Here is a 43,590-nt window from a genome sequence, read left to right on the forward strand (position 1 = left end):
TTTTGCCGTTCATACGCGATGGGCTGGATGAGCCGGAGGATCGGTTCTTTCGCTATGACGACCCGCTGGCGGATGTGATCGTCAACGTGGTCGAAGAAGGGCAGGGCTTTCCCTGGCATTTTGATACCAACAACTACACCGTGACACTGGCCATCCAGAATGGCGAGGTGGGTGGGGCCTTTGAATACGTGCCGAACTTGCGCAGCACCGAATACGAGAATTTCTCGTCCGTGGCTTCGGTGCTGGATGGAAACCGGGCACTGGTCAGGACGTTGGAGCTGCAGCCCGGAGACTTGCAGATCTTCAAGGGCAGATACGCCTTGCACCGGGTCGCCCCGGTCCAAGGGGCGCGTAGCCGGTATGTCGGTATCTTTTCCTTTGTCGAAGCCGAGGGTATGTGTGGTGGGATTGAACGTACCAGGCAGCTGTATGGGCGGGTTCTGCCGCATCATCACCAGCGAGTGGGATTGCGCAAGGATCAGTTGTTGGATTGACCGGCTGCAGGTTACAATCGAGAGCAGAGGCTACCGTCGGAGGGGCATATGCCGGAATTGCTACAGCTTACGCCTTTTGTTCTGTGCTCGTCACTGCAAAAGCAGATTGACTTCTATTGCGACCGGTTGGGATTTACCTGCAGTTTCAGGCAGGACAATTATGCCTTTCTGTCGAGTGGTAAGGTCGCCATCCGCTTACTTGAATGCCCGCCGCGCGATGATGGGCGTGCTTTAGGGGATGATCAGTCCTTCTATATCGATGTTGCAGGGATTGATGATCTGTATGAAACCCTCAGGGCAGGGTTGGCTGATTTACCAGAGGAGCGCGTGCGTCCGCCGTTTGATCAGCCGTATCAGCAACGCGAGTTTCACGTCCTGGATGAGGATGGAACACTGGTTTTTTTTGGTGAGGACATTCGGCCAAGGCCCTGAAATCAAAAGCTCCCGCCCGTCGTCGATGCGCCATTGGCGCACCTCCTCCGGTTGGGCCGGGCAGCGCGTTCCGCGCTGCGGGATCAAAAGCCGGGGCTTGTGCCCTGCAAAACGCCATGTTCAAGCGCGTAGCGGGTCAGGCCGGCGGTGGATGAAATCCCCAGTTTGCGCTTGATGTTCTTGCGGTGCGTTTCAACGGTTCTGACTGATATATCCAGCGCCGCGGCGACTTCCTTGTTGGATTTGCCCTGCGCCAGTTCCAACAGGATTGTCTGTTCACGCGTGGTCAGCGCCTCGCGGGCGCTATCGCCTTTGGGCTGAAGCGATCCGCTGGCCCCGGTGCACAGGTACTGCTCGTCGCGCATCACCGCGTCGATGGCCTGTTTGATCTCGTCCGTGGGAACGTCCTTGAGAACGTAACCGCTGGCGCCGTGGCTGAGCGCGGTCGAGATGTATTCGCGGCTGTCGTGCATGGATAGGATCAGGATGCGCGTCTGGGGCAGTCGTTCCAGAATGATCTCGGTCGCGCTGAGCCCACCAAGACCGGGCATGTTGAGGTCCATCAGGATCACGTCCGGTGCCAGATCGGCGGCCCGATCAACGGCCTCTTGTCCGCTGCTTAGCGTCCCAACCACCTCGATCTCGTCATAGCTTTCAAGGATCGACTGAATCCCTTCGGCGACCATCGGGTGGTCGTCGACGATAAGAACCCGGATTGTCTGATCGCTCATGTACCGGCCTTTCGGTTAGGCGTTGCGTCTTCTTGCGGCGGCAGCATGTGGCTGAGGGGCAGGCTGACCTCAATCACCGTTCCGCTGCGTGGGGCGCGTGATGACAGAATGCGCAACGATCCGTCAAGCTGTTCGATCCGTTCCTGCATGTTGCGCAGGCCGATACCGGGGTTGGCCGGATCAGGAGTGGTGCGTAACCCACGGCCATTGTCGGTTATCCGCATTGTTGCGCCTTTCTTGTGGCCGCGCAGGCCGATTGTAACACGGGTCGCGCCGGAGTGGCGTTCAATATTGGTTAATGCCTCTTGGGCAATACGGTAGAGGGCGATCTTGCTATCCTGATCCAGCCGATTGCGGAACACCACGGTTGAGAATTCGGTCTCGATCCCGGTGCGTTCACAGAAATCGTCGGTCAGAGCCTTGAGGGCAGGGCCAAGGCCCAGATCGTCCAGAACGCCGGGCCGTAGATCTCGGCTGATGCGGCGGACTTCGGTAATGGCGGACCCAAGCGTATCGATCCCCTTGTCCAGCGGCTCGCGCGCACCGTCGTCATCACCGCGCGACAAACGGCGGCGCGCATTATCCAGGGTATAGCGCACGCCTACGAGTATCTGGCTGATGCCGTCATGAAGTTCGCGCGCCACGCGGCCACGCTCTTCTTCTTGCGCGTCGAAAACCCGCTGTGTCAGTTCCTTGAGTTTGGCATCTGCCAGACGGCGTTCGCGGACGTTCAGCAACATGCCCGAGGCGAAGACGACCAACACCGCAGCAAGAACAATTGCGCCAATATACGAGAACGTCCGTTGCACGCGGGCCTCGACCTCAGCCCGCGCGTTGGCGACTGTTGCGACGATATCGTCGATGAAAACTCCTGTGCCGACAGCCCACCGCCAATCTTGCAGGCCGACCACATAGGCGATCATTTGCGCCTCTTCGCCTGTCGAAGGTTTTTGCCACATGAAACTGTGCCAGCCCGCACCTTGACGGGCCAGGCTGATGAATTCGTCCACAACAGGGGTGCCGTCGCTATCGGTTAGCCCCTCCCAGTTCCGGTTGATGAATTCGGTCTGGCGCGGGCTGACGAGATTGTTGCCGTCATAGTCATAGACAAAAAAGAACCCGTCCTTGCCGTAGATCATCGCTGACAGGATTTGCGTCACAAGGTTCTGCGCAACCTTATCCTCTGTGGATGCCCGTCCGTAGATATAGGCAAACCCGTTTCGAGCCTGCGTGACATAGTTCTTAAGCTCTTCTTTCTTGGCTTCAATCAGTCGCCGCTCAAGCGCTTCAATTTCGCGTTCGGCGGTTGCCCGGGATTCCTGAACCACAAAGAAAGCAATCGCGGCCACTGCGACGACCAGAGGGATCGCCGCCACAAGCGACAATTTCTGGCCATAGGTCAGCGAGATCAGGTTCCGGAATCCCCTCATAGGCGAATCGATACGCAAGCAGGCAGGAAATTGCAAAATTTTTGGTGAATTGGCGCATATGAGAGGGCCGGCGCGCAGAATTATTTTGCATTTGTCACGGTTTGCACCCGGTAAAACACCAAAAACGCGATGCCCTACGTAGTACTAGGTATTCACATTCACATCTTGGTCATTAGGCTGACGCGCACTGAAAACGACTACGCCCGGCAATCGCTCGGGTTTTGAATATGTAGGGGAGGAACACTCATATGGATCGTCGTTCATTTCTGAAAACATCTGCTCTGGGCGGCTCGGCAGCTGCAGCCACCACACTGGCGGCACCGGCATATGCGCAGGGCAAGCGCACGCTGACCATGGTAACCTCGTGGGGTCGCGGCCTGGCGGGTGTTTTCGACAGCGCACAGCGTTGCGCCGACAGCATCACTGCGATGTCGGACGGCAACCTGACCGTTGACATCAAGGCTGCCGGTGAACTGGTTGGTGCGTTTGAAGTCTTTGACGCGGTTTCGTCGGGTCAGGCCGACATGTATCACGCGGCGGACTATTACTTTGTTGGCCAGCACCCGGGCTATGCCTTCTTCACCGCTGTTCCGTTCGGCATGACCGCTCAGGAAATGGTGAACTGGTACTATCAGGACGGCGGCATGGAGCTGCATGACGAGCTGGGCCAGATCTTTGGTCTGAAGTCGTTCCTGGCAGGTAACACCGGCGCGCAGGCGGGTGGCTGGTACTCGAAAGAGATCAACGGTCCAGAAGACTTCCAAGGTCTGAAATTCCGTATGCCCGGTCTGGGTGGCCAAGCTCTGGGTAAACTGGGCGCGTCCGTGCAGAACATTCCGGGTTCGGAAGTGTATCAGGCGCTGTCGTCCGGCGCGATCGACGGTACCGAGTGGATCGGTCCGTGGGCTGACGAAAAAGCCGGTTTCCAGGAAATCACCAAGGTTTACTACACCGCCGGTTTCCACGAGCCGAACGCAGGCCTGTCGCTGGCAACCAACCGCGACGTGTTCGACAGCCTGACACCTGCTCAGCAGAAGATCATCGAGATTGCCGCTGCCGAAGCACACCAGTGGAACCTGGCACAATTCCTGGCCAACAACGGTGCCGCTCTGCAGCGCCTGCAATCAGGCGGCGTCAAGGTCATGGAATTCCCGGACAGCGTTTGGGATGCGTTTGGTGCGGCCAGCCAGGAAGTGCTGGACGAAAACATGGGCGACGAGCTGTTCAAGAAAATCCACGACAGCGCCATGGCGTCGTCGGCCTCGTCGGCTGGATGGTTGGACCTGTCGTCGGGTGTTTACACCACGCAGCGTAACCGCGTCCGCGGCTAAACGTTTTCCAAACGTTCCATTGGTTTCCCCGCCTTCGCGGGGAAACCTTTCTCTGTTGCGTATGCGCGGACCCATCAAACCGCTATAATCAGCAGTGCAACTGATACGACCTGGGGACAACATGCAGGACGAAAACGGTATCTCGTTCTTCGGCGCCCTGTGGAACGGACTTGTGTGGTTCGTTCAAAACATTGCCGAAGCCTTCTATAATTTCGGATACGCCATAACGCATCCGCAACTCTGGCTGAACTGGTCGGACAAAGAAGCCATCATGCGCTTTGTCTACTATGGCGGCTCGGTCGAGTTCTTCTTTGTGGTTTTCACCCTCTTTCTGGTTCTGACGGCCATCGGGCTGTACTACCGGAATTTCATGTGGGGGATGGTGCGGGGCCTGGAAGGGTTCGCCAACACCACCGGGCGCTTCTTTGCATGGGCCGGTTTGCTGATGGTCATTCAGCAAATCGTCATCGTATTCATGCAACGCGTGTTTACCCGCCCGGATATGTCCTTTGGTCTGGGTATCCCGTTTCAAATGGATATCAGCTGGTTTGCCGAAGAGTTGAAGCTTTACAACGCGATGGTCGTCTGCCTGTGTTGCACCTACACATTTGTGCAGGGCGGCCATGTCCGTGTTGATCTGATTTATGCCGGCATCAGCCACCGCGCCAAGCGTGTGGTGGACATGTTGGGCGCGCTTTTGTTCATGATGCCGATGGCCGTGCTGACGTGGATGTATGGCTGGTATTTCATGTGGCGGCACCTGATCGTACCGAAACCGTCGGCCAGTGACACGCTGGATCGTCTGGTGATGAAATCCCGTGCGCTGCGCTGGAACATCGAAACCATCGGGTTCAGCCCAAATGGGTTCAACGGATACTTCCTGTTCAAGATCCTGCTGATTGCATTTGCCGGAATGGTGTTCCTGCACGCAATCGCATTCCTGTACCGCTCGTATCTGGAATACGTCGAAGGACCGGACAGCGTTGGAAAATACCTCGACAAGGACAGCCTTGGCGAGGGTGAAGAAGCCTACGAAGGCGCACATTAGGGACGGAGACCCAGACTATGTTATTCGGACTTGATGGCGTCGAGATAGGCCTCATTATCGTATTCTTCTGCCTCTTTGGGGGCATCCTTTCTGGCTTTCCGGTGGCCTTTGCCATCGGCGGGGCCGGTATCATCTCATTCGGTATCATCGCGGCGCTGGACAGTGCCGGTCTGTTAATACACCAGGCAATTGATACCAGTTCCCAAGCATACCGAGACCTTGTGAATTCGGGCGTCAAACCGGACACGGTGTCGGTGTTCCGCTTCCCGGATTTACCAAGGATCGCCGAGCCGGTCTTTGTGCAAGGCTGGGAAACCGCGCTGGACCGTAATGTGTCGTTCATCGTGAACCGCATGAACGAACGCGTTCTGGCGGGGCAGTCTATTGAGACCCTGCTGGCCGTTCTGATGTTCGTTCTGATGGGCATCACGCTGGAACGCTCAAAGATCGCGAACGACCTGCTGACCACAATGGCGCGCGTCTTTGGGCCGTTGCCGGGTGGTCTGGCCGTGTCGATCGTGGTCGTGGGTGCATTCCTGGCGGCCTCGACCGGAATTGTTGGCGCGACCGTGGTAACCATGGGCCTGCTGGCGCTGCCGACTATGTTGCGCAACAACTACTCGCCTGAACTGGCGACGGGTGTGATTGCGGCATCAGGCACGTTGGGGCAGATCATTCCGCCGTCCATCGTGATCGTTCTGTTGGGCACCTTGGCGGGTGATCTCTATTCAACTGCGCAGGAAACGCGCGCTCAGGACGCTGGTTGTACCGATGCGCTGACCTATCTGGGGGAACCGGCTGTGGTATCGGTCGGGACGCTGTTCCAGGCTGCCTTGTTGCCGGGGATCATGCTGGCCTTGCTCTATGCGCTGTATGCCTTTGGCTATGCGCTGCTGAACCCTGAGAAAGCACCGGCGGTGCCAATGTCGGGTGGCAGTGGTGAGCCGATCACGCGTAGTGAAGGCCTGACCTGGTTGCTTGGTGCACCTGTCGCCCTGATCGTTGGCGCAGTCCTGCTGGGCAGCTCGGGGGTCATTGGCAGCCAGAATATCAACGTCTCGGCGTTCTCGGACATCGGTGAGGGCGCGTCGTTGCGGACCAATGTGTCCGAGCAGTGCAAGGCCTCGATGATCGAACTGCATGGGCAATCTGCCTGGGATCAAGCCGTATCCGAGCAGGAGGCGATTGATGCCGCAGGTGGTGTCGCCAACGCCGAACGACTGAGCGAAGAGGCGCTGGTCGAGGCGCGCGAGGCCAAGATCGCCGTTGCGGCGCCGATTGGTACTGGTGTTGCGGTGATTGTGGTTCTGCTGGGTCTGACACTGGTCATGGGCCGCGGCATTGCGCCGTCCAAACCGACGCAGCCGTTGATTTTGGGCGCTATCGGTCTGCTGTTGATGTTACTGGTTGATGTTTTGTTGATTGCACCAACAACGTCTTCGGGATTGACCTTCGTCCTTCTGGCTCTGCCCTTTGCCTTGGCAATGTACGGCTGCAAGGAGGCGGCAGCCCGGTGTGCCACGAATGATTTGATCCGGGTGGTCTTTCCGCCATTGGTTCTGATTATCGCGGTGCTAGGATCAATTCTGGGCGGTGTGACCAACCCAACACCCGCAGCAGCACTTGGGGCGGGCGGAGCGATCATGCTGGCAGCCTATCGCAAGCTGCAGGATCAGGAACGTTCCGGCAAGGTGATCATCTGGGCCACTTTTGCCGTGATCATTGCGCTGCTGATGGGCGTGAACTTTGATCTGCGCATCAATCAGAGCAATGTGAACTTTGAGACCTGGGTCGCCTTCATAATTGCTTACGGTGCTTATCTGTATGCCCTGTTCGGTCTGTTGTTTGGGTGCTGGGTTTTGTTCACCAGCGGGGTTCTGACGCCTGTTGTGCGTGAAACGGCCAAGGTGACCTCGATGGTGTTCACCATCCTGATCGGATCGCAACTGCTGAACCTGGTGGTGATCTCGTTCGGGGGTGAGCACTATATTCAGCAGTTCCTGCGCAGCTTTGACAACGAGTTCACGGTCTTCCTGATCGTGATGCTGGTGCTGTTCATTCTGGGCTTCGTGCTGGATTTCCTCGAGATCATCTACATCGTGATCCCCATCGTGGGACCGGTGATTTATGGTGGCTCGTTCGATCCGAAATGGGTGACGATCATGGTGGCGGTGAACCTTCAGACGTCGTTCCTTACGCCGCCGTTTGGGTTTGCGCTATTCTACTTACGAGGGGTCGCGCCCAAAGAAGTCACAACAGGCCACATCTACCGTGGGATCATTCCGTTCGTGATCATTCAGGTGGTCGGGATTGCGATCCTGTGGTTCTTCCCGTCGATCGTGACCATTGTTCCGGATCTGATCCCGAATTGATGCGACGTTCATAACCAAATTGAAAAGGGGGCCTTTGGGCCCCCTTTGCTTTGGTGTTGGGGGAAGGCGCGCTGGCCCTTCTTGGTCTGCGCCCAATTCAACCCTAGGATATTTTTGCCAGATGAAGTGCAGATCAGGTGAACTGGATCAGGTCCCAGCGATTGCCGAACGGGTCGCGCCAGACGGCGACGATGCCATAGGGCTCATTGCGTGGGTCTTCTTCGAAATGGACGCCTGCAGTGACCATTGCGTTGTGGTCACGTTGGAAATCATCCGTTTGAAGGAAAAAGCCGACGCGCCCGCCGGTTTGGTTTCCAACTGCAGCGGTCTGGCTTGGGCCATCTGCCTTGGCCAGTAGCAGAGATGCGTCGCCCGAACCCGGCGGGGCAACTCGGACCCAGCGTTTGCCACCGCCGAGATCAACATCTTGCAGCAGAGTGAAACGGAGTGTTTGGGTATAGAAGGCGATCGCGTCGTCGTAGTCCGGCACCACGAGGGTGACGGCGAAAAGACTTTGGGTCATGGGATATCAGCCTTTGGTAGGGTGGCGGTCGGGCAGTTGGATGCTGGCAACCTGTTCCGCGATTGGCGCGGTGGACAAAGGGTGGCGGCTGGAATCCGTCAGTTCAGATGGGTTGTTTACGCTGATCCATTCGCCCTGGTAATAGGCCTCAAGCCCTGAGAATCGCGCTTTGTAACCCATCTTGGGGCTGCCCGGCACCCAGTATCCTAGGTAGACATATGGCAACCCGGCTTCGCGCGCGATGTCGATGTGATCGAGGATCATATACGTGCCCAGCGAGTTCTGCGGTTGCTGGGGGGTGTAGAATGAGTAGACCATGCTGAGGCCGTCATCCAGGACATCTGTCAGGCTGACGCCGATCAGATCCCCGGATTTAGGGTCGGCATATTCCACGACACGGCTGCGGATCGGAGTTTCTTCGATCATCGCGGCGAACTCGAAAACGTCCATATCGGCCATTCCACCATCCGCGTGGCGAGTGTCCAGATAGCGGCGGAAGAGTTCGTATTGTTCGTCCGTGGCCCAGGGTGAGTTCGCCCTGCGTTGCAGGTACGCATTGCGCTTCGCCGCGCGTTTTTGGCTTTTGCTTGGGCAGAAGGCCGTCACGTCGATCCGGGCCGACAGACAGGCTGCGCAATCGGAGCAGGACGGGCGGTACAGCACGTTTTGCGATCGGCGAAACCCTTGTTGGGACAATGAGTTATTCAGCTGATCCGCACCTTCCCCCTGAAGGGCAGTGAACAATTTACGCTCCATCCTGCCCTCAAGATAAGGGCAAGGCTGTGGGGCCGTCACATAGAATTGTGGCGCGATTGGCAGCGTGTGTCGCATGAACGTTCCGTGTTTCCTTGGACCGGATGATAACAACCGATCCTAAAACCGCCAAGTGATTCACGTCGTTGAATTTTTTACGCGCGCTGGTTGATCATGACAGTTCCAAGGAACGCATCAGTAAGTCCCTGGCCACGTGCGCTGGTCAGCATCATGATGACCGAGATGATTTGTATGACCGGAAAGGCCATGCTGACAAAATAACCGGCCGTGTGGGCCACCGCTTTGCCAAAATCCATCCGGGATCCGAATGAATCGCGCAGTTCGATCCCCATAAAGCGCATGCCTAGTGTGGCCGAGCCATTGGCGATGGTAATCACGCGGTAGACGAAACTGACGACGGCATAGATCAAGGCCAGAACGAAAAAGCCCAGACCAAAGGTCAGCAGGATGGCCACCGTACACAACAGCGAGATAAAGGCGATGTCGAAAAGCCAGGCGATAAAACGCTTGGTCGCGACAGACTGGTAAAACTCTGGCTGTCGGTCTGGGTCGGGCAGGTGGGTCATATTTTGATTTCCGGCTGAGAATTTAGGACACCCTGTCCCGAATGTCGGGACAGGGCAAGGTCGGCTTAGGCGCGTTCGCCGTTTTCAGCCTCATCACTGTTTTCACGGGCGCGTTCGTCCATGAACTGGTCAAACTCAGCCTTGTCTTTGGCGTCACGCAGGCGGCGCAGGAAGGATTCGAATTCCTGTTGTTCGCGCTCGAGCCGGGCCAGGGTGTCGGACTTGTAGGCGTCAAACGCGCTATTGCCGGATGGCTTCATCGCACTCATGTGGCTGTGCCAGGATTTGCGACGGCTGCAGGATTTGCTGAACATGCGTTTGCTCCAGATCATATAGGCAAGAAGCGCCAGGCCAACGGGCCAGAAAAAGATGAAACCAAGGACCATGGCGGCGATCCAGGCCCCTTTGCCCTTGTCATCCATCCAGGCTTCGGCACGAGAGAGCCACCCCGGATTTTGTGGGACGGCGTGGTCGGACAATGCGGTCATTTGGGTTCTCCGGGTTTGATGTAAATTGCTTTCACATTGTCTAGATGGGGGCTGAAGTGCGGGTTGCAAGGGGTCGATGTAAAAATGATTTACATTTTGTAATTTGCGACGGTTGACCTTGCTGCGGAACGGGCGCACTTTCCGCCTATGCAACATGTTGAAAATACGACACCTCCGACGCTGGATGAAATTCTAAACTTGGAAAAGCAGGTTTGGACCGCCCTGATGGAAGGCAATGCGGCTGCAGACCGGGCCTTGCTGAGCCCAGATTTTCTTGGGGTTTATCCGGCGGGGTTTGCGAGCCGGGATGATCACGTGGGACAGTTTGCCGACGCGCCGACGATGGCGCGCTATGAGCTAAGCGACACCCGGTTGCGCGTTTTGACCTCGGACATTGTTCTGCTGTCGTACCGGGCCGACTATCAGCGACCCAAAGCCGAGGGTTGGGAGGCAATGCTAATCTCGTCGCTTTGGGAAAGGCGGCATGACGTCTGGGTCAACAGTTTCAGTCAGGATACGCCCCTGGAGGGGAAATGACTGGGCCTCTTTCCATTCAGCGCCTGCCACGTGCATTCGACCAGTCGCTTGGCGATGATGCGCGCGCAGCGGTAAGCGGCACTACATCCGAACAGGGCGAGTTGATCGCTGGGGCGGCGGGGTCCAGCCCTTATCTGAAAAACTTGATCGATCACGAAAACGATTGGTTGGCCTCAGCGCTGCAACACCCCGATCAAGCGCTGGCCGACGTTTTGCAGGCTGCGCAAATACTACCGCCGGATCAGTTGAAACCGGGGCTGCGGCTGGCCAAGCGACGGATGGCGTTGCTGACCGCTCTGGCCGATCTGGCGGGCGCGTGGCCGTTGGAAAAGGTGACTGCTGCGCTAACCGATTTTGGCGCGTTAGCGGCGGATGTGGCGGCCAAGGCCGAGATCGCCAACCTGATACGGCGCGGTAAACTACCGGGCATGGGGCCGGACGATGTCGAAATCGCAGCCGGGATGATTATCCTGGCGATGGGCAAGATGGGCGCGTACGAGTTGAACTACAGTTCGGACATCGACCTGATCGTTCTGTTCGATGAGACCCGGTTTGATCCCGATGACTTCTACGAAGCGCGACAAGGCATGGTGCGGGCGACACGCAATTTCTGCGCCACGCTCAGCGACAAGACAGCGGATGGGTATGTATTCCGCACCGATCTGCGCCTGCGTCCGGATCCGGCAGTGACGCCGGTCTGCATGGCGGCCGAGGCGGCCGAGCGGTACTATGAAAGCCTGGGCCGCACGTGGGAGCGCGCGGCTTATATCAAAGCACGCCCATGCGCTGGCGATATTGCGGCAGGACAACGGTTTCTGGATACGCTGCGCCCCTTTGTCTGGCGGCGTCACCTGGATTTTGCCGCCATTCAGGACGCCCATGACATGCGTTTGCGTATACGTGAGAACAAGGGAACCGGCGGTGCACTGACCATTCCGGGTCATGACATGAAACTGGGGCAGGGCGGTATTCGAGAGATCGAATTCTTTACCCAGACCCGCCAGTTGATCGCTGGTGGTCGTGACCCTGACCTGCGCGTGCGCGGTACGGTACCCGGATTGGCGGCGCTTGCCGAAAAAGGCTGGGTCCCGCAGGACGTGGCAGACAAGCTGACTGATCATTATCGCGCCCATCGTGAGGTCGAACACCGTATCCAGATGATCCATGACGCTCAGACCCACAAGGTGCCGCAATCGCCGGACGGGATAGAACGCGTTGCCTGCCTGATGGGGATCGACGTCGACGAACTGACCCGTGACCTGACCCACAGACTGACCGAAGTGCACGACCTGACCGAAGGCTTTTTTGCGCCCGGTTCCTCGACGCGCGTGCCGGTTGGTGAGGTGGATTTTGACCAGAACGTTCTGGCTCGCTGGACGACATATCCCGCACTGCGATCGCAACGCGGCGCGCGGATATTTGAACGTCTCAAGCCCGAGCTGCTATCGCGTTTGGCAAAAACGGCGCAACCGGACGAGGCGCTGCGGGCGCTGGATGGTTTTCTGTCAGGCTTGCCCGCCGGCGTTCAACTGTTTTCACTGTTTGAGGCCAACCCCCAACTAATCGACCTGCTGATTGATATTGTCGGGACATCCCACGCGCTTGCGGCGCATCTGTCGCGCAATGCATCGGTGTTTGATGCGGTGATCGGCGGGAGTTTCTTTAGCGACTGGCCGGGGCAGGCTACGCTGCAGGCGGATCTAGATCAGGCCCTTTCAGAGGAATCAGATTACGAAAGCCAGTTGGATCTGGCCCGCCGCTGGTGCAAGGAATGGCACTTCCGCGTTGGCGTTCATCACCTGCGCGGGCTGATTGATGGTGAACAGGCGGGGCAGCAATACGCTCAGCTTGCAAGCGCGGTGATTGCCGCGATCCTGCCGCGCGTATCGGATCATTTTGCCCGTAAACACGGCCCTGCACCGGGGCGCGGTGCAACCGTGCTGGGCATGGGGTCACTTGGGGCTGGGCGGATCAACTCGCAATCCGATTTGGATATGATCGTGATCTATGACCCGCTGGATCAGGATATGTCCGAGGGACCGCGCCCATTGGCGACCCGCACCTATTATGCCCGGTTCACGCAGGCGCTTATCACGGCCTTGTCCGCGCCGATGTCACAGGGGCGTTTGTATGAGGTCGATATGCGCTTGCGCCCGTCGGGCAATCAGGGGCCGGTGGCGACAAGTTGGGCCAGCTTTACCAACTATCAGCAGAACGAAGCGTGGGTTTGGGAACATCTCGCCCTGACACGGGCCCACGTGATCGCCGGAGACGAAGGTCTGGCCGAAGATATCGAGACGTTCCGCACAGGCCTGCTGTCGCAACCGCGTGACCAGCAGAAAGCCCTGCGTGAAGTGGCCGAGATGCGCGCCCGCCTGGCCGCAGCCAAATCACCAGCAGGGATCTGGGACGCCAAGAACGGCCCCGGCCGGATGATGGATATCGAGCTGATGGCCGAAACCGGGTCGCTGGTGTCAGGCGTCGTACAGCGCGATGTGCATTCTGGTTTGGACGGCGCCGTCGCTGCTGGTTTGTTGGACGTCGCTCAGGCGCAAACGCTGAAGGACTGCTACGACCTATGCTGGTCCGTGCAATGTGCGGCGCGCTTGTTGTCCGGCAAGGTCATCGAAGCTGACAAGGTCGGCGAGGGCGGATCTGCCTTCCTGTGCCGCGCGACTGGATTTGAACAGGTTGAACAGCTGCAAAGCGCGCTGCAAGACAACTACAGCACGGCCGCCGGGATCATTGGCGGCGTGATCAGGGACGAAGATGATGGCGCAGAGTAAAGATCCAAATGATCACAAGGGGCTGATCCGCGAGGCGTATCGGATCGAAGGCATCACATTGCCTGAATGCCGCAGCATTTTTCTGGACTGGGCGCTGAGCCTGCCCGCTGAACGGGACCAATCCCAGGCGCTGATCGATCTGCATGCCTCCTATTCCCAGCAAGACGCGGATCACCCTATGACGCAGGTGCTAGCTGAGGGGTTGCAATCTGCCAAAACCCCCAAGCGGCGCGGCGGTTGGCGATCGCGCGACCGCTAGGGCTTTTCCCTCGGGGTATTCGCGACTATGAGGGCGTCATGACCCAAACTGCCGATCACCCCCGTATCCGCCTGAAACCCAAAGCCAACGCACGTGGCCTGCGCCACGGTTTTCCGTGGGTGTATGCCAATGAAATCGTGACGGATCGCCGGACGCGTAAAATCCCGGCAGGGGCGCTGGCAGTGCTTGAGGATGACAAACGCGCGCCCATCGCACTGGTTGCGGTGAACCCCGACTCCAAAATCATGTGCCGCGTTCTGGACCGCAATATCGAAGCCCAGCTCGACGCCGCGTGGTTCGAAACCCGACTGCGCCGTGCGGTCGAGATGCGCGAACGCCTGTTCGACGCGCCCTATTATCGCCTGATCCACGCCGAAGCTGACGGCTTTCCCGGTGTCATCATCGACCGGTTTGGCGATGCCTGTGTGATCCAGCCCAATGCCGCGTGGGCCGAGGCGCATCTGGAAACTCTGACCGAGGCTCTGGTCACTGTCACCGGCGTGACAACCGTGCTCAAAAACGCGTCGGGCCGGACTCGAGGGCTGGAAGGCCTGGATGATGTGAACCTCACCCTGCGTGGCACCGCCCCCGATGCGCCGCTGCCGGTGCCGATGAACGGCGCCACGTATATGGCCGACCTGACAGGCGGCCAAAAAACCGGGCTGTTCTACGACCAACGGCCCAACCACGCCTTCGCCAAGCGACTGGTGCAGCCCGGCGCGCGGGTATTGGACGTCTTCAGTCACGTGGGCGGATTCGGGCTGGCCATGTTGGCCGGTGGCGCGGGGCAGGCGCTGTCCGTAGATGGATCTGCAGCCGCGCTGGACCTCGCGGCCAAAGGGGCCGAGGCCTCTGGTTTTGCTGACGCGTTCCAAACCAGACAAGGCGATGCCTTCGATGCCCTGACCCAATTGGGTGAAGAGGGCGCGCAGTTCGACGTCGTCATCTGCGATCCACCCGCCTTTGCGCCTTCGAGACAAGCGCTGGACGCTGGCCTGCGCGCCTATGAACGTGTGGCCCGCTTGGCGGCAGCTCTGGTCAAACCCACCGGTTATCTGGGCCTGTGCTCGTGTTCACACGCGGCTGATCTGGGCCGGTTCCGCGACGCGTCGTCTCGTGGGATTGGTCGGGCGGGGCGACAGGCGCAACTGATCCATACGGGCTTTGCCGGACCCGACCATCCGCAACTGCCGCAACTGGCGGAAAGCGGCTATCTCAAAGCCGTGTTCTACCGGCTGTGAAGGCGGTTCTGGATACCTGCGTCATCTACCCCACGGTGATGCGAGAGATGCTGCTCGGCGCTGCCAAACTAGGCCATTTCACCCCCGTGTGGTCGGCGCGCATCCTCGAGGAATGGGCGCGCGCGGCCCGCAAGCTGGGCCCTACAGGCGAGGCTCAGGCTCGTGCTGAAATTGCACTGGCGCAAGCCAATTGGCCGAAAGCCGAGTTTCCTGCAGCAACCAATGTCGAACAGCGGCTCTGGCTGCCGGACTGCGCGGATATCCACGTCCTGGCAACGGCCGTTGCATCCTCGGCGGACGTGATCGTTACCGTCAACGCCAAGGACTTTCCCCGAAACATCCTGTCCGAGGAAGGGCTGGACCGCCGCGATCCGGACAGTCTGCTGCACGGATTCTGGCAATCCGATCCCGACGGCATAAGCGGCACAGCCAACCGTGTCCTGGCCGAGGCCAACCGCCTGTCGGGCGACCAATGGACCTTGCGCCCGCTGATGAAAAAAGCCCGTCTCCCACGCCTGGGCAAAGCGCTCTCTACGTAATCGGTATCCAGCTTCATCTGGCTAAAAATATCCCGGAGAGCGCGATAGGCTGGCCTCTCGGTGTTAGATCAGCCACGGGTCCAACGCTGCTCTAATGCCTCCAGGGCAGCGATCCGTTCGTCCGTTTTCGGATGGCTCATCAACCAGGCGGGCACAACGCCAGCACGCTGCTGCGTCAGGTCTTCCAGCTTGTGAAACAACGACTTCTGCGGTCCGATTCCGATCCCGGCTTTGGTCAGCAAAGCGGCGGCATACTCATCAGCTTCATACTCATCACTGCGCGACAGGCGCGACGCCAACAGGTGTGTCAGCATATTGGCAATCCACGCGCCGATGAACGGGATAAAGCGGTTCAGCAGCATCATCAAAGCGGCCCGCAGCGCATTCTGCCCGGAAAAATCGATCATCCGGCGGCGCGCATGCCCCAGTGCCACATGACCCAATTCATGCGCGATGACGCTGGCCATTTCCTCGGCGGAAACCTCGCCACTGCGAAATTTGCGGTAGAATCCACGCGTGATGAAAATCCGCCCGTCAGGTGCTGCCAAACCGTTCACCGGGTCAATCTCATAGATGTAGACCGGCACCCGGTCGATCTCTAACGCTGCAGCCAGCCGGTCGGTCATGCGTTTCAGGGCAGGGTCGGCCAGCTCGGTGGATTTTGCATCCAGATCCTTATGTGTGCGCCAGACGGAAATCCGGTACATCACAAGGGCATAGGCAATGGCCAGCAGGATCGGGGTCAGACGTAGCATCTTACAAATATGGTTCCGGGCCGGGGATTAGGCAACCGCGCTTGAGCTTTTGTGCCATAAAGGTGAATGGGTCCAATTCTCGCCCATTTTCCCGCATAGCACGAATTCGATGCAAGGTTTTCAACAAGGTAGATTTTGTTATGAAGAGTTTCTGTTTGCGGATGTACATATTTTGCCTGCGATCATTGGGGATGTACGGCATTCTTGTGTCTGTAGCATCGGCCGGGGCGCTGGCCGTCGGCTTTTCTAAGGGGTTCCACATTGGACCGTTGGTTTTGTCCACATCGATTGCGTTAGCTATCAGTTTGGCGATGGCCATTTCGAAGCTGACGCCAAGTTGGCTGGCTGACCCCGCTGGAATGATCAAAGCCTTTGTCATTTTTGTGGGCTCGGGGCCGCTCGTTCTTCTATTCGGGATCGTCAGTATGACCGTAGTTCTGCCCATGGAACTAGACGCTTCACTGGGTAAATCGCTTTCTATTCTGATCGCGCTTCCCGCATGGGCTTTGGGGGTTGGTTTGGGCTGGACCGCCCTAATTTATGGAATTCTGCCGGACAAAAGCCAGCCCGGTCCTTCACCGCTGCCCGGCGCAGCACCTCCGCCGCCACCGACTTCAAGCGCTGATTTGCGAAGCCTACGTCAGTCCCGTATGAGTCGATGAGTACTGAAGAAACGCGCCCATTCATATCGGCTTAGTCGTCGTTTCGGCGGCTTGCGCGGCGCATTTTTACAATCAATATATCGTCACAGTGTGAAACACAGTGGCTGCCAGACTTGTCGCAGGGCAGGTCGCGCCATAACTTTGAAATTATGTGGTCATTTGCCGATATCCGCCCGGCCTATAGCAGGGCTGAACGTGTCAGTGATGGCGTTGTTCATATCCTTGGCGTCACTGCGGCTATCGTTGCCGTTCCGGCGCTGATCGCGTTGACCGCCCTATACCGGACTGAGCCTGCTGCGGTTCTTGGGGTCTCGGTCTACGGCTTCACTCTTATTCTGATGCTGTCGTTTTCGGCTTTGTACAATATGGTACAATCTGATCGATGGAGTGAGTTGCTGCGCCGCCTCGATCACTCGGGGATTTACGTCAAAATTGCAGGTACTTACACGCCATTCATCTTACTTTCCGGTGCCCCAATGACCGGACTCATGATCGGTCTTTGGTCATCTGCGACCCTTGGATCAATCCTGAAAATGATCGACCCTCACCGGTTCCGTTGGTTTGGTTTGGCGCTGTATGTGTTGATGGGATGGGCGTCCGTCTGGGCGGGTCAATCGCTGCTGGCCGACTTGTCGCAGCCTGTTGTGGCGCTGATGATCACCGGAGGCATCGTCTATACCGCGGGCATCGCCTTTTATCTTCTGGATTGGTTGCCGTTCCACAACACAATCTGGCATGTCTTCGTTCTGACAGGCAGCGTGTTGTTTTTCCTTGCGGTTTCGTTCCGTATTGCCTGGGCGCCGGTCCTGCAGATATGACGGTCAGCGGGTCAGTTCCCGCATCCCCTGTTCCAAACCGGCCAGCGTCATCGGCACCATGCGGTCCTCGAAAACCTCGCGGATCATGCCGATGGAATGGGTGTATTCCCAGTACTTTTCCGGCACCGGATTGATCCACAGATTTGATGTCCACTGCTCGCGCGCGCGCTGCAGCCAGACCTGACCGGCTTCTTTGTTCCAATGTTCGTTCGCGCCTCCGGGATAGGCAATCTCATAAGGGCTCATCGAGGCGTCGCCGACGAAGATGCACTTGTAGTCTGAACCATAGGTGCGCAGTACTTCGTGGGTCGGAGTCTGCTGATCCCATCGGCGGTGATTGTCACGCCAGACGCCTTCATACAGGCAGTTGTGAAAGTAGTAATATTCCAGATGCTTGAACTCGGTTCTTGCAGCGGAAAACAGCTCTTCGACAACTTTGATATGTGGATCCATCGAGCCGCCCACATCCAGAAACAACAGCACTTTGACTGCGTTGTGACGCTCGGGGCGGGTTTTGACGTCGAGATAGCCATGTTCGGCGGTGGCGCGGATGGTGCCGTCCAGATCCAGTTCCTCGGCCGCACCTTCGCGGGCCCAGCGACGCAGGCGCTTCAGCGCGACCTTAATATTGCGCGTACCCAGTTCAACCGTGTCGTCCAGGTTCTTGAATTCGCGCTTGTCCCACACTTTTACGGCGCGCTGATGACGGCTTTCCTTCTGGCCGATCCGCACACCTTCGGGGTTATAGCCATAAGCCCCGAACGGCGACGTCCCGGCGGTGCCGATCCACTTGTTGCCACCCTGGTGGCGGCCTTCTTGATCCTTGAGACGCTCACGCAACGTCTCCATCAGTTTTTCAAAGCCGCCCATGGCCTCGATCTCGGCTTTTTCTTCGTCTGACAGGTGTTTCTCGGCCATCTTGGCCAGCCATTCGGCTGGGATATCGACAGCTTCGAGCACCTGATCAAAGCTGATCTCTTCCAGACCTTTGAAGCTGGCGGCAAAAGCTTGATCGAACTTGTCGATATTGCGCTCGTCCTTCACCATCGAAACGCGAGCGAGGTAATAGAACGCCTCGACATCATAGGTCGCCAGACCCTTTTTCATGCCTTCCAGAAAAGTCAGATACTCGCGCAGTGATACGGGAATGCCAGCTTTGCGGAGGTTTTCGAAAAAGGGCAGAAACATGCGTTAACCCACCAAACGAACCAGGATCAGGGAAAGCACCAGACCTACAATGGCAAATGCGATGCCGTAACCGGCCGCATATTGGGCAATATCCGCGCCGCTGCCATTGCGTTTGCGAGCCTTCATCGCGCCAAGGATCGCCCCCAATAACGCCATTCCCAAAACTACGACCATGCGTTATCCGCCTCTGTTGTTGGTGGACGGACCTTCGGCAACTTCCTGCATCAGCGACCGGACCACGACTTCCGAGCCAAAGCCGTATCGCGCCCATGCCAGACTGTCCAGCCTGACGGTACGTGCCTGTTTCGGGCGTCCGGCCTGATTGAGCGCTTCGGATTTCAACAGTAACAGAGTGGCCAATTGAGATGCGTTTTCGGCCCGCGACATGACTGCAATTGCCTTGTCCAGTTCGGGCAGTATCTCTGGTCCTTTTCCCTGCGAAAGCGCGAAGGCCGCGGTTTGCGTTGTCACATAAGCCTGATGAATTTCAGTTCCCGGAGCAGAGCGCAGAAATTGCATGGCAGTTTCGTAGTGTCGGATCGCTTCTTGCGGATTGTCGAATTGCGCCATGCGGCCAAGAATATAATGCGGATACGCCCGCCGATGGTCGGTCCAGCCCTGTTCCTGCCCGATCTGAACCGCTCTTTCCGCGGCTTTCACCCGGTTGCGTGTGCTTGGCCTTGATCCAAGCGACTTTTGGACGGCGTTGATCCACTCGCGCGGTGTGTCCGAAACAGGTTGCGCCGGCAAAGTATCGCCGCGCGGGTTCAGTCGGCTGAGAATGCCGGGCAGGACGGCCTGGACTTGTTCGCGTGTCATGCCGCTGCGCAATTGGGGCGAATAAGCCGTGCGCAGGATCAGCATGTCAAAACCGGTCAGAATGGTGTGGATGTTGTCGTCGTTGAACACCGAATCCGGCAGGTGATACAGGTCATTCAGCGGCCCCAGAGCCTGTGCCAGTTCCTCGTGCAGGCAGTCGCGCTTTTCCTGCGGGCTCACGTCATAGGGAATGAAAATGCCCAGCCGTTCGCGGCTGCGCAGCGCGGTCCAACTGCTCTTCCGTTTGCGCCGGTCCTGTCGGTATTCCTCAAAGCTGGATGCGTTGGGAACCACGAAACAGGCGGCTTGCGGCAAGATGCGTTGGATCTGCTCCTGGCTGACGGCCTCGATTGTTATGTTGGCCTGGCCCTCCGTCATCTGGCGAATGTCGATCCCGGCCTCGCGTTGTAGACGCGTCAACAACCGGGTCAGATCGCGCTGCATTGACGGTGTGGGTGATCCAGTAAGCCGAACGGTGACGGGGCCCTCGAACCGGGTGAATACGGGCAGGGTGGCGCCGCCTTCGAGCGCGAAGTGCAAAGAAAGGAAATCGGCCGCAATATTAGCGTTCGACCTAGCGGGTGGTCTTGGTCGGGTTGACGTGAACGCTTTGGCGGGCGGCAGGTTTGCCTCGATCGCCTTAACGCGTGTTGGCGGTTCAGGGGTGGTGACCGCGGTGCATCCGGCGACGGCAAAGCCAAACAGGACCGCAGCGACCCTGATCATGGGCGTTGATACCGGATAAAGGGCGTTTGCTTGCCGATCCGGTCATAGAGCTTGCGCGCTGTGTGATTGAACTCTTGTGTCAGCCAATAGACAGAAGGCGCGCCTTGCCGGTCGGCCTCGTCATAGACTGCCTGTATCAAGGCGCGGCCAACGCCGGTTCCGCGCGCCTCGGGCCGGGCGAACAGGTCTTGCAGATAGCAAACGCTTTCCTCTTTCCACGCATGGCGGTGAAATAGGTAATGGGTCAGGCCAACAAGATGACCATCCGCTTCGGCCACGAAACAGGAAAAATCATTGGGATCATCCCCAAGCAGCCGTGCGAAGGTGCTGTCATATGTCTGCTCTGGCACGGTCGTTTCGTAGAACGCCAGATAGTCGCGCCACATCTCGGCCCATTCGGCGCGATCTTCGGGCTGCAGCGCCCGGATATTAAGGGTGTCAGACAAGCATTGGCTCCTATGTCGTCAGGCCGGACTGCCCGACGACGCCGGACGGCCTTTTGGCCAATGCTGACACCCGGCCCCCCGCAAGGCAAGCGGGGATCCCCAAGTGTTCAATATTCTCAGCGTTTGCTGCGTGCCATGAAGGCGAGACGTTCAAACAGGTGAACGTCCTGTTCGTTTTTCAGCAGCGCGCCGTGCAACTTGGGCAACGCATTGGCCCCGTCGCGTTTGAGATCCTCGGCGGTCAGGTCTTCGGCCAGCAACAGCTTGAGCCAGTCCAGCACTTCCGAGGTTGACGGTTTTTTCTTCAACCCCTGCGTTTCACGGATTTCGTAAAACTGGGTCAGCGCTGTGGTCAGCAATGCATCCTTGATGCCCGGGTGGTGCACGTCGACGATCCGGCGCATGGTCGCCTCATCCGGAAAGCGGATATAATGGAAGAAACAGCGCCGCAGGAACGCGTCGGGCAGTTCCTTTTCGTTATTCGACGTAATGATCACAATCGGTCGGATTTTGGCTTTGATGGTGTCCCCGGTTTCGTAGACGTGGAACTCCATCTTATCGAGCTCTTGCAGCAGGTCATTGGGAAATTCGATATCGGCCTTGTCGATCTCGTCGATCAGTAGCACGACTTTCTCATCAGATTCAAAGGCCTGCCACAGTTTGCCCTTGCGGATATAGTTCGACACGTCATGCACGCGCTCGTCGCCCAACTGGCTGTCGCGCAACCGGCTGACCGCGTCATATTCGTACAGGCCCTGCTGTGCGCGGGTGGTGGACTTGACGTTCCACTCGATCATCTTCAGCCCCAGCGCACCGGCAACCTGCTTGGCCAGTTCGGTCTTGCCGGTTCCGGGTTCACCCTTGACCAGCAGGGGGCGTTCCAGCGTAACGGCGGCATTCACTGCAATTGTCAGGTCATCGGTGGCAACATATTCGGCTGTACCTTGGAAACGTGCGGTCATGGGCCCCTCATTCAATATCGCGCGGCATGTGTCCTTGGGGTTATAGCGGGGTGAAAAATTTGACAAGACAGGTCGCTGCGTCGCGCAGGGCGAAATTGACGTGCGACTCCAATGCCTTTGGTTGATTCGGATGCCAACGTAGGGCGCGACAATTTTGGGAACGCCCCAAAAATGCCTGTCAATTTTCACAGAAAAACAAGGATTTGTTGTTTAAAGTCTCATATTTAGACGACCTGAAACAGCACGCAGCCGGGCTAAGTTTCCATAGTGACATTCCCCCCGCTGTCGGATAAACGCTCCGCAGAAGGGGATTGCCGCATGTCAGGTGAAGCAAAGGTGACCGGCGTTGCAGGCCACACCGAGGGAGCAAAAATGAAGCAGGAAGTATTTCTGCCAGAGGATTATCGTCCAGCCGAAGACGAACCATTCATGAACGACAAGCAGTTAGAGTATTTTCGTCGTAAGCTGCTGGATTGGAAAACTGAACTTTTGGCAGGCAGCCGCGATACGATCGAAGGGCTGCAGGACAACACTCGCAACATTCCGGACGTCGCAGACCGCGCAAGCGAGGAAACTGATCGCGCGCTGGAACTGCGGACACGTGATCGCCAGCGCAAGCTGGTGGCCAAGATTGACTCGGCCCTGCGTCGGATCGACGAAGGCGAATACGGATATTGCGAGAAGACGGGCGACCCGATTTCGCTGAAACGTCTTGATGCGCGCCCGATTGCGACGATGACGCTAGAGGCGCAGGAACGCCACGAGCGCCGCGAAAAGGTCCACCGCGACGATTGATCGCTGGAAAAATCAGAATTCTCAAACGCCGGGGTCTTTTGCTCCGGCGTTTTTGCTTTAAGCCAGTGATATGAATATCAACGGTCTGAAATTTGGCATCATCGGTGGTGGTATCGGTGGGATCGCCGCCGCTCTGGCGTTGCGGCAACGCGGCGCTCAGGTCGTGGTTTTTGAGCAGGCAGCCGAATTGACCGAGGTCGGCGCCGGCTTGCAGATCAGCGCCAACGGAATGGTCGTACTGCGTGCTCTGAACGTTGTCGGTGAAACGCCGGAGGGGGGCCAGCGGTCCCACGGAACGGTGTTGCGCGACTATCGGGCAGGGCGATCTGTCAGTGAGATACCGGCACCGGCCGCTGGACCGACCTACTACTACCATCGTGCTGACCTGCTGGGATTGCTGCACAAAGCAGCGCTTCGGGACGGTGTCGAGTTTCGACTGGGCGCACGAGTTGCGCAGGTGCGCAAACATCCCTCCGGATCCGAGATTATTCTGGAAGATGGTACAGACCGGCACGTTGATTGTGTGATTGCCGCCGACGGTGGGCGAAGCACGATCCGCGCAGACCTGAACGGGCCCGAAGCACCAAAATTCACCCATCAGGTGGCCTGGCGCGCGACGATTCCTTGGGCGCGTCGCGATCCCAAACCGCGCGCCGTTCTGACGATGGGGCCGGGCCGGCACGTTGTCACGTATCCTCTGCGCGATCACACTTTGATGAACGTTGTCGCGATCGAGGAACGATCCGATTGGCAGGAAGAAGGCTGGCGCCGACGCGGCGACCCCGAGGAACTGCGCGCTCGATTTTCCGACTTTGGCGGCGTGGTCGGGGAAATTCTGGGGCAGGTACAGGAACCCCACATCTGGGCGTTGATTCTGCGACCCGTCGCAGAACGCTGGCAGAACGGGCGCATTGCATTGTTAGGGGATGCGGCTCACCCGACACTCCCCTTTATGGCGCAGGGTGCCTGTCTTGCGCTTGAAGATGCGTGGGTCCTGGCCCGATCTTTTGATGATCAATCCGGGATAGAGCAGGCGCTGTCCACCTATGAAACCCGCCGTCACCGAAGGGCGCAGCGCGTGGTGGCTGCGGCTGGTGCCAATGCCCGAAATTTCCACCTGCGCGGCCCGATGCGGTTGGCCGCACAGGCGGCTCTGATGGCGGTCGGGCCACGATTGTCTCGGAAATACGACTGGATATACAGCTACGACGCGACGGCCTGAGGTTTCACAGGTCCAAGTCGACCCAGACCGGGACATGGTCCGAGGGCTTTTCATGCCCGCGAATCTCGGCATCAATCCTGCAATCGCGCAACAGATCGGCGGCCTGCGGCGTAAGAAGAAAATGGTCGATACGGATCCCGTCATTCCGGTTCCAGGCACCGGCCTGGTAGTCCCAGAACGAATAATGCTCAGGACCTTGGGTGACGGCGCGGAACGCTTCCGTGAACCCCAGATTCAGGATCTTGAGAAACGCGGCGCGGCTTTCCGGCCGGAACAGAGCATCCTCGCGCCATGCATCTGGACGTTTTGCGTCTTCGGCCTGCGGGATGATGTTGTAATCCCCAGCCATTAGCGCGGGCTCTTCGCTCGTCAGCAAATCGCGCGCGCGGTCATATAGCCGCTCCATCCAGGACAGCTTGTATTCGTATTTCGGACCCGGCACCGGGTTACCGTTCGGCAAATACAGACCGCAGATCCGAAGGGCTTTTTTGCCAATGACGGTCGCCTCAATCCAACGGGCCTGTTCGTCCTCGTCGTCACCAGGAAGGCCCCGAGTCACATCTTCAAGTGGCAGCTTGGACAGGATCGCCACGCCGTTGAAGCTCTTTTGCCCGTGGGTTTCGACGTTGTAACCGCGCTCTTCAAACAGCTCGCGGGGAAAATTCTCGTCGATCGACTTGATTTCTTGCAGCAGCACAACGTCCGGCTGCGCGTCATCCAGCCAACGGGGCAGGGCTTCGGCCCGCGCTTTGATGCCGTTAATGTTGAACGTGGCGATTTTCATGCGCGATCCTCCGGCTGGCTGCCGGTTGATCTATCCCTTAACCGCGCGGGCAGAGCAAGCTCACATTGAAAATGAAGTGCCGCAGCCGCAGGAAGAGGTTGCGTTGGGGTTCTCGATCACAAACCGCGCGCCGATCAGTTCCTGCGTAAAATCGATCACCGCGTTTTCCAGAAACGGCAACGAAATCGCGTCGACGATCACTTTCTGGCCTTTGCCTTCCAGCACAAGGTCGTCTTCTTTCGGTTCGTCCAGTGCGATTTCGTATTGAAATCCGGAACATCCGCCGCCTTCCACTGCGACGCGCAGGGCTTGTCCCTGATCGGCTGCACCGATCTCGGCGAGACGTTCAAAGGCGCGTTCTGTAACTGTGGGGGGCAGATTCATGCCAAACTCCAAAGGTTTATTTCCTTTACGCCTTACAATATAGAAAGTGCAAGGACAGGCGACAAGGACAAGGCCTTTGAACATAGCGGGTTTTGCCTCGAACCCAGGCCGCGCCAGGGGGCGGCTTGTGCCAGAGGAGGAAAGCAGTTTCCGGTCATGCTTTCAACGCGACAGGGACCGGATCATTCACGCCAGCGCGTTTCGGCGGCTTAAGCACAAGACACAAGTGTTTGTTGAGCACGAGGGCGACAGCTATCGCACGCGCCTGACCCATTCTATCGAAGTTGCACAGGTCGCGCGAACAATCGCCGGAGCTTTGGGCTTGAACGGCGAACTGACCGAGGCCGTGGCGTTGGCGCATGATCTGGGACACACACCGTTCGGACATACCGGCGAAGATGCCCTACATGCGCTCATGGAGCCTTACGGCGGATTTGACCACAACGCACAGGCCATTCGCATCGTCACGAAGCTGGAACGCCACTATGCCGAGTTTGACGGATGCAACCTGACATGGGAGTGCCTAGAGGGGATCGCCAAGCATAACGGGCCGGTCACCGGTGATTTGCCGTGGGCACTGGCCGAGTGCAACGCGAGTTTCGATCTTGAGCTTTACACTCATGCCAGTGCCGAAGCACAAGTTGCCGCCCTTTCGGATGACATAGCCTATAACAACCATGACCTGTTGGACGGGTTGAGGGCGGGTCTGTTCACGGATGATGAAATCGGGCAATTGCCTATCGTCGGTGACTGCTATGCCGCGGTGGATCGGAGATATCCGGGTTTGGATTCTTATCGGCGCCGGCATGAGGCGCTGCGCCGTGTTTTCGGCGTCATGGTTTCCGATGTAATTGTCACGTCGCGTGGGCTGATCACGAGTTCGGGCGCGGAGACCGTCGAGGAAATTCGCAATCTTGGTTATCCGGTCATCCAGTTCTCGGGCGGTTTGTGGGCACAACTCAGGGAAATCCGCGCCTTTTTGTTCAAGCAGATGTACCGCGCGCCCAGCGTCATGGATGTGCGCGCCGAGGTAAGCAAAGTCGTGGAAGATCTGTTCCCAATCTACATGAACGATCCGAAACAGATGCCCGCGCGCTGGCATGAGGATATTGAGGCGGCCAGCGATGAAACAGCGCTGGCGCGGATTGTCTCGGACTACATTGCAGGCATGACCGACCGATTTGCCCTGCAGGATCACGCAAGGCTGGCTGGTGCCTGATCACTCGACCCCGATGTAAGCCAACGCCCAGACCTGCTGGCCCGACTGTTCGGCGGCCAGGTCGGGGTCATCGGTCGGGGGGAAGACGATCATAGTGGGGCCGTAGCCGCCAACACCCATCGGCGCACCGTCGGCGTGTGTCGCGACGATGGGTTGATGGGCGGTTATGCTGTCCCAAGGAATTTCAGACTGATAGCCATCCATGGCCATTGGCTTGGCGGTTTTTCCTTCGGCCCCGGCCATGATCAACAGGTCCGACAGGCGTGGCCCGGAAAAGGCGATGTCGCTCTGATTGTCTTCCGGGCCGTAAGGAATAGTGATTTCAACCTGCTCCAGTCCGTCCAACATGGCCGCATCAAAGCCGGCGGCTCCGTCGTGCTGAACCTCCAAGTATCCCAGCAGACCGCCATCGTTTTCACCGCGGGCTGGCAGGTTGGTTTCCGTGACCGCTCCGCCAAGGGTCAAAAGTACATGGCCTTGCGGTTCAGGCATGTCGGCCCAAAGCGGCAGGGCAGAGGTCAGAACGAAGGCGATTGGCAGGGCAAGGCGCATAGGGGTGTCTCCGGCTTGAATTTCCACCGACGTTAGCTGAGTCTACCGCTAATCCAAGCCCAAACTGATCGCTTCCATTGACCTTGCCGCTTTGCGTGGTAAACCGCCGGGCAAGCAAAAGGACATCCGAAATGAACCTGTTTTCCGAGATCCGCGGCCTCGTGCTGGACGCGCTGGCACAGATGCAGTCCGAAGGCGCATTGCCCGAGGGGCTGAGTTTTGACAACGTGGCGGTCGAACCGCCGCGCGATGCGGCGCATGGCGACATGGCAACCAACGCCGCGATGGTGCTGGCGAAACCGGCCAAGATGAAGCCGCGCGACATTGCCGACGTGTTAGCCGGAAAGCTGGCGGCGGATGCCCGGATCACCAGTGCCGAAGTTGCCGGGCCGGGCTTTTTGAACCTGCGTCTTGCGGCATCGGTGTGGCAGGGTGTGTTGGCAGCGGTGTTGGATCAGGGCACTGATTATGGCCGCTCGTCCATGGGGCATGGCCAGAAAGTGAACGTAGAGTACGTGTCCGCGAACCCCACTGGGCCACTTCATGTGGGCCATACGCGGGGTGCTGTGTTCGGAGACGCTCTGGCGAGCTTGCTGGCGTATTCGGGCCATGACGTGACCCGTGAGTATTACATCAACGACGGCGGCGCGCAGGTGGATGTACTGGCGCGGTCCGCGTATGAGCGGTATCGCGAGGCCAATGGCCTGAGCCCTGAGATTGCCGAAGGTCTCTATCCCGGTGACTATCTGATCCCGATCGGCGAGGCGCTGAAAGAGAAATACGGCGACGGCCTGATCGACAAGCCGGAAAGCGAATGGCTGGAAGAGCTGCGCGAGTTCTCGACCGACGCGATGATGGATCTGATCCGCGCGGACTTGAGGGCGCTGGGTGTCGAGATGGACGTGTTCTACTCAGAAAAGTCGCTCTACGGCACCGGCAAGATCGAGGCGGCACTACAGTCACTGACTGACAAGGGCCTGATCTACGAAGGTGTGCTTGAGCCGCCCAAAGGCAAGAAGCCCGAGGATTGGGAGCCGCGCGAGCAAACCCTGTTCAAATCGACCGAGCATGGCGATGACGTCGACCGCCCGGTTAAGAAATCGGATGGCAGCTGGACCTATTTCGCCCCGGATATCGCTTATCACTATGACAAGGTGACCCGTGGCTTTGATGCACTGATCGACGTGTTTGGTGCAGACCACGGAGGCTATGTGAAACGGATGAAGGCGGCTGTTTCCGCGCTGTCCGATGGCAAGGTGCCGCTAGATATCAAGCTGACGCAATTGGTGAAACTGTGGAAGAATGGCGAGCCGTTCAAGATGTCCAAGCGGGCAGGGAACTTTGTCACTCTGCGCGATGTGGTCGATCAAGTTGGCCCGGACGTGACCCGGTTCGTAATGCTGACCCGCAAGAACGACGCGCCGCTGGACTTCGATTTCGACAAGGTGCTGGAACAAAGCCGCGAGAACCCTGTGTTCTACGTGCAATACGCCCATGCACGTGTCATGAGCGTACTGCGCCGTGCCGCCGAGGCGGAAATCGCTACGGATGACGCGACCCTCAAGGGTGCTGATCTTGGCAAGATCGACCATGCCGCAGAGCTGACGGTGGCCAAAAAGCTGGCTGAATGGCCGCGTCTGATCGAAATTGCCGCACGCACCAATGAACCGCATCGGGTTGCCTTTTACCTGTATGAGCTGGCGGGTGACTTCCACGCGCTATGGAATAAGGGCAACGATGAAACGCAACTGCGATTCATTCAGGATGGCGATGTTGCCACAAGCCAATCAAAAATCGCATTGGCCCGGGCCGTTTCTGTTGTGATTTCAGCGGGCTTGGGTATTCTTGGCGTCACTCCGGCGCAGGAGATGCGGTAACTAACACCGCCCGACGCGCCGGTACGAGGTAGGCAAGAAATGACCCGCGCGCCACTTTTTAAGGCGCAATCGGGCGGTGAGGCGGACATGGCAAGTTACGATTACTCGGGGCAGATGCGCCCCGAGGAGATGCATTACACGAATCAGCCGCATCCTGAGGATGGGTATGAGTATCCCGACGACTCCTATGGCTATGAACAGGCTCCGCGAGGGGCAGGGCTGGGCCGTATCGTCAACGTCATGGGTGCAGTAGCGTCGCTGGCATTGGTCGCCGGGATTGGCGTCTGGGGCTTCAAACTGGTGATGCGCGACGTTAGTGGCGTGCCTGTTGTTCGCGCCATCGAAGGGCCAATGCGCATTCAGCCGGAAAACCCCGGCGGCACCCCGGCCGATCACCAGGGTCTGGCCGTCAATGCCGTGGCAGCCGTTGGAACGGCAGCACCGCCAGCAGATCGCTTGATCCTTGCGCCGCGCCCGGTTTCGCTGACAGACGAAGATACGCCTGTTGAACCGCTGAAGCCGACGCAGGCCGTGCATGTCGTCGAAGAAGAGATCTCGGATCAAGAGGCTGCGCAGCTGCGCCAGAATACAGTCGATGCCCTGGTTGCCGAATTGGCCGGTGGGGCGGCGAAAGCGAATGAACCGGCAGAGCAGGGCGTACAACTCGCCTCGTTGGCACTGCCCGAGGAAGAGCCGGCCATTGATCCTGCTGATCTGGCCGCACAATTACCGGACCCGGAACTGGCGGCACTGCCCGGTGTCCGCCGGTCCCTGCGTCCGTCCACGCGCCCAGCCCGAGCGACGCCAAGCGGGATTTCATCCAACAGCAGTACCGAAGCTGCGATCAACGCCGCTGTCAAAGCCGCCGTTGGCGTGGACGTGGATCCGAATACCCTTTCCAAAGGCACGCGCATGGCCCAGCTCGGTGCGTATGAAAGCTCGGATGTGGCCCGTGCGGAATGGGATCGCATGAATGGCCACTTTGGCGAGTATATGGCTGGAAAACAACGTGTTATCCAGAAGACCTCAAGTGGCGGTCGGACATTCTATCGTCTGCGTGTTCTTGGGTTTGATGACCTGAGCGACTCGCGTCAGTTCTGTGCCGCTCTGGTCGCACAAGGTGCAGACTGTATCCCGGTTGCCGTTCGGTGACATTCGGTGCTGCGATCACCGATGCCGAAGGGCTGCGCCTGACGTCAGAGGAAAAGAGACTATTCCAGCAGATGAACCCATTCGGGTTCATTTTGTTTGCGCGCAACATTGATACAGCTGAACAAGTTCGCGCCCTATGCGATGACTTTCGTGATGCCGTAGGGCGCAATTGCCTTATCACCATCGATCAGGAAGGTGGCCGTGTGCAGCGTCTGCGCGCGCCATTGGCACGCGAATGGATGCCGCCCCTGGATCATGTGGGCCGCGCAGGGGATCAGGCGGAACGCGCCATGTACCTGCGGTATCGACTGATCGCAAAAGAGCTATTCGAGCTTGGCATTGACAGCAACTGCGCCCCGATGGTCGATTTGGCGCGCGACGATACCCATGCGTTTTTGAAGAACCGCTGTTATGGCTCTGATCCCAAACGGGTTTCAGCTCTTGGGCGCGCGGTTGCCAAAGGCCATCTGGATGGGGGTGTGTTGCCAGTTCTCAAGCACATGCCGGGGCATGGATTGGCAACGCTGGACAGCCACCATGACCTGCCGCATGTGGACCTGACACAGGACCAGCTGGAGCAAGCGGATTTCGAACCGTTTCGGGCGCTGAACGATCTGCCGATGGGGATGACGGCGCATCTGGTTTACGATCGGATTGATCCGCAACCGGCCACAATTTCGTCTGCGATGATCGGGCTGATCCGCGACAATATCGGTTTTGACGGTCTGATCATGACTGACGATATCTCGATGAAAGCGCTGAGTGGCGCGCCCGAAGACATTGCGCGTCAGTCACTGGCCGCAGGGTGCGACGTGGTTCTGCACTGTAACGGAACGTTGGACGCGCGCGCCAAGGTGCTGGAAGCCGCCGGGGAAATGACCGCGCAGGCACAAAAGCGCGCGGAAAAGGCGTTGTCGATGCGACAGAAGCCTGTGGAACTTGACATCCAAGCGACTGAGGCTGAACTATCTGCCCTAATGGGCAGGCAGGTATATGAACGATAATCTCTTTAGCGAAGACCCGGCCTCGGTCGCGGATCGTCTTGCGGCAGAGGCGTTGATTGTTGATGTCGACGGGTTCGAAGGCCCGTTGGATGTATTGTTGACCCTGTCGCGAACCCAAAAGGTCGACCTTCGGAAAATCTCGGTTCTCGCGCTTGCGCAGCAGTATCTGTCCTTTGTGGAAAAGGCCCGCGCGCTGCGGATTGAACTGGCGGCAGACTATCTGGTCATGGCCGCATGGCTGGCCTTCCTCAAATCCCGGCTTTTGTTGCCACCGGACCCGGATGATGATGGTCCTTCGGGCGAAGAACTGGCCGCGCACCTGGCGTTCCAGTTGGAACGCCTGCAAGCCATGCGCGACTCAGCCGCGCGTCTCATGGCCCGTGATCAACTGGGGCGCGATTTCTTTAAACGCGGGCAGGGTGAGGATATCACCCGTATTCGCACCGTGACCTACTCTGCCACGCTGCTGGATCTGATGCAGGGATACGCCCGTATCCGAACTCGTGACGAGTTCCGCCCCTTTGTTATGGACCGCGATTCAGTTTTCACAATGGAACAGGCGCTAGAGCGGATGCGCCCGCTGATCGGGTTTGCCGGAGCTTGGACGGATATGGAATCCTATCTGCCCGAGGGCTGGGACGCTGACCCGGTGCGTCGCCGCTCGGCCACTGCAGCGACCTTTGCTGCCTCGCTTGAACTGGTGAAAGAAGGACATATGGAGATGAAGCAAACCGAGACGTTTGCTCCGATCCATTTGCGCAAAAGGACTGACACACGTGACTGACGAACCGCAAGACGAAGGCACCGGCACTCTGTTCGAAGCGCCACCCTTGGCGGAGCAGGAGCGCATGGTCGAGGCCGTGTTGTTCGCCAGTTCCGAACCGGTAACGATCGCCGATCTTGAGGCGCGGATGCCGCATGGCAGCGACGCGGCGCAAGCGGTTGAAATTCTGCAGAAACGGTATGAAGGCCGGGGTGTCCGTGTTGTCCGCGTGGGTGAGGCTTGGGCCATTCGAACCGCCCCCGATCTGGGCTTTCTGATGCAAAAGGAAACGGTTGAAACCCGCAAGTTGAGCCGAGCTGCCATCGAAACGCTGGCCATCGTCGCCTATCATCAGCCCTGCACCCGTGCCGAGATCGAAGAGATCCGGGGCGTCTCGGTTTCGCGCGGTACAATCGATCAACTGTTGGAAATGGAGTGGATCCGTCTGGGCCGTCGCCGGATGACACCCGGCCGTCCGGTCACCTTTGTTGTGACGCCACAGTTTCTGGATCATTTCGGGTTGGAAAATGCCCGCGATCTTCCGGGGCTCAAGGAATTGCGGGCTGCTGGGTTGCTGGAAAACCGGCCGCCCCCGGGCACGATGCCATTGGGCGAGGGGCGTGATGACAGCGAAGATGAGGACCAGACCGAGCTGTTCGAGGAAGAGTGATAACTTGGCCCTTTTGTTGCCGTTGGAATCACCTATGTTGTGGCCAAGCTGAGGAGTTGAGCAATGAATATGAATCGCATCATCGACATGATCATCCGCCAGATCATGCGGCGGGTCGTCAACAAAGGCATCGACAAAGGTTTTGATGTGGCGGGCCGGATGGGGAAGCCGAAACAAAGATCGGCTGTGCCTCATGACACGGGCGCAAATGACGATAGCAATCGTCAAGCCTAGCAGATAAGCCCGGCGCAGGGCGTAATCTGAACGTGCGCCGGTTCAAGAAATGTTAGCCAACAGCCTTGAAGTGTTTGGACAGTTTCAGCCCCTGTCCCTGATAGTTTGACGCGATGCCCGCGCCATAAAGCTGTGTCGGCATTTCGGCCATCTTCTCATAGACCAGCCTCCCGACGACCTGCCCATGTTCCAGAACAAAGGGGGCTTCGTGGCAGCGTACTTCCAGCACGCCGCGTGATCCCGTTCCGCCCGCTGCGGCGTGACCGAAGCCGGGGTCAAAAAATCCGGCATAGTGCACCCGGAATTCGCCTACCATTGCAAGGTAGGGGGCCATTTCAGCCGCATACATGGGGGGAATATGGACCGCCTCGCGGCTGACCAGGATATAGAACGCACCGGGGTCTAGGATGATGCGGCCATCGGTGGTGCGCACCTCTTCCCAGTATTCTTGCGGGTCGTATTCGCCAATCCGGTCCAAATCGATCACACCGGTATGCGGTTTGGCCCGATAGCCAACCAGATCAGTGTCGGGCAATTGCAGGTCGACCGAGAATCCCAGCCCATCCTGAATGACCGCCGGTCCGTCGACCAGTGGCGAGTCGTTGTGCAGCGCGGTCAGTTCCGCGTCGCTGAGCACCGCCTGACCCTGACGAAAACGAATCTGGTTCAGCCGCATGCCCGGCCGCACCAGAACCGAGAATGAGCGTGGACAGATCTCGGCAAAAAGCGGCCCGGTATAGCCTGCCGGTACGCGGTCAAACTCGGTGCCACCATCGGTGATCGTGCGGGTCAGAAGATCCAGCCGCCCGGTCGAGCTTTTGGCATTTGCCACCGCGCTGGTATCGGCGGGCAGGGCTAGTGATTCCATCAGCGGCACCAGATAGACGCAGCCTTTTTCCAGAACGGCTCCGCCGGTGATGTCGATGCGGTGCATCTCAAACTCGGCCAGACGATCCGCGACCGTGCGTCCTTCGCCGGACAGAAACGAGGCGCGGACCCGGTAAGCAACTGTACCTAAACGTAAATCAAGGCTAGCGGGTTGAATTTGCGCCGGGATAACCTCGGGGCTGGCGGTGATCTCACCGCGGCCGATCATCGCCTCGATCTGTTGGTTGGGACATACACCTGTCATTCCGATCCCCTCTGTTGCCAGAGCGGGATCTGGCCTGTCTGCCATAAACGTCGGTGTGATTTGGTCGGGCTAGCAGGACTCGAACCTGCGACCTTCCGTCCCCCAGACGGACGCGCTACCAGGCTGCGCCATAGCCCGACGTTGAGGTGTTCATAAAGACTTTCCCGGCGGGGGCAAGAGGAAATCATCGCCTTTTTTCTTATCCTGCCGACCGGTTCTCAATTCGGTTGATGACAGCGCGCAAGTCCTTGGCGATTGGTGCAATCCGACGCAGAAGATCGTTGTCAAACTCGGTCCGTTCCCACGCTTGTGTGGCGATGCCGCCCATCAGGGGGGCTTCATCCAGATACTCGGGCGCAGGCTGTGGTGGCTCTGCTTGTGGTTGCTGCGGGGCAGGCGTGGGCGTCTCGGCCTGAGGAGCTTGTTCCGCTGGCGCGGTCGCCTCGGCCACCGGTGCTGGATCGCCTAGGTCCAGATCAATCTGATCGCTGGGCGTGGCAGATTTGGCGGAGAAGGGCACGACAACGGTGTCGTCTGCCGGGGCGCTTTCAGGCGCAGCGGGCTCATCCAGGCTGGGCGACAGCGAGGAAACATAGGCCACGCCTTGTTCACGCAGGATGCGCTGGACACCTTTGATGGTGATCCCGTCCTCGTGCAGCAGTTTCTTGATACCGCCCAAAAGGCGCATATCGTTTGGCCGGTAATACCTGCGGCCACCCGCGCGTTTGACGGGTTTTACCTGGCTGAAACGGCTTTCCCAGAAGCGCAGGACATGAGCTTGAACGCCCAACCAGTCCGCAACTTCACTTATTGTGCGAAAGGCGTCGGGGGACTTGCTCATGACCGTTTCGTCCCGAATTTACTTGCGATTCCCTGCGGCGACGCGATCCTTCATCAGGTGCGACGGGCGGAACGTCAGGACGCGGCGAGGCTGAATTGGCACCTCTTCGCCGGTTTTTGGATTACGGCCGATGCGGGCGGTTTTGTCCCGAACACTGAACGTACCAAACGATGAAATCTTGACCTGTTCACCTTGGACCAGTGCGTCCGACATGTGGTTTAAGACGCTTTCGACAAGCTGCGCACTTTCATTACGTGAAAGGCCAACCTCGCGGAAAACAGCCTCGCTCAGATCCATTCGCGTCAGTGTTTTATCGCCCATACCATTTCCCCTGTTGATATAAGAGAATATGGTGATGGCAAATTCGCTGTCAATATCAATGAATTGCACGAGGCTGTGTAAGCCGTTTTGCGCCGGTTACCAGCGCAGAACCACCGCGCCCCAGGCCAGGCCGCCACCGATAGCCTCGGTCACGATCAGATCGCCGGTCTTGATCTGGCCCCGTTGTTTGCCCACTGACAGGGCCAGAGGAATCGATGCGGCAGACGTGTTGCCATGATCCTGGACCGTTACGACGACGTTATCCATCGGCAGGCCCATTTTCTTAGCAGTGCCCTGAATGATGCGGATGTTGGCCTGATGTGGCACGATCCAATCGACGTCCGCGTTGGTCAGACCGGCACGCCCCAGGGCGGTTTCTGCAGTTTTCGCCAGCTTTTCGACCGCGTGGCGGAACACCTGATTGCCCTGCATCCGCAGATGCCCAGTCGATTGGGTCGACACACCGCCGTCGACATAGAGCAAATCCTTGTAGCGTCCGTCAGAATTCAGGTCGGTCGAAAGAATGCCGCGATCCTGCGCGGTTCCTTCGCTGTCCTGCAGCTCAAGAATCAACGCGCCGGCACCGTCGCCAAACAGCACACAGGTGGATCGATCTGTCCAATCCATGATGCGCGAAAACGTCTCGGCGCCGATGACCAGCACACGTTTGGCCTGACCGGACACGATCAAAGCGTTGGCGTTGCTGAGGGCAAAGACAAAGCCAGCACAGACGGCTTGCACGTCAAACGCGAATCCATGGGTCATGCCCAGGCGCGCCTGCACCATCGTCGCGGCAGAAGGGAAAGTCAGGTCAGCCGTTGATGTCGCCAGAATGATGGCGTCGATATCCTCGGCCTTCAGGCCAGCATCGGCCAGGGCGGCCAAGGCAGCGTTGGTCGCCAGATCGGACGTGGTTTCGCCATCAGCAGCAAAGTGGCGGCGTTCGATTCCCGAGCGAGCTTTGATCCACTCGTCCGACGTATCTAGCGTCTTTTCAAATTCAGAGTTCGGAACGATGCGCTCTGGCAAATAGTGTCCGACACCTACAACAACTGAACGGCCTGCCATTTGGGGGTACTGCCTTTATTGTTATTCGCCCGCCTTTGGCGGTACGTGCGCGGCATCTTGTGCAAGCTGGGCTGTCGATGCAACCCGTGCCGCCAATTTTTCGGCAAAACCCGACTCGGCCAGGGTAAAGGCCAGTTTGATCGCCGCCGAAACTCCGGTGGCATCTGCGCCACCATGTGATTTGACCACGGTTCCGTTGAGGCCAAGGAAGACACCGCCATTCACGCGGCGTGGGTCGATGCGTTTCTTCAACCGTTGCAGCGAGGTGATGGCCAAAACCGATGCGAGCCGGGACAGGGGGGAATATTTGAAGGCCTCGCGCAACAGATCACCGATCAGGCTGGCCGTGCCTTCGCCGGTTTTGATCGCGACGTTTCCGGTAAAGCCATCGGTAACAATGACATCCGCCTTGTCGCCGGGAATGTCGCTGCCTTCCACGAAGCCTACGAAGTCAAAATTCGCCTGCTCTGCGAATTCCGTGATCATCGCGTGGGCTTCTTTCAGTTCGGCCCGACCTTTGTGTTCTTCGGTGCCGACATTCAGCAAACCGATCCGGGGCCGATCCAGCGCCATGCCGTTGCGGGCATAAGACGCCCCCATCAGCGCATATTGCAGCAGATCTTTGGCGTCGGCCCGCACATCGGCGCCGACATCCAGCATTACGTTGAACCCTTGCGGGTTGCGCGACGGCCACAGAATCGCAATTGCCGGGCGGTTCACACCTGGCAATTTGCGCAAACGCATCATCGACAGTGCCATCAGCGCGCCGGTATTGCCGCAGGAAACTGCGCCGTGGGCTTCGCCTTTGCGCACTGATTCCAGTGTCGACCACATTGACGTCTGCTTGCCGCTGCGGACGACCTGACTGGGCTTGTCCTCCATCGTGACTACGTCAGGGCAATCACGAAAAACGACGCGTCCCTGCAGGACACGCCGTTTGGCGACAAGTTTGCGCAGCTTTTGCTCGGGCCCGTGCAGAACGAAGGCGATATCGGGGTTCTTATTTGCCGATTTGGCAATGCCCGCAACAACAGTCGCGGGCCCCGAATCTCCGCCCATAGCGTCAACCGAGATGGTAATCCGTCCGGTTTGCGTGGGCTGTTCCGTCATGCCTTGGCCTACGAGTTATGAGGCTTAGGCCGCGTCTTCGTCCAGGTCGATTTCGTCGGCCTGAGCGACGACTTCACGGTCATCATAATGGCCGCAGGACGCGCAGACGTGGTGCGGGCGCTTCAGTTCGCCACAGTTTGCGCATTCGTTCGGGTTTGCAGCAACCAGAGCGTCATGTGCGCGGCGATTGTTGCGGCGCGACTTGGAAACTTTGTTCTGTTGGACAGCCATGGTCTCAACCTTTGTCTATTAAGGGTCAGCAGATTCGCTGCTGGCCGGGTTTCATTCTTCGTTTTTCTAGTGGTTTGACGCGCGTTTAGGGGACGGGCCCCGCAATGTCCAACCCAAATTCCGTTGAGCGCGCGAAAATACTGCGATTCTCGGCATGTTCAAGCGATTTTTCTGGAGGCCTGCTATGACAGGAAAACAGACCTATGTCACTCGTCTTTTTTCAAAGCATCGCGCAAATTCGCCAGTCCGGCAAAGGGCTTTGCGTCTTCGTCCGTCATCGCCTGTTTGCCCGGCTCAGTATAGCCGGCCTGTTCCAATTCTGCGCCGTCCTTCCGTGGGTATTGGGGCAGGGCAAGCGACAGCGCCTCAATCATCACCGATGCGGGGTCGATTTCCGCGCCCAGCGCTTCGGTCTCATCGCCTTCGGGGATTTCGAATTCAGGCTCGTCGGGGTTTTGCCAGTCTTTCAGATAGACCCGTGATACAGGAATATCGATGCGCGTGGTTACGGGTTCAAGCGTCACGACACAGGGTTGAATCACCGTCGCCCCCAGTTTTCCGGCAAGAATCCAATCGCGTTTACCTTGTGCCCTTACGTCACCCACAAAGCTGAGCTTGCGCAGGCCCAACAATCCCAGTTCGGTTTTGATCGCGTCCAGGCCCTTGCTATCGGGGCGCAGATCAAACGGCGTGGGCGCGTTTTGGGGCAGGTCGGCCACCCGCAGAGATGTATTAGTCGTCATTCGTGACCCTTTCGTGTGTTGAACCGGGGCTGCGGTTTATGTAATCGGATAGGGTCCGCAAGGTCCCAAGGCAAGAGGATGTAAATGTTGAAGGTTGTGAACAGGTTGAAACCGGCGTCCAAAAGGCTTGTCTTTGCGGCCTGTTTGGTTGCGGCTGGCGCTTGCACGCCAATCTTCAAGAATCACGGATACGTCCCGCCGGCTGACCAACTGGCTGAGATCAAAGTGGGCGTCGATACCCGCGACAGCGTTGTTGAATCAATCGGAGCGCCCACCTCTGCCGGGCTGGTGAAGGATTCGGGTTTTTACTATGTCCGCTCTCGCGTGCGCCACTACGGTCCGAAGCGCCCCGAAGTGGTGTCGCGCGAACTGGTTGCGATCAGCTTTGACCAGCGTGGTGTTGTGCGGAACATAGAACGTTTTGGTCTTGAAGATGGATATGTGGTGGTACTGGACCGCCGCGTGACCGAATCCAGCGTTCAGAACCGTGGCTTCCTGCGCCAGCTGCTGGGCAATATCGGCAACTTCAACCCTGCGAACATTCCGGGCGCGAATTAAGTCTGCACTGCCTCTTGCGACGGTCACAGGACAGTCACATGTTCTGTGGTAGAACCGTTGCAACATGAAGCAGGTCAGCAACCGCGGAGGATGCGACCATGGCATTATTGCTGGGCAAGGGCAGATACCGGGCTCGTTTGGCGCAGTCCCCTCAGGATGTGGCGGCGGCGCAGAAACTGCGAACTCTGGCATTCGGGACGGATCAGATTGACCGGGATGAATTTGATCCGGTCTGCGCGCATATCCTTGTTGAAGATTCGCGCTCCGATGGACGGCTGGTGTGTTGTTTCAGAATGCTGACAATGGAGCACGGGGCCGAGGTTGACAGCAGTTATTCTGCCCAGTTCTATGATCTGTCTGCACTCAAAGGGTTCGACGGCCGCATGGTCGAAATGGGCCGTTTCTGCATTCACCCGGAATGGACAGACCCTGATATCCTGCGGGTCGCCTGGGGGGCGATGACCAATTACGTGGACGAGAACAACGTCAAGATGTTGTTCGGCTGTTCATCCTTTGCAGGAACCGAAACGGTCGAGTATCTGGACGCTTTTGCCATGTTGAAGCAACGGCATTTGGCGCCAAAGCGTTGGTTGCCGCGGGTCAAGGCCCCCGATGTATTCAAGTTTGCTTCTCGCTTGCGGCGCAGGCCTGACGTTAAAAAGGCGATGTCGCGGATGCCTCCATTGTTGCGCACCTATCTGATGATGGGCGGCTGGGTCAGTGACCATGCGGTGGTGGATCGGCATATGAATACGCTGCATGTATTCACCGGGCTTGAGATCGGAGCGATCCCCCCGGCCCGTAAACGGTTGCTGCGCGCAGTGGTCCGCTAGATTGAGTATTTTCGAAAAGGTGAAACAGGGACGTTGACGCCTTGTGCCCACCGGTTTAGCTGGCGGCATGGCGAGAATTCCTTTGTTGCAGATGTCCGGCATATCCCTGACTTTCGGGGGCGATCCGGTGTTTTCGGGGCTGGACCTGGTGGTTCAGCCGGGCGACCGCGTGGCCTTGGTTGGGAGAAACGGGTCGGGAAAGTCGACCCTGATGAAAGTCATGGCAGGTCTGGTCGAGCCTGATCAGGGTGACATCGTGGTGCCGCCCGGAAAATCTGTTGGCTACATGGAGCAGGACCCCGGCATGGAAGGGTTCGCGACATTGGGCGATTACGCGTCCAGCGGATTGGAACCGGGTGAGCTGTACAAGGTCGAACGCGCGGGCGAGGGGCTGAAGTTCGATCCCTCCCGCCCGGTTGAAACCGCTTCGGGTGGCGAGCGTCGCCGGGCGGCATTGGCCAAGCTGATGGCCGAAGCGCCAGACCTGATGCTGCTGGACGAGCCGACGAACCATCTGGATATCGAAGCAATTGCCTGGCTCGAACGCGAACTGGGATCGACCCGAGCAGCCTTTGTTCTGATTTCACATGACCGTGCGTTTTTACGCGCGTTGACCCGCGCGACGTTGTGGATCGACCGCGGCATGGTACGGCGGCAGGAGCAAGGGTTCGAGGCTTTTGAAACCTGGCGCGACAAGATTTGGGAAGAAGAGGATCAGCAGCGTCACAAGCTGAATCGTCTGATCAAGTCCGAGGCCAAATGGGCTGTCGAAGGTATCAGTGCACGGCGCAAGCGAAATCAGGGCCGGGTGCGGGCTTTGCAGGCTTTGCGCGCTGAAAAGGCTGCGCAGATCAAGCGTCAGGGATCAGCGGCAATGTCGCTGGAAGGCGGACCAAAGTCTGGGCGAAAAGTGATTGAAGCCAAGGGTTTGTCCAAGACCTTTGGCACGCATCAGATCGTTAGAAACTTTGATCTTCTGGCACAACGTGGGGATCGCGTGGCTTTTGTCGGGCCCAACGGTGTGGGCAAGACGACGTTGCTTAAGATGTTGCTCGGACAGGAACAGCCCGATGAGGGGACGGTGACGCTGGGCACCAACCTTGAGATTGCGGTGTTCGATCAGGCCCGCGCGCAGCTGGACCCCGAAATGACCCTGTGGGACAGCCTGACCGGGGACCCCGAAATGCGGGTGTCAGGCAAAGCGGATCAAGTGATGGTTGGGGGTCAGCCCAAGCACGTGGTTGGTTACCTCAAGGAATTCCTGTTTGATGATGCGCAAGCAAGAGCCGCTGTTAAGTCATTGTCAGGTGGGGAAAAAGCGCGTTTGCTGTTGGCGAAACTGATGGCCAAGTCCTCGAACCTTTTAGTGCTGGACGAACCGACCAACGATCTGGACGTTGAAACGCTGGACCTGTTGCAGGAACTGCTCGACGACTATGACGGCACCGTCCTGCTGGTCAGCCACGATCGGGATTTTCTGGACCGCGTTGCCACCACCACGATTGCGATGGAGGGCAATGGCCGCGCGACCGTTTATGCGGGCGGTTGGTCGGACTACATCGCGCAACGGGGTGACGTAGCGGAAAAGAAAGCTGAAAAAGCAAAGACTTCGAAGTCAAAGCAAAAGCAAGAGGCGCAGCCGAAATCAGGACTATCTTTCTCGGAAAAGCATCGGCTTGAGAAATTGCCTGCCGAGATTGCCCGCCTAGAGGCCGAAATCGGCAAGCTGGAAGAGCTTATGTCAGATCCTGAGCTGTTCACCCGTGAACCAGTCAAGTTCCAGAAGGCGACCGAGGCGCTGGTCGAACGGCAAGAGAAACTGGCCGCCGCAGAAGAAGAGTGGCTGGTGCTTGAGGAAAAGGCCGAGGGCGCTTAGGGGCGCGTCAACGGTTGGGCAGGGTTGCCGACAACCGCTTCTCCGGCCGCGACGTCTTTGGTCACAACGCTGCCTGCGCCAATAATGGCGTTGTCGCCGATGGTGACGCCGGGCATCACGATGGCACCTCCGCCAACCCAGACGTTTCGGCCAATGGTCACCGGTATCCCGATTTCCAAACCTTTTGCACGCTCAACGGGGTCTTTGGCGTGCTGCGCGCAATAGATCTGTGCGTGTGGGCCAAACATTGTGTCATCACCGATCCGAACCTGAGCGGTGTCCAAAATCACGCAGCCCGCGTTGAAATAGACCCGCGCGCCGAAGTGGATGTTAAGCCCGTAGGCGCAATGAAACGGAGCCTCGAGTAAGCAGCCTGGCCCGACGCCTGCGAACAACGCTCGCAGCTCGGGTGCCATGGCACCACGGGCATCAGGAGGGCAGGTGTTATGCGTGTGGACTGCAAGCCGGGCACGGGTGCGCAGCGCCTCAAGTTCCGGGTCCAGGCAGTTATACCACTGCCCGGACTGCATCTTTTCCCGCTCTGTCATGGGACAGGCTTAACGCATACGAAGGGCGCCGTCGATGCGGATGACTTCTCCGTTCAAGTAGCCCATCTCGACAATGAAACCCGCCAACCGCCCGTATTCGTTCGGATCGCCGAGGCGGGCAGGGTTGGGGACATCTGCCGCCAGTTGTTGTTGTACTTCTTCAGGCAGGCCCGCCAGCATCGGCGTCATGAAAATTCCCGGAGCGATGGTCATTACGCGCACTCCGGTCGAGGCCAGATCACGCGCCATCGGCAGCGTCATGCCAACGACGCCGCCCTTCGAGGCTGCATAGGCCGCTTGGCCCTTTTGCCCGTCGAAGGCTGCGATTGAAGCCGTGTTGATGATTACTCCGCGCGCGCCGTCCGGTTCGGGATCATTCTTTGCCATCTCAGCTGCGGCCAGGCGCGAAACGTTGAACGTGCCCACCAGATTGATGTCGATTGTGCGCTGAAACGCGTCCAACGGGTGGGGGCCATCCTTGCCGACTGTCTTGATCCCATATGCGATCCCGGCGCAGTTCACCGCAGCCGTAATGCGGCCCATCTTGCCCTTAGCGTGCTCGATGGCCGCCGCAACCGATTCTTCATCGGTTACATCTGTTTGTACGAAATGCCCGCCGATGTCCTCGGCGACCTTGGGGCCACGCTCGGCGTCGCGATCCAGGATCGTGACCTGCGCGCCTTGTTCGGCGAAGTACCGAGCCGTCGCCTCACCCAACCCCGACGCCCCGCCGGTGATAATTGTGGCTGAATTTGAAAGTTGCATTAGGCGACCTCTCAAGATTTTGACATTTTCCCGCCTCATTAAACTTTGCGGCTTGGGTAGATGTTGTATATTCACGACAAGAGATCGTCACAACTAGTGCCGTGATCATTGTAACGAGTTGTGGCGAGCCTTCATTAACGCATCTTTAGCGGGAACTTACCTGCGCTTCATTTGCGGCTCCCACAGTGTAACCGAAGACCCTGACGCACCTGGGTATTAAGGCGCAAGGAGCTAAGTGATGCGAATTAAACTGAAATCCACTGTTTCGGCATTGGTGGCCTCTCCATTCATAGGAGCTATGATAGTAACCACTGCGTATGCTGCGACGGATGTGTGCAATGCGAGAACTGCGCGGATAGCAGCCAACGCCGGCGACTATCAGACGCTTTGTGATTGTACGCACGTGACACCCAGTTTTTTGAAGCGGCTACAAACACGGTCAGATTTCGAATCAACACTAGCTTACACTGGCGAACAATGCCCGGGTTTGGCCGTATTGTTGACGGATTTGGAGACAGCTTCAGTCCGCGGAAATTCGGCACGAGGTGGCGAAGATCGGGACAGCGATCAAATTGCACAAGCTGACCCAAGCCCGCGCGGTGAGTCTGGTTCTGGCGATACCAGCAGTAGTTCGACCGGAGGTACCAACAACGGTGGCGGAAGCAACAGCCCTGGCGGTGGCGGAAGCAACAGCCCTGGCGGTGGCGGAAGCAACAGCCCTGGCGATGGCGGAAGCAACAGCCCTGGCGGCGGTGGAAGCGACAGCCCTGGCGGCGGTGGCGAAAGCAACAGCCCAGGTGGCGGCAACGATGGCGGCGGCAATGATGGCGGCGGCAACGATGGTGGCGGCAACGATGGCGGCGGCAACGATGGCGGCGGCAATGATGGCGGCGGCAATGATGGCGGCGGCAACGATGGCGGCGGCAATGATGGCGGCGGCAACGATGGTGGCGGCAACGATGGCGGCGGCAACGATGGCGG

The 43,590-nt window shown here is 58.4% G+C and carries 49 protein-coding genes and 1 tRNA gene (1 of these 50 cut by a window edge); 25 read left to right on the top strand and 25 right to left on the bottom strand.

What is annotated here, in order from left to right; translation table 11 throughout:
• Window positions 1-494 carry the 3' portion of a HalD/BesD family halogenase gene (locus AC2FFP_RS10170; RefSeq protein ID WP_496880995.1) on the top strand. 352 nt of this gene lie to the left of the window's left edge, so 494 of the gene's 846 nt are visible here — the last part of the coding sequence; the start codon falls outside the window, past its left edge; it ends in the stop codon at window positions 492-494.
• Between the two features lie 48 nt (window positions 495-542).
• Window positions 543-926 carry a bleomycin resistance protein gene (locus tag AC2FFP_RS10175; RefSeq protein WP_496880996.1) on the top strand — a complete coding sequence of 128 codons (384 nt, stop codon included), beginning with the start codon at window positions 543-545 and terminating at the stop codon, window positions 924-926.
• Window positions 927-1,009: 83 nt separating this feature from the next.
• Here AC2FFP_RS10175 and AC2FFP_RS10180 read toward each other — a convergent pair whose 3' ends face one another.
• Window positions 1,010-1,657 (bottom strand): response regulator transcription factor, encoded by a 648-nt coding sequence (locus AC2FFP_RS10180; RefSeq protein WP_496880997.1) that lies wholly within the window; start codon window positions 1,655-1,657, stop codon window positions 1,010-1,012.
• Window positions 1,654-3,087: a cache domain-containing protein gene (locus AC2FFP_RS10185; RefSeq protein WP_496880998.1), complete on the bottom strand. Its 1,434-nt coding sequence runs from the start codon at window positions 3,085-3,087 to the stop codon at window positions 1,654-1,656. The genes AC2FFP_RS10180 and AC2FFP_RS10185 overlap by 4 nt, the downstream gene beginning before the upstream one ends.
• A gap of 248 nt (window positions 3,088-3,335) precedes the next feature.
• Here AC2FFP_RS10185 and AC2FFP_RS10190 point away from each other — a divergent pair, with 248 nt between their 5' ends.
• The 3 genes from AC2FFP_RS10190 (at window position 3,336) to AC2FFP_RS10200 (ending at window position 7,838) form a co-directional block, all read left to right on the top strand.
• The gene (locus AC2FFP_RS10190) at window positions 3,336-4,418 is read left to right on the top strand and encodes a TRAP transporter substrate-binding protein (RefSeq protein WP_109311369.1); all 1,083 of its coding nucleotides are present in this window, start codon (window positions 3,336-3,338) and stop codon (window positions 4,416-4,418) included.
• 121 nt (window positions 4,419-4,539) lie between these two features.
• Window positions 4,540-5,466: a TRAP transporter small permease subunit gene (locus tag AC2FFP_RS10195; protein WP_496723297.1), complete on the top strand. Its 927-nt coding sequence runs from the start codon at window positions 4,540-4,542 to the stop codon at window positions 5,464-5,466.
• Between the two features lie 17 nt (window positions 5,467-5,483).
• A complete protein-coding gene (locus AC2FFP_RS10200) occupies window positions 5,484-7,838 on the top strand; it encodes a TRAP transporter large permease (RefSeq protein WP_496844188.1) in 2,355 nt (784 codons plus the stop codon).
• A gap of 133 nt (window positions 7,839-7,971) precedes the next feature.
• Here AC2FFP_RS10200 and AC2FFP_RS10205 read toward each other — a convergent pair whose 3' ends face one another.
• The 4 genes from AC2FFP_RS10205 to AC2FFP_RS10220 all read right to left on the bottom strand — a co-directional run bounded on the left by AC2FFP_RS10205 (window position 7,972) and on the right by AC2FFP_RS10220 (window position 10,189).
• Window positions 7,972-8,361: a VOC family protein gene (locus tag AC2FFP_RS10205; protein WP_496880999.1), complete on the bottom strand. Its 390-nt coding sequence runs from the start codon at window positions 8,359-8,361 to the stop codon at window positions 7,972-7,974.
• A gap of 6 nt (window positions 8,362-8,367) precedes the next feature.
• Window positions 8,368-9,192 (bottom strand): arginyltransferase, encoded by an 825-nt coding sequence (locus tag AC2FFP_RS10210; RefSeq protein WP_496779245.1) that lies wholly within the window; start codon window positions 9,190-9,192, stop codon window positions 8,368-8,370.
• Between the two features lie 77 nt (window positions 9,193-9,269).
• Window positions 9,270-9,701 carry an RDD family protein gene (locus tag AC2FFP_RS10215; RefSeq protein ID WP_496738369.1) on the bottom strand — a complete coding sequence of 144 codons (432 nt, stop codon included), beginning with the start codon at window positions 9,699-9,701 and terminating at the stop codon, window positions 9,270-9,272.
• Between the two features lie 65 nt (window positions 9,702-9,766).
• On the bottom strand, window positions 9,767-10,189 hold the full coding sequence (locus AC2FFP_RS10220) for a DUF2852 domain-containing protein (RefSeq protein ID WP_496738370.1): 423 nt from the start codon (window positions 10,187-10,189) through the stop codon (window positions 9,767-9,769).
• Window positions 10,190-10,336: 147 nt separating this feature from the next.
• Between AC2FFP_RS10220 and AC2FFP_RS10225 the strand changes: the two genes are divergently transcribed.
• Genes AC2FFP_RS10225 through AC2FFP_RS10245 form a run of 5 tightly spaced genes read left to right on the top strand, consistent with a single transcriptional unit; the run spans window position 10,337 to window position 15,551 of the window.
• Window positions 10,337-10,726 (top strand): DUF4440 domain-containing protein, encoded by a 390-nt coding sequence (locus tag AC2FFP_RS10225; RefSeq protein ID WP_496881000.1) that lies wholly within the window; start codon window positions 10,337-10,339, stop codon window positions 10,724-10,726.
• Window positions 10,723-13,512 (top strand): [protein-PII] uridylyltransferase family protein, encoded by a 2,790-nt coding sequence (locus AC2FFP_RS10230; RefSeq protein ID WP_496881001.1) that lies wholly within the window; start codon window positions 10,723-10,725, stop codon window positions 13,510-13,512. The genes AC2FFP_RS10225 and AC2FFP_RS10230 overlap by 4 nt, the downstream gene beginning before the upstream one ends.
• On the top strand, window positions 13,499-13,771 hold the full coding sequence (locus AC2FFP_RS10235) for a hypothetical protein (protein WP_282169388.1): 273 nt from the start codon (window positions 13,499-13,501) through the stop codon (window positions 13,769-13,771). Before AC2FFP_RS10230 ends, AC2FFP_RS10235 begins: the two co-directional genes overlap by 14 nt.
• Before the next feature lie 38 nt (window positions 13,772-13,809).
• The gene (locus AC2FFP_RS10240) at window positions 13,810-15,012 is read left to right on the top strand and encodes an RSP_2647 family RNA methyltransferase (protein WP_496881002.1); all 1,203 of its coding nucleotides are present in this window, start codon (window positions 13,810-13,812) and stop codon (window positions 15,010-15,012) included.
• Window positions 15,009-15,551, top strand: a complete 543-nt coding sequence (locus AC2FFP_RS10245; RefSeq protein ID WP_496881003.1) for an RSP_2648 family PIN domain-containing protein — start codon at window positions 15,009-15,011, stop codon at window positions 15,549-15,551. The genes AC2FFP_RS10240 and AC2FFP_RS10245 overlap by 4 nt, the downstream gene beginning before the upstream one ends.
• Before the next feature lie 68 nt (window positions 15,552-15,619).
• Here the strand turns inward: AC2FFP_RS10245 and AC2FFP_RS10250 are convergent, their stop codons facing one another.
• Window positions 15,620-16,306: a M48 family metallopeptidase gene (locus tag AC2FFP_RS10250; RefSeq protein WP_496723279.1), complete on the bottom strand. Its 687-nt coding sequence runs from the start codon at window positions 16,304-16,306 to the stop codon at window positions 15,620-15,622.
• A gap of 191 nt (window positions 16,307-16,497) precedes the next feature.
• Here AC2FFP_RS10250 and AC2FFP_RS10255 point away from each other — a divergent pair, with 191 nt between their 5' ends.
• Window positions 16,498-16,968: a hypothetical protein gene (locus AC2FFP_RS10255; protein WP_496881004.1), complete on the top strand. Its 471-nt coding sequence runs from the start codon at window positions 16,498-16,500 to the stop codon at window positions 16,966-16,968.
• A 149-nt stretch (window positions 16,969-17,117) separates the two neighbouring features.
• The gene (gene trhA, locus AC2FFP_RS10260; RefSeq protein ID WP_496767032.1) at window positions 17,118-17,786 is read left to right on the top strand and encodes a PAQR family membrane homeostasis protein TrhA; all 669 of its coding nucleotides are present in this window, start codon (window positions 17,118-17,120) and stop codon (window positions 17,784-17,786) included.
• A gap of 3 nt (window positions 17,787-17,789) precedes the next feature.
• On the opposite strand, the gene AC2FFP_RS10265 is transcribed toward trhA, so the two are convergent.
• From AC2FFP_RS10265 to AC2FFP_RS10285, 5 genes are all read right to left on the bottom strand, one after another.
• Window positions 17,790-18,974 (bottom strand): vWA domain-containing protein, encoded by a 1,185-nt coding sequence (locus AC2FFP_RS10265; RefSeq protein WP_058274514.1) that lies wholly within the window; start codon window positions 18,972-18,974, stop codon window positions 17,790-17,792.
• Window positions 18,975-18,977: 3 nt separating this feature from the next.
• Window positions 18,978-19,148, bottom strand: coding sequence for a hypothetical protein (locus AC2FFP_RS10270; RefSeq protein WP_186437468.1), 171 nt, complete (start codon window positions 19,146-19,148; stop codon window positions 18,978-18,980).
• A 3-nt stretch (window positions 19,149-19,151) separates the two neighbouring features.
• Window positions 19,152-20,519 carry a DUF2927 domain-containing protein gene (locus AC2FFP_RS10275; RefSeq protein ID WP_496844192.1) on the bottom strand — a complete coding sequence of 456 codons (1,368 nt, stop codon included), beginning with the start codon at window positions 20,517-20,519 and terminating at the stop codon, window positions 19,152-19,154.
• On the bottom strand, window positions 20,516-20,965 hold the full coding sequence (locus AC2FFP_RS10280) for a GNAT family N-acetyltransferase (protein WP_496735772.1): 450 nt from the start codon (window positions 20,963-20,965) through the stop codon (window positions 20,516-20,518). The genes AC2FFP_RS10275 and AC2FFP_RS10280 overlap by 4 nt, the downstream gene beginning before the upstream one ends.
• Window positions 20,966-21,081: 116 nt before the next feature.
• Window positions 21,082-21,927 carry an AAA family ATPase gene (locus AC2FFP_RS10285; protein WP_496767036.1) on the bottom strand — a complete coding sequence of 282 codons (846 nt, stop codon included), beginning with the start codon at window positions 21,925-21,927 and terminating at the stop codon, window positions 21,082-21,084.
• Window positions 21,928-22,299: 372 nt separating this feature from the next.
• Here AC2FFP_RS10285 and dksA point away from each other — a divergent pair, with 372 nt between their 5' ends.
• The gene (gene dksA / locus AC2FFP_RS10290; RefSeq protein ID WP_058274529.1) at window positions 22,300-22,722 is read left to right on the top strand and encodes an RNA polymerase-binding protein DksA; all 423 of its coding nucleotides are present in this window, start codon (window positions 22,300-22,302) and stop codon (window positions 22,720-22,722) included.
• A 70-nt stretch (window positions 22,723-22,792) separates the two neighbouring features.
• Entirely contained in the window at window positions 22,793-23,944 is a 1,152-nt protein-coding gene (locus AC2FFP_RS10295) for an FAD-dependent monooxygenase (protein ID WP_496844193.1), read from the top strand.
• 4 nt (window positions 23,945-23,948) lie between these two features.
• Here AC2FFP_RS10295 and xth read toward each other — a convergent pair whose 3' ends face one another.
• Window positions 23,949-24,728, bottom strand: a complete 780-nt coding sequence (xth, locus tag AC2FFP_RS10300; protein WP_496767038.1) for an exodeoxyribonuclease III — start codon at window positions 24,726-24,728, stop codon at window positions 23,949-23,951.
• Window positions 24,729-24,788: 60 nt separating this feature from the next.
• Complete coding sequence (locus AC2FFP_RS10305; protein WP_058277565.1) at window positions 24,789-25,112, bottom strand: HesB/IscA family protein; 324 nt, start codon at window positions 25,110-25,112, stop codon at window positions 24,789-24,791.
• 76 nt (window positions 25,113-25,188) lie between these two features.
• On the opposite strand from AC2FFP_RS10305, the gene AC2FFP_RS10310 reads away from it, so the two are divergent.
• The gene (locus AC2FFP_RS10310) at window positions 25,189-26,331 is read left to right on the top strand and encodes a deoxyguanosinetriphosphate triphosphohydrolase (protein ID WP_496767039.1); all 1,143 of its coding nucleotides are present in this window, start codon (window positions 25,189-25,191) and stop codon (window positions 26,329-26,331) included.
• Here AC2FFP_RS10310 and AC2FFP_RS10315 read toward each other — a convergent pair whose 3' ends face one another.
• Window positions 26,332-26,883, bottom strand: a complete 552-nt coding sequence (locus AC2FFP_RS10315) for a putative pterin-binding protein (protein WP_496735764.1) — start codon at window positions 26,881-26,883, stop codon at window positions 26,332-26,334.
• A gap of 131 nt (window positions 26,884-27,014) precedes the next feature.
• Here AC2FFP_RS10315 and argS point away from each other — a divergent pair, with 131 nt between their 5' ends.
• The 6 genes from argS to AC2FFP_RS10345 all read left to right on the top strand — a co-directional run bounded on the left by argS (window position 27,015) and on the right by AC2FFP_RS10345 (window position 32,583).
• Window positions 27,015-28,760, top strand: coding sequence for an arginine--tRNA ligase (gene argS, locus AC2FFP_RS10320; RefSeq protein ID WP_496767040.1), 1,746 nt, complete (start codon window positions 27,015-27,017; stop codon window positions 28,758-28,760).
• A 39-nt stretch (window positions 28,761-28,799) separates the two neighbouring features.
• The gene (locus AC2FFP_RS10325) at window positions 28,800-29,912 is read left to right on the top strand and encodes an SPOR domain-containing protein (RefSeq protein ID WP_496767041.1); all 1,113 of its coding nucleotides are present in this window, start codon (window positions 28,800-28,802) and stop codon (window positions 29,910-29,912) included.
• Window positions 29,909-30,916 carry a beta-N-acetylhexosaminidase gene (gene nagZ / locus AC2FFP_RS10330; RefSeq protein WP_496738383.1) on the top strand — a complete coding sequence of 336 codons (1,008 nt, stop codon included), beginning with the start codon at window positions 29,909-29,911 and terminating at the stop codon, window positions 30,914-30,916. Before AC2FFP_RS10325 ends, nagZ begins: the two co-directional genes overlap by 4 nt.
• Window positions 30,906-31,700, top strand: coding sequence for a segregation and condensation protein A (locus tag AC2FFP_RS10335; protein WP_113789426.1), 795 nt, complete (start codon window positions 30,906-30,908; stop codon window positions 31,698-31,700). Before nagZ ends, AC2FFP_RS10335 begins: the two co-directional genes overlap by 11 nt.
• Entirely contained in the window at window positions 31,693-32,349 is a 657-nt protein-coding gene (scpB, locus tag AC2FFP_RS10340) for an SMC-Scp complex subunit ScpB (protein ID WP_282151414.1), read from the top strand. Before AC2FFP_RS10335 ends, scpB begins: the two co-directional genes overlap by 8 nt.
• A 63-nt stretch (window positions 32,350-32,412) precedes the next feature.
• Window positions 32,413-32,583 carry a hypothetical protein gene (locus AC2FFP_RS10345; protein ID WP_496735757.1) on the top strand — a complete coding sequence of 57 codons (171 nt, stop codon included), beginning with the start codon at window positions 32,413-32,415 and terminating at the stop codon, window positions 32,581-32,583.
• A 52-nt stretch (window positions 32,584-32,635) separates the two neighbouring features.
• Here AC2FFP_RS10345 and AC2FFP_RS10350 read toward each other — a convergent pair whose 3' ends face one another.
• The 8 genes from AC2FFP_RS10350 to AC2FFP_RS10385 all read right to left on the bottom strand — a co-directional run bounded on the left by AC2FFP_RS10350 (window position 32,636) and on the right by AC2FFP_RS10385 (window position 38,029).
• Window positions 32,636-33,715: a 2'-deoxycytidine 5'-triphosphate deaminase gene (locus AC2FFP_RS10350; protein WP_496881005.1), complete on the bottom strand. Its 1,080-nt coding sequence runs from the start codon at window positions 33,713-33,715 to the stop codon at window positions 32,636-32,638.
• Between the two features lie 61 nt (window positions 33,716-33,776).
• Window positions 33,777-33,853, bottom strand: a tRNA-Pro gene (locus tag AC2FFP_RS10355).
• Window positions 33,854-33,914: 61 nt separating this feature from the next.
• Window positions 33,915-34,556 (bottom strand): MerR family transcriptional regulator, encoded by a 642-nt coding sequence (locus tag AC2FFP_RS10360; protein ID WP_496881006.1) that lies wholly within the window; start codon window positions 34,554-34,556, stop codon window positions 33,915-33,917.
• An 18-nt stretch (window positions 34,557-34,574) separates the two neighbouring features.
• Window positions 34,575-34,877 (bottom strand): integration host factor subunit alpha, encoded by a 303-nt coding sequence (gene ihfA / locus AC2FFP_RS10365; RefSeq protein ID WP_496723238.1) that lies wholly within the window; start codon window positions 34,875-34,877, stop codon window positions 34,575-34,577.
• A 96-nt stretch (window positions 34,878-34,973) separates the two neighbouring features.
• The gene (locus tag AC2FFP_RS10370; RefSeq protein ID WP_109311337.1) at window positions 34,974-35,945 is read right to left on the bottom strand and encodes a beta-ketoacyl-ACP synthase III; all 972 of its coding nucleotides are present in this window, start codon (window positions 35,943-35,945) and stop codon (window positions 34,974-34,976) included.
• A 21-nt stretch (window positions 35,946-35,966) separates the two neighbouring features.
• On the bottom strand, window positions 35,967-37,055 hold the full coding sequence (gene plsX, locus AC2FFP_RS10375) for a phosphate acyltransferase PlsX (protein WP_496723236.1): 1,089 nt from the start codon (window positions 37,053-37,055) through the stop codon (window positions 35,967-35,969).
• Between the two features lie 24 nt (window positions 37,056-37,079).
• The gene (gene rpmF, locus AC2FFP_RS10380) at window positions 37,080-37,286 is read right to left on the bottom strand and encodes a 50S ribosomal protein L32 (protein ID WP_037316137.1); all 207 of its coding nucleotides are present in this window, start codon (window positions 37,284-37,286) and stop codon (window positions 37,080-37,082) included.
• A 206-nt stretch (window positions 37,287-37,492) separates the two neighbouring features.
• Window positions 37,493-38,029 carry a YceD family protein gene (locus tag AC2FFP_RS10385; protein ID WP_058274498.1) on the bottom strand — a complete coding sequence of 179 codons (537 nt, stop codon included), beginning with the start codon at window positions 38,027-38,029 and terminating at the stop codon, window positions 37,493-37,495.
• Between the two features lie 84 nt (window positions 38,030-38,113).
• Here AC2FFP_RS10385 and AC2FFP_RS10390 point away from each other — a divergent pair, with 84 nt between their 5' ends.
• From AC2FFP_RS10390 to AC2FFP_RS10400, 3 genes are all read left to right on the top strand, one after another.
• Window positions 38,114-38,587 carry an outer membrane protein assembly factor BamE gene (locus AC2FFP_RS10390; protein ID WP_496844198.1) on the top strand — a complete coding sequence of 158 codons (474 nt, stop codon included), beginning with the start codon at window positions 38,114-38,116 and terminating at the stop codon, window positions 38,585-38,587.
• Window positions 38,588-38,685: 98 nt separating this feature from the next.
• Window positions 38,686-39,420, top strand: coding sequence for a GNAT family N-acetyltransferase (locus AC2FFP_RS10395; RefSeq protein ID WP_496767046.1), 735 nt, complete (start codon window positions 38,686-38,688; stop codon window positions 39,418-39,420).
• Window positions 39,421-39,487: 67 nt separating this feature from the next.
• Window positions 39,488-41,296, top strand: coding sequence for an ABC-F family ATP-binding cassette domain-containing protein (locus AC2FFP_RS10400; RefSeq protein WP_496844200.1), 1,809 nt, complete (start codon window positions 39,488-39,490; stop codon window positions 41,294-41,296).
• On the opposite strand, the gene AC2FFP_RS10405 is transcribed toward AC2FFP_RS10400, so the two are convergent.
• Window positions 41,293-41,844, bottom strand: coding sequence for a sugar O-acetyltransferase (locus tag AC2FFP_RS10405; RefSeq protein ID WP_496844201.1), 552 nt, complete (start codon window positions 41,842-41,844; stop codon window positions 41,293-41,295). The two genes, AC2FFP_RS10400 and AC2FFP_RS10405, sit on opposite strands and share 4 nt — an antisense overlap.
• Window positions 41,845-41,853: 9 nt before the next feature.
• Entirely contained in the window at window positions 41,854-42,609 is a 756-nt protein-coding gene (locus AC2FFP_RS10410) for a 3-hydroxyacyl-CoA dehydrogenase (protein WP_496779219.1), read from the bottom strand.
• Window positions 42,610-43,108: 499 nt separating this feature from the next.
• Here AC2FFP_RS10410 and AC2FFP_RS10415 point away from each other — a divergent pair.
• Window positions 43,109-43,590: hypothetical protein (locus tag AC2FFP_RS10415; RefSeq protein WP_496881007.1), on the top strand; the 482-nt coding region annotated here is incomplete at its 3' end.

It is taken from the genome of Ruegeria sp. YTSC004 (assembly GCF_059609805.1).

Excerpts from the sequence above, each read along its gene's own strand:
- AC2FFP_RS10390 (WP_496844198.1), top strand. The coding sequence starts at position 38,114 with ATGTTGAAGGTTGTGAACAGGTTGAAACCGGCGTCCAAAAGGCTTGTC.
- AC2FFP_RS10395 (WP_496767046.1), top strand. The coding sequence starts at position 38,686 with ATGGCATTATTGCTGGGCAAGGGCAGATACCGGGCTCGTTTGGCGCAG.
- AC2FFP_RS10315 (WP_496735764.1), bottom strand. The coding sequence starts at position 26,883 with ATGCGCCTTGCCCTGCCAATCGCCTTCGTTCTGACCTCTGCCCTGCCG.
- AC2FFP_RS10215 (WP_496738369.1), bottom strand. The coding sequence starts at position 9,701 with ATGACCCACCTGCCCGACCCAGACCGACAGCCAGAGTTTTACCAGTCT.
- trhA (WP_496767032.1), top strand. The coding sequence starts at position 17,118 with ATGTGGTCATTTGCCGATATCCGCCCGGCCTATAGCAGGGCTGAACGT.
- dksA (WP_058274529.1), top strand. The coding sequence starts at position 22,300 with ATGAAGCAGGAAGTATTTCTGCCAGAGGATTATCGTCCAGCCGAAGAC.
- AC2FFP_RS10250 (WP_496723279.1), bottom strand. The coding sequence starts at position 16,306 with ATGCTACGTCTGACCCCGATCCTGCTGGCCATTGCCTATGCCCTTGTG.
- AC2FFP_RS10405 (WP_496844201.1), bottom strand. The coding sequence starts at position 41,844 with ATGACAGAGCGGGAAAAGATGCAGTCCGGGCAGTGGTATAACTGCCTG.
- AC2FFP_RS10230 (WP_496881001.1), top strand. The coding sequence starts at position 10,723 with ATGACTGGGCCTCTTTCCATTCAGCGCCTGCCACGTGCATTCGACCAG.
- argS (WP_496767040.1), top strand. The coding sequence starts at position 27,015 with ATGAACCTGTTTTCCGAGATCCGCGGCCTCGTGCTGGACGCGCTGGCA.
- AC2FFP_RS10265 (WP_058274514.1), bottom strand. The coding sequence starts at position 18,974 with ATGTTTCTGCCCTTTTTCGAAAACCTCCGCAAAGCTGGCATTCCCGTA.
- AC2FFP_RS10175 (WP_496880996.1), top strand. The coding sequence starts at position 543 with ATGCCGGAATTGCTACAGCTTACGCCTTTTGTTCTGTGCTCGTCACTG.
- AC2FFP_RS10235 (WP_282169388.1), top strand. The coding sequence starts at position 13,499 with ATGGCGCAGAGTAAAGATCCAAATGATCACAAGGGGCTGATCCGCGAG.
- AC2FFP_RS10335 (WP_113789426.1), top strand. The coding sequence starts at position 30,906 with ATGAACGATAATCTCTTTAGCGAAGACCCGGCCTCGGTCGCGGATCGT.
- AC2FFP_RS10305 (WP_058277565.1), bottom strand. The coding sequence starts at position 25,112 with ATGAATCTGCCCCCCACAGTTACAGAACGCGCCTTTGAACGTCTCGCC.
- AC2FFP_RS10385 (WP_058274498.1), bottom strand. The coding sequence starts at position 38,029 with ATGACGACTAATACATCTCTGCGGGTGGCCGACCTGCCCCAAAACGCG.
- AC2FFP_RS10350 (WP_496881005.1), bottom strand. The coding sequence starts at position 33,715 with ATGACAGGTGTATGTCCCAACCAACAGATCGAGGCGATGATCGGCCGC.
- AC2FFP_RS10270 (WP_186437468.1), bottom strand. The coding sequence starts at position 19,148 with ATGGTCGTAGTTTTGGGAATGGCGTTATTGGGGGCGATCCTTGGCGCG.
- plsX (WP_496723236.1), bottom strand. The coding sequence starts at position 37,055 with ATGACGGAACAGCCCACGCAAACCGGACGGATTACCATCTCGGTTGAC.
- AC2FFP_RS10210 (WP_496779245.1), bottom strand. The coding sequence starts at position 9,192 with ATGCGACACACGCTGCCAATCGCGCCACAATTCTATGTGACGGCCCCA.
- AC2FFP_RS10275 (WP_496844192.1), bottom strand. The coding sequence starts at position 20,519 with ATGATCAGGGTCGCTGCGGTCCTGTTTGGCTTTGCCGTCGCCGGATGC.
- AC2FFP_RS10200 (WP_496844188.1), top strand. The coding sequence starts at position 5,484 with ATGTTATTCGGACTTGATGGCGTCGAGATAGGCCTCATTATCGTATTC.
- ihfA (WP_496723238.1), bottom strand. The coding sequence starts at position 34,877 with ATGGGCGATAAAACACTGACGCGAATGGATCTGAGCGAGGCTGTTTTC.
- AC2FFP_RS10345 (WP_496735757.1), top strand. The coding sequence starts at position 32,413 with ATGAATATGAATCGCATCATCGACATGATCATCCGCCAGATCATGCGG.
- rpmF (WP_037316137.1), bottom strand. The coding sequence starts at position 37,286 with ATGGCTGTCCAACAGAACAAAGTTTCCAAGTCGCGCCGCAACAATCGC.
- AC2FFP_RS10285 (WP_496767036.1), bottom strand. The coding sequence starts at position 21,927 with ATGACCGCACGTTTCCAAGGTACAGCCGAATATGTTGCCACCGATGAC.
- AC2FFP_RS10205 (WP_496880999.1), bottom strand. The coding sequence starts at position 8,361 with ATGACCCAAAGTCTTTTCGCCGTCACCCTCGTGGTGCCGGACTACGAC.
- AC2FFP_RS10225 (WP_496881000.1), top strand. The coding sequence starts at position 10,337 with ATGCAACATGTTGAAAATACGACACCTCCGACGCTGGATGAAATTCTA.
- AC2FFP_RS10295 (WP_496844193.1), top strand. The coding sequence starts at position 22,793 with ATGAATATCAACGGTCTGAAATTTGGCATCATCGGTGGTGGTATCGGT.
- AC2FFP_RS10370 (WP_109311337.1), bottom strand. The coding sequence starts at position 35,945 with ATGGCAGGCCGTTCAGTTGTTGTAGGTGTCGGACACTATTTGCCAGAG.
- AC2FFP_RS10185 (WP_496880998.1), bottom strand. The coding sequence starts at position 3,087 with ATGAGGGGATTCCGGAACCTGATCTCGCTGACCTATGGCCAGAAATTG.
- AC2FFP_RS10240 (WP_496881002.1), top strand. The coding sequence starts at position 13,810 with ATGACCCAAACTGCCGATCACCCCCGTATCCGCCTGAAACCCAAAGCC.
- AC2FFP_RS10180 (WP_496880997.1), bottom strand. The coding sequence starts at position 1,657 with ATGAGCGATCAGACAATCCGGGTTCTTATCGTCGACGACCACCCGATG.
- AC2FFP_RS10195 (WP_496723297.1), top strand. The coding sequence starts at position 4,540 with ATGCAGGACGAAAACGGTATCTCGTTCTTCGGCGCCCTGTGGAACGGA.
- AC2FFP_RS10360 (WP_496881006.1), bottom strand. The coding sequence starts at position 34,556 with ATGAGCAAGTCCCCCGACGCCTTTCGCACAATAAGTGAAGTTGCGGAC.
- AC2FFP_RS10255 (WP_496881004.1), top strand. The coding sequence starts at position 16,498 with ATGTACGGCATTCTTGTGTCTGTAGCATCGGCCGGGGCGCTGGCCGTC.
- AC2FFP_RS10190 (WP_109311369.1), top strand. The coding sequence starts at position 3,336 with ATGGATCGTCGTTCATTTCTGAAAACATCTGCTCTGGGCGGCTCGGCA.
- AC2FFP_RS10400 (WP_496844200.1), top strand. The coding sequence starts at position 39,488 with ATGGCGAGAATTCCTTTGTTGCAGATGTCCGGCATATCCCTGACTTTC.
- AC2FFP_RS10325 (WP_496767041.1), top strand. The coding sequence starts at position 28,800 with ATGACCCGCGCGCCACTTTTTAAGGCGCAATCGGGCGGTGAGGCGGAC.
- AC2FFP_RS10410 (WP_496779219.1), bottom strand. The coding sequence starts at position 42,609 with ATGCAACTTTCAAATTCAGCCACAATTATCACCGGCGGGGCGTCGGGG.
- AC2FFP_RS10220 (WP_496738370.1), bottom strand. The coding sequence starts at position 10,189 with ATGACCGCATTGTCCGACCACGCCGTCCCACAAAATCCGGGGTGGCTC.
- xth (WP_496767038.1), bottom strand. The coding sequence starts at position 24,728 with ATGAAAATCGCCACGTTCAACATTAACGGCATCAAAGCGCGGGCCGAA.